57 protein-coding genes and 1 tRNA gene (1 of these 58 running past the window's edge) are annotated in these 57,671 nt (G+C 33.9%); 31 read left to right on the top strand and 27 right to left on the bottom strand.

The features are described 5' to 3' along the window. Positions 1 to 4: 4 nt before the first annotated feature. Positions 5 to 703, top strand: a complete 699-nt coding sequence (locus ACT3CE_RS02660; RefSeq protein ID WP_444708209.1) for a Crp/Fnr family transcriptional regulator — start codon at positions 5 to 7, stop codon at positions 701 to 703. A gap of 27 nt (positions 704 to 730) precedes the next feature. Here ACT3CE_RS02660 and ACT3CE_RS02665 read toward each other — a convergent pair whose 3' ends face one another. After that, a complete protein-coding gene (locus tag ACT3CE_RS02665) occupies positions 731 to 1,327 on the bottom strand; it encodes an NUDIX domain-containing protein (RefSeq protein WP_444708210.1) in 597 nt (198 codons plus the stop codon). A 92-nt stretch (positions 1,328 to 1,419) separates the two neighbouring features. Here ACT3CE_RS02665 and pyrE point away from each other — a divergent pair, with 92 nt between their 5' ends. From pyrE to ACT3CE_RS02685, 4 genes are all read left to right on the top strand, one after another. Next, entirely contained in the window at positions 1,420 to 2,052 is a 633-nt protein-coding gene (pyrE, locus tag ACT3CE_RS02670) for an orotate phosphoribosyltransferase (protein WP_444708211.1), read from the top strand. A 186-nt stretch (positions 2,053 to 2,238) separates the two neighbouring features. After that, positions 2,239 to 2,736 carry a hypothetical protein gene (locus ACT3CE_RS02675; protein WP_444708212.1) on the top strand — a complete coding sequence of 166 codons (498 nt, stop codon included), beginning with the start codon at positions 2,239 to 2,241 and terminating at the stop codon, positions 2,734 to 2,736. 74 nt (positions 2,737 to 2,810) lie between these two features. After that, positions 2,811 to 3,128 (top strand): hypothetical protein, encoded by a 318-nt coding sequence (locus ACT3CE_RS02680; RefSeq protein ID WP_444708213.1) that lies wholly within the window; start codon positions 2,811 to 2,813, stop codon positions 3,126 to 3,128. Between the two features lie 116 nt (positions 3,129 to 3,244). Beyond that, a complete protein-coding gene (locus ACT3CE_RS02685) occupies positions 3,245 to 5,542 on the top strand; it encodes a TonB-dependent receptor (protein WP_444708214.1) in 2,298 nt (765 codons plus the stop codon). Between the two features lie 15 nt (positions 5,543 to 5,557). On the opposite strand, the gene ACT3CE_RS02690 is transcribed toward ACT3CE_RS02685, so the two are convergent. Then, positions 5,558 to 6,307, bottom strand: coding sequence for a biotin--[acetyl-CoA-carboxylase] ligase (locus tag ACT3CE_RS02690; protein WP_444708215.1), 750 nt, complete (start codon positions 6,305 to 6,307; stop codon positions 5,558 to 5,560). Positions 6,308 to 6,548: 241 nt separating this feature from the next. Here ACT3CE_RS02690 and rsfS point away from each other — a divergent pair, with 241 nt between their 5' ends. The 7 genes from rsfS to ACT3CE_RS02725 all read left to right on the top strand — a co-directional run bounded on the left by rsfS (position 6,549) and on the right by ACT3CE_RS02725 (position 12,042). Next, positions 6,549 to 6,932: a ribosome silencing factor gene (gene rsfS, locus ACT3CE_RS02695; RefSeq protein WP_444708216.1), complete on the top strand. Its 384-nt coding sequence runs from the start codon at positions 6,549 to 6,551 to the stop codon at positions 6,930 to 6,932. A 16-nt stretch (positions 6,933 to 6,948) separates the two neighbouring features. Further along, positions 6,949 to 8,982, top strand: coding sequence for an ATP-dependent zinc metalloprotease FtsH (gene ftsH, locus ACT3CE_RS02700; protein WP_444708217.1), 2,034 nt, complete (start codon positions 6,949 to 6,951; stop codon positions 8,980 to 8,982). Between the two features lie 144 nt (positions 8,983 to 9,126). Next, positions 9,127 to 10,041: a phosphatidate cytidylyltransferase gene (locus tag ACT3CE_RS02705; protein ID WP_444708218.1), complete on the top strand. Its 915-nt coding sequence runs from the start codon at positions 9,127 to 9,129 to the stop codon at positions 10,039 to 10,041. Positions 10,042 to 10,125: 84 nt separating this feature from the next. Beyond that, the gene (locus ACT3CE_RS02710) at positions 10,126 to 10,782 is read left to right on the top strand and encodes a phosphatidylserine decarboxylase family protein (protein WP_444708219.1); all 657 of its coding nucleotides are present in this window, start codon (positions 10,126 to 10,128) and stop codon (positions 10,780 to 10,782) included. A 108-nt stretch (positions 10,783 to 10,890) separates the two neighbouring features. Beyond that, complete coding sequence (locus ACT3CE_RS02715) at positions 10,891 to 11,145, top strand: SDR family NAD(P)-dependent oxidoreductase (protein ID WP_444708220.1); 255 nt, start codon at positions 10,891 to 10,893, stop codon at positions 11,143 to 11,145. Positions 11,146 to 11,165: 20 nt separating this feature from the next. Next, complete coding sequence (locus tag ACT3CE_RS02720; RefSeq protein WP_444708221.1) at positions 11,166 to 11,666, top strand: SDR family oxidoreductase; 501 nt, start codon at positions 11,166 to 11,168, stop codon at positions 11,664 to 11,666. A gap of 112 nt (positions 11,667 to 11,778) precedes the next feature. Next, entirely contained in the window at positions 11,779 to 12,042 is a 264-nt protein-coding gene (locus ACT3CE_RS02725; RefSeq protein ID WP_444708222.1) for an SEC-C metal-binding domain-containing protein, read from the top strand. A gap of 82 nt (positions 12,043 to 12,124) precedes the next feature. On the opposite strand, the gene ACT3CE_RS02730 is transcribed toward ACT3CE_RS02725, so the two are convergent. From ACT3CE_RS02730 to ACT3CE_RS02780, 11 genes are all read right to left on the bottom strand, one after another. After that, positions 12,125 to 12,556, bottom strand: coding sequence for a c-type cytochrome (locus ACT3CE_RS02730; protein ID WP_444708223.1), 432 nt, complete (start codon positions 12,554 to 12,556; stop codon positions 12,125 to 12,127). Positions 12,557 to 12,768: 212 nt separating this feature from the next. Then, on the bottom strand, positions 12,769 to 13,362 hold the full coding sequence (locus ACT3CE_RS02735) for a Yip1 family protein (RefSeq protein ID WP_444708224.1): 594 nt from the start codon (positions 13,360 to 13,362) through the stop codon (positions 12,769 to 12,771). Between the two features lie 21 nt (positions 13,363 to 13,383). Continuing rightward, positions 13,384 to 14,154 carry a TIGR00266 family protein gene (locus ACT3CE_RS02740; protein WP_444708225.1) on the bottom strand — a complete coding sequence of 257 codons (771 nt, stop codon included), beginning with the start codon at positions 14,152 to 14,154 and terminating at the stop codon, positions 13,384 to 13,386. A gap of 58 nt (positions 14,155 to 14,212) precedes the next feature. Then, on the bottom strand, positions 14,213 to 14,731 hold the full coding sequence (locus tag ACT3CE_RS02745) for a DUF3592 domain-containing protein (RefSeq protein ID WP_444708226.1): 519 nt from the start codon (positions 14,729 to 14,731) through the stop codon (positions 14,213 to 14,215). A gap of 25 nt (positions 14,732 to 14,756) precedes the next feature. After that, on the bottom strand, positions 14,757 to 15,812 hold the full coding sequence (locus ACT3CE_RS02750) for a hypothetical protein (protein WP_444708227.1): 1,056 nt from the start codon (positions 15,810 to 15,812) through the stop codon (positions 14,757 to 14,759). A 194-nt stretch (positions 15,813 to 16,006) separates the two neighbouring features. After that, complete coding sequence (locus tag ACT3CE_RS02755) at positions 16,007 to 16,564, bottom strand: outer membrane beta-barrel protein (RefSeq protein ID WP_444708228.1); 558 nt, start codon at positions 16,562 to 16,564, stop codon at positions 16,007 to 16,009. Positions 16,565 to 16,596: 32 nt separating this feature from the next. Next, a complete protein-coding gene (locus ACT3CE_RS02760) occupies positions 16,597 to 17,127 on the bottom strand; it encodes a hypothetical protein (protein ID WP_444708229.1) in 531 nt (176 codons plus the stop codon). 124 nt (positions 17,128 to 17,251) lie between these two features. After that, positions 17,252 to 18,166, bottom strand: a complete 915-nt coding sequence (locus tag ACT3CE_RS02765; protein ID WP_444708230.1) for a hypothetical protein — start codon at positions 18,164 to 18,166, stop codon at positions 17,252 to 17,254. An 87-nt stretch (positions 18,167 to 18,253) separates the two neighbouring features. Further along, positions 18,254 to 18,718: a hypothetical protein gene (locus tag ACT3CE_RS02770; RefSeq protein WP_444708231.1), complete on the bottom strand. Its 465-nt coding sequence runs from the start codon at positions 18,716 to 18,718 to the stop codon at positions 18,254 to 18,256. 90 nt (positions 18,719 to 18,808) lie between these two features. Continuing rightward, on the bottom strand, positions 18,809 to 20,377 hold the full coding sequence (locus tag ACT3CE_RS02775) for an OmpA family protein (RefSeq protein ID WP_444708232.1): 1,569 nt from the start codon (positions 20,375 to 20,377) through the stop codon (positions 18,809 to 18,811). A gap of 600 nt (positions 20,378 to 20,977) precedes the next feature. Beyond that, positions 20,978 to 23,851, bottom strand: a complete 2,874-nt coding sequence (locus ACT3CE_RS02780) for a hybrid sensor histidine kinase/response regulator transcription factor (RefSeq protein WP_444708233.1) — start codon at positions 23,849 to 23,851, stop codon at positions 20,978 to 20,980. Between the two features lie 437 nt (positions 23,852 to 24,288). Between ACT3CE_RS02780 and ACT3CE_RS02785 the strand changes: the two genes are divergently transcribed. Then, a complete protein-coding gene (locus ACT3CE_RS02785) occupies positions 24,289 to 24,951 on the top strand; it encodes a phosphoadenylyl-sulfate reductase (RefSeq protein WP_444708234.1) in 663 nt (220 codons plus the stop codon). An 80-nt stretch (positions 24,952 to 25,031) separates the two neighbouring features. Next, a complete protein-coding gene (locus ACT3CE_RS02790; RefSeq protein ID WP_444708235.1) occupies positions 25,032 to 25,949 on the top strand; it encodes an NAD-dependent epimerase/dehydratase family protein in 918 nt (305 codons plus the stop codon). A gap of 63 nt (positions 25,950 to 26,012) precedes the next feature. On the opposite strand, the gene ACT3CE_RS02795 is transcribed toward ACT3CE_RS02790, so the two are convergent. The 7 genes from ACT3CE_RS02795 to ACT3CE_RS02825 form a co-directional block, all read right to left on the bottom strand. Continuing rightward, complete coding sequence (locus tag ACT3CE_RS02795; protein WP_444708236.1) at positions 26,013 to 27,113, bottom strand: AI-2E family transporter; 1,101 nt, start codon at positions 27,111 to 27,113, stop codon at positions 26,013 to 26,015. 99 nt (positions 27,114 to 27,212) lie between these two features. Next, on the bottom strand, positions 27,213 to 29,666 hold the full coding sequence (gene lon / locus ACT3CE_RS02800; RefSeq protein WP_444708237.1) for an endopeptidase La: 2,454 nt from the start codon (positions 29,664 to 29,666) through the stop codon (positions 27,213 to 27,215). A 187-nt stretch (positions 29,667 to 29,853) separates the two neighbouring features. Beyond that, positions 29,854 to 31,044, bottom strand: coding sequence for a GlmU family protein (locus tag ACT3CE_RS02805; protein ID WP_444708238.1), 1,191 nt, complete (start codon positions 31,042 to 31,044; stop codon positions 29,854 to 29,856). Positions 31,045 to 31,234: 190 nt separating this feature from the next. Continuing rightward, positions 31,235 to 31,486 (bottom strand): type B 50S ribosomal protein L31, encoded by a 252-nt coding sequence (locus ACT3CE_RS02810; RefSeq protein ID WP_444708239.1) that lies wholly within the window; start codon positions 31,484 to 31,486, stop codon positions 31,235 to 31,237. Positions 31,487 to 31,589: 103 nt separating this feature from the next. Next, positions 31,590 to 32,789 (bottom strand): GNAT family N-acetyltransferase, encoded by a 1,200-nt coding sequence (locus ACT3CE_RS02815; protein ID WP_444708240.1) that lies wholly within the window; start codon positions 32,787 to 32,789, stop codon positions 31,590 to 31,592. Positions 32,790 to 32,825: 36 nt separating this feature from the next. Continuing rightward, positions 32,826 to 33,590, bottom strand: a complete 765-nt coding sequence (locus ACT3CE_RS02820; RefSeq protein ID WP_444708241.1) for a Bax inhibitor-1/YccA family protein — start codon at positions 33,588 to 33,590, stop codon at positions 32,826 to 32,828. A 111-nt stretch (positions 33,591 to 33,701) separates the two neighbouring features. After that, positions 33,702 to 34,376, bottom strand: coding sequence for a DNA alkylation repair protein (locus ACT3CE_RS02825; protein ID WP_444708242.1), 675 nt, complete (start codon positions 34,374 to 34,376; stop codon positions 33,702 to 33,704). Between the two features lie 135 nt (positions 34,377 to 34,511). Here ACT3CE_RS02825 and ACT3CE_RS02830 point away from each other — a divergent pair. Further along, a tRNA-His gene (locus tag ACT3CE_RS02830) sits at positions 34,512 to 34,587 on the top strand. 57 nt (positions 34,588 to 34,644) lie between these two features. Here ACT3CE_RS02830 and ACT3CE_RS02835 read toward each other — a convergent pair. Then, positions 34,645 to 35,709 carry a putative type IX sorting system protein PorV2 gene (locus ACT3CE_RS02835; RefSeq protein WP_444708243.1) on the bottom strand — a complete coding sequence of 355 codons (1,065 nt, stop codon included), beginning with the start codon at positions 35,707 to 35,709 and terminating at the stop codon, positions 34,645 to 34,647. A 126-nt stretch (positions 35,710 to 35,835) separates the two neighbouring features. Between ACT3CE_RS02835 and ACT3CE_RS02840 the strand changes: the two genes are divergently transcribed. Next, the gene (locus ACT3CE_RS02840) at positions 35,836 to 36,591 is read left to right on the top strand and encodes a CDP-alcohol phosphatidyltransferase family protein (RefSeq protein ID WP_444708244.1); all 756 of its coding nucleotides are present in this window, start codon (positions 35,836 to 35,838) and stop codon (positions 36,589 to 36,591) included. An 82-nt stretch (positions 36,592 to 36,673) separates the two neighbouring features. On the opposite strand, the gene ACT3CE_RS02845 is transcribed toward ACT3CE_RS02840, so the two are convergent. From ACT3CE_RS02845 to ACT3CE_RS02860, 4 genes are all read right to left on the bottom strand, one after another. Continuing rightward, on the bottom strand, positions 36,674 to 37,765 hold the full coding sequence (locus ACT3CE_RS02845; protein WP_444708245.1) for a chorismate mutase: 1,092 nt from the start codon (positions 37,763 to 37,765) through the stop codon (positions 36,674 to 36,676). Between the two features lie 259 nt (positions 37,766 to 38,024). After that, the gene (cydB, locus tag ACT3CE_RS02850; protein ID WP_444708246.1) at positions 38,025 to 39,158 is read right to left on the bottom strand and encodes a cytochrome d ubiquinol oxidase subunit II; all 1,134 of its coding nucleotides are present in this window, start codon (positions 39,156 to 39,158) and stop codon (positions 38,025 to 38,027) included. A 2-nt stretch (positions 39,159 to 39,160) separates the two neighbouring features. After that, positions 39,161 to 40,714 (bottom strand): cytochrome ubiquinol oxidase subunit I, encoded by a 1,554-nt coding sequence (locus ACT3CE_RS02855; protein ID WP_444708247.1) that lies wholly within the window; start codon positions 40,712 to 40,714, stop codon positions 39,161 to 39,163. 1 nt (position 40,715) lies between these two features. After that, on the bottom strand, positions 40,716 to 40,964 hold the full coding sequence (locus ACT3CE_RS02860) for a DUF4492 domain-containing protein (RefSeq protein ID WP_444708248.1): 249 nt from the start codon (positions 40,962 to 40,964) through the stop codon (positions 40,716 to 40,718). A gap of 602 nt (positions 40,965 to 41,566) precedes the next feature. Between ACT3CE_RS02860 and ACT3CE_RS02865 the strand changes: the two genes are divergently transcribed. The 11 genes from ACT3CE_RS02865 (at position 41,567) to ACT3CE_RS02915 (ending at position 53,425) form a co-directional block, all read left to right on the top strand. After that, positions 41,567 to 42,502, top strand: a complete 936-nt coding sequence (locus ACT3CE_RS02865; protein WP_444708249.1) for a 4Fe-4S dicluster domain-containing protein — start codon at positions 41,567 to 41,569, stop codon at positions 42,500 to 42,502. A 55-nt stretch (positions 42,503 to 42,557) separates the two neighbouring features. After that, entirely contained in the window at positions 42,558 to 43,898 is a 1,341-nt protein-coding gene (nrfD, locus tag ACT3CE_RS02870) for an NrfD/PsrC family molybdoenzyme membrane anchor subunit (RefSeq protein ID WP_444708250.1), read from the top strand. 11 nt (positions 43,899 to 43,909) lie between these two features. Further along, the gene (locus ACT3CE_RS02875) at positions 43,910 to 44,830 is read left to right on the top strand and encodes a c-type cytochrome (RefSeq protein ID WP_444708251.1); all 921 of its coding nucleotides are present in this window, start codon (positions 43,910 to 43,912) and stop codon (positions 44,828 to 44,830) included. A 162-nt stretch (positions 44,831 to 44,992) separates the two neighbouring features. Next, on the top strand, positions 44,993 to 47,473 hold the full coding sequence (locus ACT3CE_RS02880) for a heavy metal translocating P-type ATPase (RefSeq protein WP_444708252.1): 2,481 nt from the start codon (positions 44,993 to 44,995) through the stop codon (positions 47,471 to 47,473). A gap of 44 nt (positions 47,474 to 47,517) precedes the next feature. Next, the gene (ccoS, locus tag ACT3CE_RS02885) at positions 47,518 to 47,730 is read left to right on the top strand and encodes a cbb3-type cytochrome oxidase assembly protein CcoS (protein WP_444708253.1); all 213 of its coding nucleotides are present in this window, start codon (positions 47,518 to 47,520) and stop codon (positions 47,728 to 47,730) included. 4 nt (positions 47,731 to 47,734) lie between these two features. After that, entirely contained in the window at positions 47,735 to 49,879 is a 2,145-nt protein-coding gene (ccoN, locus tag ACT3CE_RS02890) for a cytochrome-c oxidase, cbb3-type subunit I (RefSeq protein WP_444708254.1), read from the top strand. Between the two features lie 79 nt (positions 49,880 to 49,958). Then, positions 49,959 to 50,156 (top strand): cbb3-type cytochrome oxidase subunit 3, encoded by a 198-nt coding sequence (locus ACT3CE_RS02895; protein WP_444708255.1) that lies wholly within the window; start codon positions 49,959 to 49,961, stop codon positions 50,154 to 50,156. Positions 50,157 to 50,179: 23 nt separating this feature from the next. Beyond that, complete coding sequence (locus ACT3CE_RS02900) at positions 50,180 to 50,743, top strand: cbb3-type cytochrome c oxidase N-terminal domain-containing protein (protein ID WP_444708256.1); 564 nt, start codon at positions 50,180 to 50,182, stop codon at positions 50,741 to 50,743. An 80-nt stretch (positions 50,744 to 50,823) separates the two neighbouring features. Then, positions 50,824 to 52,224: a cytochrome c oxidase accessory protein CcoG gene (ccoG, locus tag ACT3CE_RS02905; RefSeq protein WP_444708257.1), complete on the top strand. Its 1,401-nt coding sequence runs from the start codon at positions 50,824 to 50,826 to the stop codon at positions 52,222 to 52,224. A gap of 6 nt (positions 52,225 to 52,230) precedes the next feature. Next, positions 52,231 to 52,677 carry a FixH family protein gene (locus tag ACT3CE_RS02910; protein ID WP_444708258.1) on the top strand — a complete coding sequence of 149 codons (447 nt, stop codon included), beginning with the start codon at positions 52,231 to 52,233 and terminating at the stop codon, positions 52,675 to 52,677. Between the two features lie 19 nt (positions 52,678 to 52,696). Then, a complete protein-coding gene (locus ACT3CE_RS02915) occupies positions 52,697 to 53,425 on the top strand; it encodes a sulfite exporter TauE/SafE family protein (RefSeq protein ID WP_444708259.1) in 729 nt (242 codons plus the stop codon). 80 nt (positions 53,426 to 53,505) lie between these two features. Here the strand turns inward: ACT3CE_RS02915 and ACT3CE_RS02920 are convergent, their stop codons facing one another. Continuing rightward, entirely contained in the window at positions 53,506 to 53,709 is a 204-nt protein-coding gene (locus ACT3CE_RS02920; RefSeq protein ID WP_444708260.1) for a helix-turn-helix domain-containing protein, read from the bottom strand. A 10-nt stretch (positions 53,710 to 53,719) separates the two neighbouring features. Next, a complete protein-coding gene (locus tag ACT3CE_RS02925; RefSeq protein ID WP_444708261.1) occupies positions 53,720 to 54,364 on the bottom strand; it encodes a DUF2975 domain-containing protein in 645 nt (214 codons plus the stop codon). A gap of 216 nt (positions 54,365 to 54,580) precedes the next feature. Here ACT3CE_RS02925 and ACT3CE_RS02930 point away from each other — a divergent pair, with 216 nt between their 5' ends. From ACT3CE_RS02930 to cmk, 4 genes are all read left to right on the top strand, one after another. Beyond that, positions 54,581 to 55,486, top strand: a complete 906-nt coding sequence (locus ACT3CE_RS02930) for a DMT family transporter (RefSeq protein ID WP_444708262.1) — start codon at positions 54,581 to 54,583, stop codon at positions 55,484 to 55,486. After that, complete coding sequence (locus ACT3CE_RS02935; protein WP_444708263.1) at positions 55,483 to 55,989, top strand: YkgJ family cysteine cluster protein; 507 nt, start codon at positions 55,483 to 55,485, stop codon at positions 55,987 to 55,989. Before ACT3CE_RS02930 ends, ACT3CE_RS02935 begins: the two co-directional genes overlap by 4 nt. 51 nt (positions 55,990 to 56,040) lie before the next feature. After that, the gene (gene porQ / locus ACT3CE_RS02940) at positions 56,041 to 57,072 is read left to right on the top strand and encodes a type IX secretion system protein PorQ (protein ID WP_444708264.1); all 1,032 of its coding nucleotides are present in this window, start codon (positions 56,041 to 56,043) and stop codon (positions 57,070 to 57,072) included. Positions 57,073 to 57,219: 147 nt separating this feature from the next. Then, positions 57,220 to 57,671, top strand: partial view of a (d)CMP kinase gene (gene cmk / locus ACT3CE_RS02945; RefSeq protein ID WP_444708265.1) — the 5' portion only. It continues 244 nt past the right edge of the window; 452 of the gene's 696 nt are visible here — the first part of the coding sequence; its start codon is at positions 57,220 to 57,222; the stop codon falls past the right edge of the window.

Genomic DNA, 57,671 nt, shown 5'->3' on the forward strand with positions numbered 1-57,671 from the left:
TAAAATGAATTTTGAATATCAAATAGAAAAACATCAAAAAGAAAATGAGAGAATTAGCGCAAACGACTGTCTAAATGCCTTAACTCCCGATCAAAAAAAATTGGTGGAAAATTCCACTACACTTCTTCAATTTGCAAAGGGAGAAACCATAATAAAACAAGGCTTTGTGGCCTCGCATGTTCTTTACATAGAAAAAGGCATTGCCAAACTCGATGTAACTAACGATTCTAAAGTATCAACAATAAAATTATTAGGTGGCGGCAATTTTGTAGGAATCGTGTGCAGTTTTGCCTGTAAGAATCTGGATTTTTCGGCAGTAGCTTTAGAAGACACAACTATACAAATGATTAATATGGATGTATTTCTAAGACTGATCAAGGAAAATGGCGAATTCGCATTTAAGCTCATTCGTCATATGTCATCAAATACAAACAATATCGTACATAGAACCAGTCGATTATCTACAAAAAATGTAGAAGGCTCTCTGGCCTTAATATTACAAGAACTTAGCGAAATATATAATAGTTTGAACTTTGAACTTCCTGTTAGCCGAATAGGACTTGCATCCATAGCTGGCTGTTCGAAAGAAAGTGCTATTAATGCCTTGCTTAAATTTAATAAGGATAAGATTATTAAGGTAAAAGATAAAAATATAGAAATACTTAAACCAGAACTTCTTCAACTTATTATTAAAAATGGATAGTCAATTGCTTAATCAGGTTCTGTGCAATTATTCGTTTATTACCTGCAGAATGGAAGCATAAGTATTCGCCTTAAACTCATCTAAATTATCCAGCAAAAGCCACTTAGCCAGCTGTATATCCTCTTCGGTTTGAGGAACCAATTCCTCGGAACCGGAGTAGTTCATTTTGTACCAATAAGTTCTTTTTAATACAAACTTCCCTTTCATCCAATAGGTATGATAAGTCGATTGTAATTCCTTTTCAATAGTAAGATTTGAAACACCACACTCTTCTTCCACTTCACGAACAGCAGCTTCGCGAAGCGATTCACCTTTCTCCACTTTTCCTTTTGGTAAATCCCATTTATCCAGTCGATAAATAGCCAACACCTGATTATTAGAATTATAAACCTTTCCTCCTGCTGCTTCAATATATTTAAAGCAGGATTTAAAATGCTCAAAAAGATCCTCTAAATTATCGGCCACAATAAAAATTGCATCCCTGTGCTCCTCTTCGTCGAACTGTAAAATAAGACCTTCTAAAGATTGCCCTTCAGTCCAGGCATATACCATTCCTTTAAAATTAGAACTTTCATTTTTATCACCTAAAAAAATCAATCGATCTTTAAAAAATACTTTATACATTTGCGGTATATTTTTAAAATGAGTTGGAAAAACATAATTCATTGAATTTCCGCTTTTTGAATTTACTTAACATCCATAAATCCATTGAAAGAATGCAAAATACTGCTAAACAAGTCGCTGAATATTTATTGCAAATAAAAGCAATTAAGCTTGAACCAACAAACCCATTTACCTGGGCATCTGGATGGAAATCGCCTATTTATTGCGACAACCGAAAAACACTTTCTTTTCCTGAGGTAAGAACCTACATAAAAAAAGCTTTTGCCCAAGCAGTTAAAGAAAAATATCCTGAGGTGGAAGTTATTGCAGGAGTGGCAACCGGAGCAATTGCACTGGGTGCATTGGTAGCTGAAGAAATGAATTTGCCTATGGTATATATTCGATCATCAGCAAAAGCTCATGGAATGACCAACTTAATTGAAGGTGAAGTTAAGTCCGGACAAAAAGTTGTGGTTATCGAAGATTTAATCTCGACAGGTGGTAGTAGCTTAAAAGCTGTAGAAGCATTGCGCGAAGCAAATTGCGATGTAATGGGAATGCTAGCAATTTTCACTTATGGTTTTCAAAAAGCCGAAGACAATTTCACAAATGCAAATTGTAACGTAGATACTTTAAGTAACTACAACGTAATGATTGATCGTGCTCAGGAAATTGGATACGTTAAACCTGAAGATGTTAATCAATTAAAACAATGGAGAAAAGATCCCGGAAATTGGGGAGTATAATTCCTTATTTTCTGGTAAAAATAAATTGAAAGAGAGTATTCTCCTATGAATACCCTCTTTTATATGTTAATTCCGATAAGTATTTAAATAATTCTATATCCAACTAAATTTGATAATAGCAATTAAAAATTTATCGGCATTAAGCTGAAAATAATTAGAATAAAAACGGATTAAACGGACGGATAAATGTCAACAACAAAAATTGTTAGCGAAGTAAAAAAGATTCCACACACTGTAGGTGATATTTATGGTTTCTTTTCGGATTTTAGAAAAATTGCCAAAGTATTTGAATTGGCAGCAAATAATCCGCAAGTTCAGGAACAAATAGAGGCACAAACTAAAAAGAAAGTTAATTTTAGCGAACATATTGAACATTGGGAGGCTACCGAAGACAATTGCACTTTCGTGATTAAAGGTTTTGGCGAAGCCGGCTTACAATTTGTCGAAAAAGACGAAAATAAAATGTTAAAACTCACTGGTTATGGCCGAAGTCCGTTCGAATTCTATATCTGGATTCAACTAATTGAAAAAGATGCTTACGATACCAGAATTAGACTTACCGTTCATGCAGAATTAAATGCTATGATGAAAATGATGATCAAAAAGAAATTAGAAAAGGGTATCAACCAACTTGCTGATGGCTTAACGCAAATTCCTTACAACATGCTTCAAAATATCGAATAAAAAAAATTAAAAGCTGTCGAATTTTTCTACAGCTTTTTTTGTGCCTTACTATTTTTTCAATAGTTTTGTTTTGAATGAATCTAAATAAGAAACATAGAATTCTTGCTTGGCTTTTATCATTGGCTTTATTACTGCCAATAATTATTAAAAGCGAACACATGATGTTCCCAAATCACGAACATCATTGTCATTCGTGCGCCTCACACAATTCGAGCTTATTTAATATTTGTCAAATTCAAGACTTCGACTATTTCTTTTTTACTGCAGTCGATATTATTCATATTCCTATTGCATTAGAAATATTGATTAAAAAGGATGGAATTGATTCTACTATCTGTTCAACAGTAAAAATCAATCTTAATTATTCACTGCGCGCTCCTCCACTCGTATAAAATCTAAAAATATTTACAAATACCAAGGATACAGATTCATAAACCATACGGTTTTTATCAAGTAAAATCTTGTATCCATAATTTTATACGATAATTCAATATAATTCTATTATAATATGAATAGATATTTATTGGCAATGCTACTGCTATTGCCTCAAATCACCTTTGCTATTGGCGAAATAAAAAATAATAAGCTAAGCGGAGTTATTAGTGATCAGAAAAATAATACACCTCTGCCAGGTGTAAGTATTTTCATTCCTGAAATTCAAAAAGGTACAATAAGCGAAACAGATGGAAGCTACAAACTGGATAATTTACCTTCTGGAAAATTGACTATTCAATTTTCATTTATTGGATACGAATCTGTTATTAAAACAATACTCATAAAAACAGAAAATACACATCTTGATATAAACTTACCATTTACCACTGTTACAACTCAGGAGGTAGTGGTTTCTGGTGGATTTCCTTCCGCACAGCACGAAAATTCAATTAAAATATCAGTTATTAAAGAAAATGAACTGCAACAACTTTCAACACCTTCCTTAGGAGAAAAGTTGGCAAGTATTCCAGGTGTAGATGTTATTTCTCGTAGTCCAGGAGTATCTACTCCTGTAATTCGAGGATTATCTTTAAATAATATTATATTCCTTAACAATGGAGTTCGTTTAGAAAACTTCCAGTTCTCAACAGATCATCCTTTTTTAACTAATGAACAAGGTGCCGATCACATTGAAGTAATCAAAGGTCCTGCATCATTGCTTTATGGTTCGGATGCCATGGGAGGTGTAATTAATGTGCTAAAAGAGAAACCGGCTCCAGCCAACTCATTTAAAGCAAATATAAATTCCGAATTCCATAGTGTTACCCAGGGAAACTCAAATAGTATAGGAGTTAAATCTTCAGGCAAAGATTGGTTTTGGATGATTCGAGCCAATCAGCAATCTCATAAAGACTATAAAGATGCATCGGGCAATTATGTACCAAATTCCCGATTTAATACCGAAGGCTTACAAGTCGGTCTTGGCTTAATTAAAGAGTATGGCAGTTTTAAAATTTATTACGACTACCTGCAACCTAAATTAGGAATGACCAATGGAGAATCTTTAAAAGTTGTATCAGAAGGGAAAAGAAAAAACCATTACTGGTATCAAGATCTAACACAGCATTTAATTTCATCACGAAATCGCTTATTTATTGGCAGATACAAACTCGAAGTTAATGCAGCTTACCAATTTAACAACCGACGATTAAACGGAAATCCAAACTCAGAAATTTTCCGAATGGTTGATATGGACTTAAACACATTTACCTACGACAGTAAATTGTATTTCCCAAGCTCAGACAATTCTGAATTTTTAGTTGGATTTCAAGGCATGCATCAATCGAACCAAAACCACGAAGCCCCAAACCGAGTAATTCCTGATGCTCAAATTGATGATTTTTCGGTCTTTTCTCTAATGAAAAAACAAATTGGTGCTGCAAACATTCAGTTTGGCGTTCGGTACGATCATCGCTCCATTTATGTTCCCGAACAAGAAGCTGGCGGACACTCTCATGGCGAAGCAGAAGAGCATGAAGAAGAAGAAGAACATCACGATGAAGGAGAACACGAAGAGGAACTGGTTCATATCAACAGGAAATTTGATCATTTGAATGCATCTTTAGGAGCTACATTCCATATTTCGGAATTGCTTTTACTACGAAGCAACTTTGCAAGCGGATATCGTGTACCTAATTTGGCAGAGCTTTCTCAACATGGTTTACATGGAAATCGATTCGAAGAAGGAAACATGGATTTAGATCCACAAAAAAGTTTAGAGTCTGATTTAGGAATTCATTATCATACACACAATCATAATATCGATTTTTCGATGTTCTACAATAAAGTGTACGACTACATTTATTTAGCACCAACTGACGAGCCAGCTCCGGAAGGAGAAGGTAATGTATATGCATACAGCCAACAGGATGCAAAACTTTATGGTGGTGAAGTGGCCATAAATGTTGTTCCCTTATCGTTCTTACAATTCCATACCGATTATGCCATGGTGATTGCCAAGCAAGATGATGGCGGACGCTTGCCATTTATTCCTCAGCATAAATGGAATATGAATGTAAAACTCTTTGCTAAGGGAAATAAACTATTTAAGGATCCTTTCTTCAGCATCAACTGGAAATACGCATTTAAACAGGATAATCCTGCTCAGTTCGAAACCGAAACTTCTTCCTACGATCTGTTTGGATTACAAGCAGGAAGTGATTTTAAAATAGGAAAATACAATGTAAATTTACTTGTAAGTGCGAGTAATCTTTTCGACAAAAAGTATATCGATCATTTATCAAGCCTTAAATCATTAGGATTTTATAATCCGGGCAGAAACCTGAGTATTAAACTTGGAATTAATTTATAAACACAGAGAGGTGAGCTAATGCATAAAGCTCACCTCTTTAAAATTATAAATCCGTTCTTCTAAATCCACTTTAATTCGTAATTGTCCAATTTCTGTAACACCATCAATAACACCATCAAATACGCCATGCTCATCAGAAAACTGATGTTTCTCATTCATCCAATACATCGAATCGAGATAATCTTTCTCCAGTTTATTTAAACAAGCATCTTCCAAGTCGAAATATCTTTTCTCAATACACTCTAGCAATTTCATTAATTCTGTTTCCAGTTCATATTGCTCACCAGTTATATTTGCAAGCGAAACCGGGTTTGGTGCATCAGACAAAAATTCTGTTTGATTAATATTTAAGCCCAGTCCGCAAATAGAATAACTTAAAGCCGATCCCATTATCGAATGTTCAATTAAAATTCCTGCTATTTTCTTATCATTAATATAGATATCATTTGGCCATTTTATAGAAACACCAGATACATATTGCTGTAAATAATCTCGTACTCCAAGCGAAATAACAATGGAAATATTAAATTGAAAATGAATTGGGAGAAATTCTGGCCTCAAAATTATACTAATGGTAAGGTTTTTGCCACTTTCACTTTCCCAGGAATTTGTATGTTGTCCGCGGCCTTTTGTCTGATTTAATGTCAAAACGACAGTGCCGGCAGCAGTATTTTCCGATTTTATTAATTCCGAAGCAAAATTATTTGTGGAATTTATCTTGTTTTTGCGTACAAGTAGTTGGGGAGTAAAGAGTTTTCGTTGCATTTTTAACAAATATTTTTGTGATGAATTCCTCTTAAAAAGGCAGAAATTAATTTAACTTATCTATTTACAAGAAATCGATAACAAAAGTAAAATTAATGATTAAAGGAATAAAAAAGATCAGAAGGATATATTAAAAAACTATAGCTAGAATGAAAATTGACTATTTTACTTTTAATTATTCTCGCTTTAACTAACTTTAAAAGGAATAAAAAAAATTATCTTTGTAATATAAAATATTAATATGACAAAAAAGCAGGAGTATAAGTCAGAAGAACTTGTAGAAGCTATTATTGAAGGATTGCAAGAAAATAAGGCTGAAGATATTGTAAAAATTGATTTAAGAAATATCGATAGTTCGGTTTGTAAATACTTTGTTATCTGTAACGGAACATCGAGTACGCATGTCGCAGGATTGACTGATTCGGTAGAAGATTACGTGAGAGAGCAAATCAATGAAAAAGTGTGGAAAAAAGAAGGATTACAGAATGCACAATGGATTCTCCTGGATTATGCAGATGTAGTGGTTCATATTTTTCAAAAAGAATACCGGGATTTTTACCGCCTGGAAAGTTTATGGGCAGATGCTCCAATTATCCGAATTGAGGATGCGCAGCCAAATCAATAACATTTAACTAAAAAGAATGACAGAGAATAATAAAAAAAATAAATCTCCTTTCTCGTCAGGGAAAAATGGAAATAACATGCTAAAACCTCCAAAATTCAATGCTTATTGGATTTATGGATTAATAGCTGTTGCAATAATTGCCCTTAACTTGATGGATTTAGGCCAAAGCCCGAAGGAAACAAGTTGGAGAAAAGTTAAGAATGAATTAATTCGAAATCAGGATATTGACCGCATTGTAGTAGTTAGAAATACACTGGATGTAAATGTTTATTTAAGAGAAGCAAGCCTTGATAAATATCCAGATTTATTCGAAAGTAGTTTTGATTCTCCTTCAAAAGCAGGACCTCATTACACTTTCCGCATTGGGTCGATCGAGCAATTTGCCGAACAACTTACCAACGCACAAAAAAATATTACCGAAGCCGATAGAATAGAACCAGAATATGTGACTCAGGAAAATTATTTTGGCGATTTTATTGGATGGATTCTTCCTTTTGCCTTGATTTTAGGTATTTGGTTCTATGTTTTCCGCAGAATGAGCAAAGGTTCTGGCGGCAGTGGCGGCGGTGGTAATATCTTTAATGTTGGTAAATCAAAAGCCAAAGTCTTTGACAAGGAATCGAATATCAATATAAATTTTAAAGATGTTGCTGGTTTAGCTGAAGCAAAACAAGAGGTAGAAGAAATTGTAGAATTTTTAAAGCATCCACAAAGATATACCAAGTTAGGTGGTAAAATTCCAAAAGGTGCGCTGCTTGTTGGCCCTCCGGGAACAGGTAAAACCTTATTGGCAAAAGCCGTTGCTGGAGAAGCTAATGTGCCATTTTTTAGCATGTCGGGTTCCGATTTTGTAGAAATGTTTGTTGGTGTTGGAGCAAGTCGTGTGCGCGATTTGTTTAAGCAAGCAAAAGAAAAAGCGCCTTGTATTGTATTTATCGATGAGATTGATGCAATTGGTAGAGCTCGTGGTAAAAACCCTAATATGGGTTCCAACGACGAACGTGAAAATACACTAAATCAGCTATTAACAGAAATGGATGGTTTCGACACCAATTCGGGTGTTATTATTTTAGCAGCTACCAACCGCGCTGATATTCTCGACCGTGCTTTAATGCGTGCCGGACGATTCGATCGTCAAATTCATGTTGAATTGCCTGATTTAAATGAAAGACAGGAGATATTTAATGTTCACCTAAAACCACTTAAACTAGATCCAAAGATAGACCAATCGTTTCTTGCCAAGCAAACTCCAGGTTTCTCTGGTGCCGATATTGCAAATGTATGTAACGAATCGGCTTTAATTGCTGCTCGTAAGAAAAAGGATATTATCGAGAAACAAGATTTTCTGGATGCCATTGATAGAATTATTGGTGGTTTAGAAAAGAAAAATAAAATCATTTCGCTTCAGGAAAAGAAAACAATAGCTTTTCATGAAGCAGGACATGCAACTATTTCGTGGTTATTAGAACATGCTCATCCTTTGGTTAAAGTAACAATTGTACCACGAGGAAAAGCATTAGGTGCTGCCTGGTATCTTCCCGAAGAAAGAAGCATTACTACCAAAGAACAACTGCTTGACGAAATGTGCTCTACACTTGGTGGTAGAGCTGCCGAAGAAATTACTTTTAACAAAATTTCTACCGGTGCACAAAACGATCTCGAAAAAGTTACCAAGCAAGCAATCGCCATGGTTTCGATTTTTGGAATGAGCGATAAAGTTGGCAATGTGAGTTATTACGATTCGAGCGGACAATCAGATTACTCTTTCTCGAAACCATACAGCGAGAAAACTGCCGAATTAATCGATAAAGAAGTAAAAATAATAATTGAAAATAGTTACGAAAGAGCAAAACAAGTTCTTCTCGATAATCAAGCTGGTCACAAAAAACTGGCAGAATTACTTTTAGAGCGTGAAGTAATCTTCAGCGAAGATTTAGAAGATATTTTTGGCAAAAGAGAATTTGGAACTTCAGAAATTGAAGATGCTAAAATTATTCCAAATAAAGACGAAGAAAACTTAAAAGAAGACAACGAAAGTAAGGCAATATAATATTGCTGCCATTCAAAATAATTTTAAACTGAATTGCCAATTAAGTTTGGCGATTCAGTTTTTTTTTGATGTTAATTACTTTTCCTCTGACAAATAGCTTATTTTAGAATGTCAAGTATACGGCCAAAAAAATGTAATTAAAAAATGTCGCGAAAAAACATTACTTTTGAGAGCTTATTAAAGAACAAAGCAAGCCCGTGTATTTTAACTGGCAAAACTATTAATACATTACAAGTGGGGAATTTCATAAAAAGAACATTTTTTGGAGCAATATTCGCAATCATCCTGGTAACAGGAATAGTCATTCACCCTATCGCATTTTTTGCAATATTTTTGGGCATCACACTACTTAGTGTTTACGAATTTCTCACCTTAATTAAGAAAAACACCTGCTCACCACAAATTCTATCCGGATTACTAAGTACTGGCCTTCTTTTTACGTCTTGCTTTGTTTCAGTATATTTCGGCAGCACACTACTTTTTGCATTATTTGTGCTTGTAACTGTTCTTATTCCTATTATTGAGATGTATCGGAAAAAGTCAAACCCTTTTGGGAATATTTCCTATACCCTTATGGGAATTTTATATGTAGCAGTACCTTTCTCCTTACTAAACTTTTTAGTTTTTCCTTTCGGTGATCATGAGTTTCACTGGAAAATATTAATGGCTTTATTTATTCTTATTTGGGCAAATGATAGCGGGGCTTATATAGTTGGTGTAAATTTTGGTAAGCATCGATTATTTGAAAGAATATCTCCAAAAAAATCCTGGGAAGGAAGCATTGGAGGAGCTGTGGTCACACTTGCAATATCATGGGTAATATCTCTATATTCTAATGACTTAAATCTAATTCAATGGTTAATCATTGGTACGATTGTAGTTATATTTGGATCTTTTGGAGATTTGGTTGAATCGCTTCTTAAAAGAAGTTTAAAAATTAAAGATTCAGGAAATATTATACCAGGACATGGTGGCTTACTGGACCGTTTCGATGCAATTCTTCTTGTCTCGCCAATGGTTTTCGTATTCTTACAAGTTATCAAAGAATTTTTTCATTAAATTTGTAGCAGATTTAAACTTGTAATAGTAATTACTCAGGATGTAATAAAATATTGGGTTTAAATCATCATTTAAAAAATATATATGACAATTCACAAAGAAGGATACGGAGTAATAGGAGTCTTTTTCATGATTTTAGCTGCAATAGATGTAATAGTATATCTTATTGCAGGTTCTAGTATTCTTTTAAATATATTTCTTTTTGCTACCATAGCATTTTTCTTACTAGTGGTATCATTTTTTAGAGTTCCTAAACGAGTACCTGTTACCGGAGATAATTTAATTATTTCTCCTGCCGATGGTAAAGTTGTTGTAATCGAAGAAACCGAAGAGATCGAATATTTTAAAGATAAAAGATTACAGGTCTCAATTTTTATGTCTCCTCTTAACGTTCATATTAATTGGTATCCTGTACAAGGATTAGTAAAATACTTCAGACACCATAGTGGTTTATTTTTGAAAGCATGGTTGCCAAAATCATCGACCGAAAACGAAAGAACCACCATTGTTATCGAGAAAGATAAGAACACTTCAATTTTAATGCGCCAAATTGCCGGTGCTGTTGCCCGTAGAATTGTTGCTTATGCAAAAGAAGGAGAAAAAATTAAACAGTCTGAGCAGGAAGGATTTATAAAATTCGGATCGAGAGTAGATCTTTATCTGCCTTTAGGCACTAAAATTGATGTTGAATTGAACCAAAAAGTAACTGGCTCACAAACAATAATTGGTCGATTAAAATAAAATCTACTTTGTTAATTTTAAGTTTATCCTCTAAGAATTAACTTTCAGAACTACTTTTTCAACTAATAAAGAATTATTTTAGTTTAAATAAAAACTAAACTATTTTTTATGGATTTAAATATTAAGAACCAACTTTTTGTTGTGTGTGGAGCAACATCGGGTTTTGGTGCTGCTGTGCTATCTCAGCTTATTGGAGATGGTGCAAAAGTAATTGCCATTGCTCGAGGAAAAGAAAAGCTTACTGATTTACAAAAAAAATATCCATCGGCAATAGAAGCTCATTGTGCCGATATCACCCAATCGGAAACTATACATAGTCTGGTAAAAAAATTGGTAGCCGTAAACTGTCAGGTGTATTTGTAAATGCCGGAGGACCTCCTGCCATGAAAACCATGGAAACCACTCTTATCGACTGGGATAATGCTTATCATCAGCTATTACGATGGAAAGTAGAGCTTACTCAAGCTTTAATTCCCATAATGCTAAAAGAAAACTATGGAAGATTTGTTTTTCTGGAAAGCTCATCGGTAAAACAACCTATTGATAATTTAGTCCTAAGTACATTGCTTCGTCTTTCAGTAGTTGGATTTGTAAAAACATTATCGCAGGAAATTGCCAAATCGGGAGTAAATTTGAATATTATTGGTCCGGGATATCATGAAACACCTGCTATAAACCGCCTTTTAGATAAAAAAGCTGAACAAGAAAATATTAGTTCTAAGGAAGCAAAAAGTAAAATTACTTCAAGTATTCGCATGAAAAAAATGGGGAATCCCGAAGACTTAGGACAACTGGCAGCTTGGCTACTTTCTCGAGCATCGGCCTATATAAGCGGACAAACCATAAGCGTAGATGGAGGACAAATTTTAGGAATACACGGATAAAACAAATCATAATAAACATGATTCTCTAAAAATACTTTACATTTAATTGCTTTGATACAAGATATTTATTAACTTAATAGGACCCAAAATTTAATCCTAAAACTCTTGTAAAATGAAGAAATTACTCGACAGTTTTTTAACCTTCTTCAAGTCATCCGATGAAGAATCTTTCTACTACGTTAAAATGGAACGTAACGAAAAATGTTACTGTGGCAGTGGTAAAAAATACAAATCCTGTCATTATCCTGATCATCAGAAAAAAAGTAAATTGGCAGTAAGAAAAATCGATGAAATTACGGGTGAAGAAGAAATTAAAATTATGAGTATTAAAAAATTACGTAAAGAACATTCTTTGGTTAAATCCAGTGTTCATTAATAAATAAGTTTTGTTCACAAAAAAAAGAGGTCTCTTTCTAGTATAAATTGATCTCTTTTTTTTGTAATATTTTATACTATTCTTATCGCTGAACAGATTGTACCTGCTCTAAAGAGATACTTCCATATTGATTTCCCCAGGAATTTAGCACATAATTAAAAACAAAAACAAGTTCAGTATCGGTTAAACCCGATGATGGCATCAGACTATTGTATTTTATACCATTCACTTTTATGGGTTTATTGCTGCCATATTTAACCATGTAAATAGCATCTGTCAAATGTTTTTCCAGATAATCAGATGAAGCCAAAGGAGGATAAAATTTTTCCACTCCCTTTCCGTTTTTCATGTGACAATTCATGCATTTTGCACGATACAACTGAGCTCCCTTTTCTAAATTTTCGCTAGTTAATTCAATTTTCGTGACACTTTTAACTTCTTTTTTATTCGTAGATCCACCACAGGAAATTAAGAAAAAACAGGCCAGTATAAATATTAGATTTGTTATTTTCATAAACAGATTTCATAAATAGTTTTATTAAAAATAGTAAAGATCGAGCAAATATTCAACAGTCTGATAATATGATTAAATAAAGAGCACCCCGCCCCTAACGAAATGCCCTCTTTTCTATTACTAACTAAACACTAATCTACTATTCCCATTCCTACGGTAACTAAAACAAAATCATTTTCATCCTTTGCCTATTTTATTACATCATCTTTAATTTAATAGGTACTTAATCCGATTCCTAATAAAAGTGCACCAATAAGAAAGGACAACAAGGCAGAAACTAAGATAACAACAACAAGGCTTAGAATAAAATAATTTATCTTTTTATCTTCAGCAACATTGGTTATTGGAACAAATCCTAAATAAAGAATATATAAACTGTAGATTCCTGCAACCAGACCTAAAATTGAAAGACTGGGAACCATATAAAAAACCCCGGCCAACCATGTTGGAGTATAAGCATAACCAACAAGTTTAACAGCATTTGGTAAGCTAACACAGGTATGAAAACTAGCTGCTAATTTATGGATGCAAAAAGCACTTATTATTACTCCCAAAAATGCGCCTAAAAATGCCAATATGGCCTGATGCAAACCCCAGGTGAGCGAAGCCACTTTAAAATAACTTCCCATTCCAATTAATCCATAGCCAATAAAAGAGGCAATGGTCGGAATTAGCGCAAGAGGAAGAATATAGCTCGTTAAAAAATCTTTAAGCTGAACTTCTTCATTACTTATTTTTAGCCAAGCCGATTTTGGATTAAGAATAACAAGCTTAACTCTGTCGATTAAATATTCAATGTTTATCATTTTTACAGATTTAGCATATTCCTATGATTCTAATAAACTATTTAACAAGCCACCACTACTTTCCTTTCTAGTATTTGAAGATCCAGTACTCAACTGACTAATTAATTTATTAATTGGCATAGATTGTAACCACACTTTCCCTGTTCCTCGCAGTGTTGCTAAAAATAGTCCTTCACCTCCAAAAACCATCGATTTTAAGTTACCTGCCTGCTCCACACTAAAGTCTATTCCTTCCTGAAAACCAACTACACAGCCAGTATCTACCCTTAGGGTTTCGCCATTCAAGTCATGTTCTATTAATGTTCCTCCGGCATGAATAAAAGCCTTTCCATCGCCTTGTAATTTCTGAAGAATAAAACCCTCACCGCCAAAAAAGCCGGCTCCCAGTTTACGATTAAAGTGCATACTTATTTTCGTTCCCAATGCGGCGCATAAAAATGCATCGCGCTGCACGATTACCGTACCGCCCATTTGCTCTAAATCTAATGGCACAATCGTACCTGGATAAGGAGCAGCAAAAGCAACCTGACTTTTACCAGCACCTGTATGAGTAAAATGAGTTATAAAAATCGATTCGCCGGTTATCTTGCGAGAAGCAGCCGAAAGAAGCTTTCCAAATAAACCTTTATCTGGCTCCGAGCCATCGCCCATTTTTGCTTTAAATTCTATTCCCTCTTTCATGTAAAGCATTGCACCAGCCTCAGCAATTACCGTTTCGTTTGTATCCAACTCTATTTCTACTAGTTGAATATCGTGACCTTTAATTTTATAATCTATTTCGTGAGATTTCATGAATATTTTTTTTTAAAGATTTTGTATTTATTTGAGTTATTAACAAATTGTTAATATCCTAATTTTTCATTCCTACAAAAAGAGCAATTATGAATAATCCGATTTTCTTTATTACCTGCAAAAGCATTAATAAACCAACAAAACAAAATAAAAGCGGTCCATAGGTTATTACATAAGTTAAAAAGCCTGCTCCCGGTTCAAGCATCGATATACTCTGTATTTTAGGATTATAATAAACACTTACCACCTCTCCTACACGGTATTTATTTAAATCTTTTTCAACTTCAGAATAACTACTTGTACTGCTTTCAACAGAAGAAATTCTACTGCCAGTATAATTTACTCCCTCCACCTCATAAGAGTATTCTATATCTGCGCTATACATTGTTTTTCCATCACTTTTCTTACTATTTACTTTAGAGTGAGTAACTTCTCCCTGAACTGCTGGCCATTTTTCAGAAGCTTTTGCCTCATCTATAATGGTTTGACTTATATGTTTATAAAAAAGCCAGCCTCCTACAATAAATACCAATGCAAAAATAAAAGTGGCAAATATTGAACTTTGTCTTGTTTCCATAATCAAATATTTTACTTAGATTTTTCTAAAAATTAAACTGGTCCAAAATTGAAAGCATTTCACTCTTACTTTGAGCTGCACTTGATACAAGAATTATGTAAGTATCGTAATTTGGAATATCAACAATTAATGAAGTATCATCCTCATCATCCATTTTACCATACATACATTTCTTTCCTTTGTGAGTAAAACTTTCTAAGTTTCCTATCTGACCAGGATTTCCATTCTTACGAGATGTGGCTGCCACAGCTAAAGTTTCGCTCATTCCTTTCATAAACATAGCGCTGTATGTACCCTTATTGTTCATTACCATCATTTTTCGATAGCCATTGTACTCGAACTCACTGGCCTCTTTCTCGAATTTACCATAAGGATACTTCACAGGAATCAAATCAATGTCCTCATCATCGCTATCCTCATCATCGAAGCTATCCATACCACCCATCATTTGTTGCTGATACTGATTCTGATCTTCGTAAGTGATACTTCCTGGAGGAGTAAATTTACTTTTTGATATACTGATATTCTTTTCGAACTTAACAGCTGTTTCTGTAGTTTTTATGCCTAACATTTCGGCATCCGATTTTAATGCGATGCCTTTATAAATCCAGCATTTTGCACCCATTAATTTTACGATTTCGCACTTATTTCCCAGAACATTCTCTGTTCCAACAATCTCACCACCAAAAGCTTCTAAAATATCTTTTCCTATCTTTTGCTTTTCGGCTTCGGTCATATTCTCATTTATTTGTGCCATTTCCTGATAATAAGGAAGGTTTCCTTTTTGTCCGGTATTCTCAATTAAATTAGCCGACCAAAACTGTTTTCCATCCATTATAGTAATATCGTGAGTTTTGGTTTCAGTGCTAATTCCAAACATTTTGCTTCTACTTACCGATTTTGTTTCCGTTCTAGATAAACTTCCATAATTATCCCACCAAATTGATTTGGTGCCCGTAGTATTTCCACTTAATTGATATTCAACATGACCAGATTTAACAGCATATTGTTGAATTTTTTGTTGTGCACCACTAGCGAAGCTCAACATTAAACAGGTTAAAATCAGAATTATTTGTTTCATGTTTTTTTGATTTATTAATTAAACGGTTTTTCTATCTGTAAAACAGAAATATAACAGTAGTATAAATTACAAAAAGTTTAAATAACTTCCCGTCTGAATCTCACATTTTAAGGTTGTTAGGTTGTAAAGTGAATTGATTTTAAAAAGATCAGACAGGAAGTATTGATAATTGTATTTAGTTACTAAACAATTATTTAAAAATGATAAAGAATTCCTACACCAACCGATAAGTAATTTGCATTACCAATAGTGTATTTCATATCTGCATTAAAGTACATTTTATCAGAAATTGCAAAGCGACTTCCAATACCAATATTAACACCAAAATCACTACCTGAATCGTCTATTTCGGAAGTCAACTCTCCCATAAAATCATCGATGTAATCGTCATACTCACCATAGTCTTCACCATACGAATCTGCACCATCAAAATCCCATTTCCAGAAAGTAAGATTCAAACCACCAATAGCATAAAATGTACTTTTGTCGTTATTGGAAAACACATAATGAGCATCAAAATCTAAAGTTGACCAATTCACATTATTCTTCTTAAAATAATAAGTAAAAGCAGGAGCAATTTCCCATGTATCACTTGCTAAATAGACACCTTTAGCTTCAATACCCATTGTACTGATATCTGTTGCATACTTAAGACCAGCTCCGGCCATAATTTTTGAGTCTTGTGCTTGAGTTGTTAAACTAAAACATACTGTAAGCACTGTTGCGCATAGTAAAATAAATTTGTTTTTCATTTTTTTAATTTTTAAACGGTTATTAATTAAGGTTATAAAATTTCTACTTCAACATCTACCAAGGCCGTTGTTTCTATATTAAAACTTACCGGCTGCTCGCTAACTGTTCCTGTAAATGATATTTTGAGATTTTTATTTAGTAATAATGTATTAGCAACTGCATCTAATTGCTCTGTGGTGAAATTCACAAAGAGTGGCTGATTTAACGATACTGTAGGAATGTCATAATCGAAATTCAAATCAGGAACACTAACATTTAATGATTTTACTTCGCCACCTGTTAAATTGCTTATCTTACAATTTACTGATGTTACATCAACCCCTTCAAGCTTGTTTAAATAGTCTTTAAGCTCTTTTATATCAGCAAAATCAAGACTAATGGTTTCGGAGAACGAATAAACTTCTGCCACTTTCACACTTCCAGTTTCATTCGCATTTACATTTATTGTTGTGTTTTTTGATACTTCTATATCGTAAAAATCTTTTGTTTTCAGATCATTTACTTTATCACAGGATGTAAATCCAATAACAATTGTCAGTAAAATAAATAATGTATTTTTCATTTTTACTTTTTTTGATTTATAAATTATGATTATTAAATTGTTTAATCTCACATTAATCAACGAGATTATTTAACACTAAATACTCATTAGCTCAATATTATAAATAGAGTTTATTTTTACTATTTTATTTATTTACCTCGTATACAAACAGCGTATGCTTTGCCTTGGCTATAACATAATCAGACGTTGCACTAGTTAGTTCGGAGATATCGTATTTGTTCGAAAATTGATTGAACTTTTTTGCCAAACCAGGGCGTGTTGCCATTGCAAAACCAGAAAGAGGCAAACCACTTTGGTTAAAAGCATCCAATAACCAACTGTATTTAGCATTAGTAATCGTTAATCCTGGTAATCGATTTTCATCTTTGCTGGTGGATAATATCATTCTTGAATCATAAGTACCCACAACTTTGCTCATTGTGCCATCTCTTTTCATGGAATAAACAGGAACAGTATCGTCAGCACGAACTTCAAGAGTTTTAAAAACCACATAAGTATCACCTTCATCTGTAGAAAATAACATACGCAAATCTTCGTCTTCTGAAAAAGGTTCAAACGCTAACGTTTTTGTATTATAGATTAAAGGTTGTTTCGAAAATGTACCACAGTAAAACACCAGCTTGGTATGGACAGCATTTGCTGAATGTGGTATATAAACCTCTTCTTTTTCCTTGTAATACAATTTTATTCGGTCTTTTTTATGATCGAATCCGTAAATGGCATCGAAAAACGGGAGTCCTTGCCCATCGTTTTGTTTCATTGTAACCAGATATATTATTCCATCGTCGCAAGGCAGCATATATGCAATTGGATTCTTGGGCAAAACGCATTTAAAACGCTGCATTAGTTCCTTTTTTTCTATATTATACAATGCCAGGTTGGGTTTATCACCAATATTTTCAACCACTGCCATTATTGGCTCTTCGTTGATTAATACTGCTGCTCCACATTCTTCAAGCGATAAAATAGGTTCTATTTTTTGTGCATTTGCTGTTACAATACAGCTGATAGCTATTAAAAGTGTTTTTAGTTTTTTCATGATATAATTTAAATAGACGTAATTGCTTGTTTTGGTTTTCGGGTAAGAGATATTTTACCTGCATATCTGCTCAAAAATAAAATGAAATTATTCCTGTTCTATTTCTCCATATTTAGCCTGGATTTGTTCCATACGTTTTTCGAAGCGTGTCCAAACAATTTCTAGAGCCACCAATTCTTCATCAGAAAGTTGCTCGCCTAACTGCGAACGCTTGTCCATATACTCGCCCCACTTTCCCATTATTGTTGTTGATTTTACAGCTATCTGAGCAGTAGCTTTCACTAATTTTAATTGATCTATCATGCCCAGTTCCGACTCGTCAACACCAACATATTCACCAACATCTTCCATGGTTTCGTCAATCATAAGCGCATACTCGTCTGCGACTTCGCTCATACCTACAATAAACTCAACAACTTCTTTGTTATCTTTTAACTCAGCAGGAATTTCAACCTCCATTTTACCCAACTTATCATCGACTTTGTTACCACCACCACAACTTATTAATAATGCAAGTGCAAGTCCACTGAATAAGAATTTTAGATTTTTCATTTTATTTATTTTTAAAGGAACAATTTGATACATATTTTTTCGTCACAATATTTATCATCTTTCAATAATATTTTCGCACTATCGTCTTGCTTAAAATATCACAAACTCTACTCTACGGTTATTTGCTTTTCCTTCAGGTGTATTGTTGTTATCAATTGGGGTGCTTTCGCCAAAACCTTTGCTGCTTAAACGATCGCTTGAAATTCCCATACCAATAAGTTTATTCATTACTGTTTCTGCTCGTTGCTCCGAAAGTATTTGGTTTTTAGTTGCATCACCATCTGCATCGGTATGACCTTCAACACTAAATTTAAGATCAAGCTTTTTACTCATTAGCTCGTAAATTTTATTTATTGAACCCATACTTTCACGCTTAAGCGTTGCTTTATTTACATCGAAACGGATACCATTACAAACGATCTTACCTTCGGTCATTACACGTTCATAATACTTTACACCACCTTTGGCTATACGGAAATTCTTTGCATAAAAAGCCTGATTATCCGATGCTTTAGCAAAATAAGGATAGAACGTGAAGCCTGTTGGATTATAAGGGTAGCGAGGAATATTAACCAGACGGGTATCATCAAGGTACACCTTTAATTTTCCTTTTGTAAAAGCAAGCGACACGTGTGTCCAAACTCCATTTTTATTATAGGAATAATCTCTTTCTGGGTGCTCGACATAGCCATTTGTTGGAGTATCTACCCTAATAGGTGTGATTTGAAATTCCTGAGTCTTATTTTTAGGATTATTTTTACGATCAGTTAAGTAAATTGAAAGCCTATTTCCTTTTTTTGGTGTGTAATAATCAAATTCTATTGTGAATACATCAGGTAAATAATCTTCATTTGAGTTTTTAAGATATGGAATTATCTTACCACCATCTAAAAACATAAGTACATTTTCACCATTAACACTGGCAATTTCAACTTGACCACTTATTAAATCCCAACGACTAGGGAACTCACCATTTTCTTCCATAATATCGGGACCATCTTCAAAAATCACCTCATCACCTGGAACAAAATCAAACTTACTCCATTGTACATCCATTTTAGGAGTTGCAACAGCACCTGTTGTAAAAGTTCCACCACCACCTGGCATATATTGTCCGTTTGAAGTTCTTCCTTTAAAACTCCAAGAGTAAGTTGTATTAGGTTTTAAGTCTTTACATTCTTTTGTATTATTGCTCGAAGCTCCCAACATTTTCATAGGGTTAGTTTCGCCTTCTTCTAAATAAAGTTCGTAGCTGGCAGCTTTAAAACTGTTGTCATCCATTGGAGTCCATTTTAAGCTAAACGTAGTAGGTACATCGGTAGCTCCATCAGGAGGGTACATGCCGAATTGGTTAAATAAGATTTCGGGATCTTGTCCGGCAACCGAATTATTACCTCCCGACGAGTTATGGGAATTATTGGCTATAATGGTATTATGATTTGAACCATTGCCTTTCTTTTTCTTCTTTTTCTTTTTACCAAAAAGACTTCCCAAGCCTTCTTCTAATTTATCGAAGCCTTTATCTACTCCTTTTTCTATTTTATTGTTCGCTCGTCGAGTACCTTGCTTTTTAACAACCTTTTCTGGATCTACTACCTGTGCATTTACTATTGTAATACTTAGTGTAAGTAATAATGTAAAAAAGACTAGTTTTTTCATGAGTTCATTTTTTGGTTTTGATTACAATGTAAATGTATGGCGGGTTTAAATTTTTAAATAGAAGCTATGTTTCAAATATAATCACAAATGTTCCAACCCTTGATTAATAGATATTTACACCTCTTTAAATAAACAATAATCACTAGATATGGAACAATTGTTATAATTTATCAGATCCTCTGAATTTGCAATCGAAAAGCTGCCATCAAGCCCACAAAACCAGCACAACTCTCTACATATATGCAAGTTAGTACACTTTTTAGTAGGATTATTATGAAAATAATCAGTTAAAAAAACAACATATAAAAAAGAGGTATTACAAATGTTCCATCGATTTGTACAAATGTTCCATCTACTATATTTCAGATAGTTACAACAACACTGACACACTTATTACATATATAGAAGAAAACTATAATTCAAAATTATCTACAAAAATCACTAGGTATTGAACTTGAATTCCTATAAAAATCAATTCTAATGGGAGAATCAAAATCAATTAATTAGTCTCTTTATTGAATAGCTATCTATTCAAATAATAATAGAGCAAAAAAAATGGCTCACTACAAGTGAACCATTTCGAACTATTATAATTTTATTCTAGTAATTTACTGTATGTTCTTTCATGTATTCGGAAGGAGTACATCCCTGAATCTCTTTAAAGCACTTAGAAAAATAGGAGGTATCGTTAAAACCAGTAGAGTAACAAACTTCACTAATACTTGTTTCTGATTTTAAAAGCAGTTTGGAAGCCATTTTAACTCGCTGAGTTCGAATAAATGCTGTTGCCGATAAACCTGTTAAAGCTTTTAGTTTCCGATGCAATTGAGTTCTACTCATTAAAGTTAGTTCACAAAACTGATCCACAGAAAAATTGGGATCAGGCAAATGCTTTTCTAATACTTCCTGTAAGCAAGTGGCAAACTTTTCTTCTTCCGATTCGAAAACCAAATTTAATGGGCTAATCACCAATTCATTTTGGTATTTTTTTTGTAGTTCTTTCCGGGTATTTATTAACCTTTCAACTTTAACGAGTAAAGACTGTGCATTAAATGGTTTTACAATATAATCGTCGGCTCCGGAATTTAAACCATCCAATTCATTATCATCTCCTACTTTAGCAGTTAATAAAATAATTGGAATATGATTCGTTTTATGATCTTCTTTAAGCGTTGAACATAGCTCAACACCGCTAATATTTGGCATCATAATATCCGAAATAATTAAATCAGGAATATTATCAAGAGCCATTTTTATTCCAATCTCGCCATCTTCGGCTTCTAAAATCTTGTACTTATTAACAAAGTACGTTCTAATGTACTTTCTCATATCAGAATTATCCTCCACAATTAGAAGAACAGGAAGATCGCCCAATTTCTTTTCTGTATCTGCCTCATTAATATTTGGCAATTGTACAATTTCCTGAATTGGCTGCTGAACAATTGGGGCTAAAGAAATCTCATTTGATTTAAAATGTTCTTTTGTGCTTGGCAACACCAGATTAAATTCTATTATTTGATTGTTGGAACAACTCACTTTTATTGGAGCCCGGTATAGCGTACAAAGTTCTTTTACCAAAGACAAACCAATACCTGTACCCTGCGTTTCATTTTCTCCGGCACGATAAAAACGATCGAAAATATGTAACAATTCTTCATCGCTTAAACTGCACCCCGAATTACGAACAGCTATTTTCAGATGATCGTTAAAAGCAAGTACATTAACCTGCACCTCTCCATTACCAGGTACAAATTTAAAAGCATTCGATAACAGATTTGTGAATATGATTTCAACAATATTACGATCGAACCACACCTTTCCCGTTTCGTTAATATCTAACTGATATGTAATATTTTTTTCTAAAGCCTGATAAGTAAATGAGTTCGAAATTCCTTTTAAGATAGTCGATAAATCGCCTTCCTGAGCCTTAATTTTAAACTGTCCTGCATCAATTTTTGATAGGCTCAATAATTGATCTACCAATGATAATAAACGATCTGAGTTTCGTAAAATTAAACTAAAATCAGTACGATCCTCTTCTTTACAGGCCTTACGTAATTGTTTTTCAACTGGTCCTTTTATAAGTGTTAAAGGAGTTCTAAATTCATGAGAAATACTACTGAAAAATTTAGATTTCATTTTACTGATACTCTGTAATTCTCGAGTAACTCTCTGTTTATTCTGATATCTATAATAAAAAAATGCCGCAAGCCCACCAAATAGTAATAACAATACACCAAACTGGTTTCTTTGCATTTTTTTAGACTCGCCAATCAACTGATTTCGAGTATTCAAAAGCTCAATTTGTTGCGATTTCTTTTCCGATTGATACTTAAATTCCAAATCGTTGAGTACCTGCGAAGTAGCAGAATTATAAAGAGAATCGGTGTAAATTTTAGTTTGCAATAAAGAATTACACGCTTCTTTATATCGTTCTGTTTTCAAATAAACCTCATAAAGAGTCTGATTACATAAAATCAAATTATCAAGAGAATGAATCTCTTCTGAGAGAGCTCGCCCTTCCAATAAGTTGTTTTCGGCCTCTTTATAGCGTTTTAATTTAGCAGATGCCGTACCATGATGAATTAATATCGAACTAAGATATCTTTTGTCTTTTATTTCGCGCTGTATTTCTAAGGATTTTTCAAAATGATCATAAGCTTCATAATAGTTTTTTAAGGACATATCAACCTGGCCTAAAAGCTGATAGCATATACCCTGGCTCATTGGATAATTTCGCTTTTTCGCCAGCTCTAAACATTTATTAATATAGTAATTTGCTGAATCGCTTTCATTAAGAAACATATAAGCTTCTCCTACATTCCCATAACTTAACTCTAAATGAAAGTTATTTTCGCTACTAATTCCATATTTTAATGATTCCTTAAAATAAGAAAGTGCTTTTTTGTACTCCTTTTGCACCAAATAAATATTGCCAATTCCATTTTCGGCAATTGCTTTTCCATAATAATTTTTACTCTTCTCAGTACTATTTATGGAAGATACAAAGTAACTCAGTGCTTCTTCATTTTGATCGGTTTTGCGACAAACAACGCCCAGCTCATTATAAATACGCCCAATTTGGTAGTAATCTGCTTTTTTACGAGCGTATGGCAAAGCCTTTTTATAATAATATTTAGCCGAATCGTAAACATGTTGATATCTATGATTTACTCCCAAGCGGTAATAAATTTCTGGTAAGTTAAGACTATCAATATCTGACTCTACTTTTTTACGAAGAATATGCAGATAATCTCCATATTCTCCCTTAAAAAGTCTTCTATTTCGAACAACCAACTTTATGGCTCTCTCCTTATCTTTTGTATGTCCCTTTTCATAAATCAGATTCTGAAGTTCATTTTTCAAACTATCTAGATTCTTATATTTAGGAACTTCCAATTTTCTCTGTGAAAAAATATCAGCAGAAATAATTGTTAGTACTAGAAGTAATGAAAGTTTAGCTAGTAAGTTCATTATATTATTATGTATTAAATAGTGATCTCTTAAAAAATAACATTCAATAAAAGACAATTACAAATTCTCTGACAGCACAACTTTTCAACCAACACAATGTATTATCTATTAGCGAATTTAAGACATTCAACATCCAGAAGCAAATAAACATTTCACTTAACAAAAAAAAATCCTTCTATAAACATAAATTAAATTTTTAAAATCAACTTTAACCTATGTTAAGTCTCCTTACATCCGCAATAAATATTCATTAATAAAACAATTCATAATATTTAGATATTTTAAAAAAACAAAAGATACGGTCAACACATATCCTTATCTGCTAGCAATTCTACATCAACTTGCAATATTTATTAGTACCTTTACCTATCGTAAAATTTTGTATAATTATACAATTACACAAGAAGTAAATCAATTGAATATTAGAGCAATTAACAATGAAATTCGACGAAATAAAAGAAAAATTATTGCAATATAAAGCCGGCGGAAAAAAAATATTTACGACATCCTCTTTTCAGTCGCACAGTTTGGTTCTATTACATATTATTAGCAGAATTGATCCGGAAATACCAGTATATTTTATTAATACCGGATTTTTATTCCCCGAAACAATACAGTTTAAAGACCAAATAGCCAAAGAGTTTGGCTTAAATATTATAGATGCTAAATCGACAATTCCAAAGGCTCAACAAAAAGATGCCAATGGAAATTTTCTTTTCACATCAGATCCTGATTATTGCTGTTTTCTTAATAAAGTACAACCTTTAGATAGCGTTTTAGCCGATAATGATGTTTGGATAAATGGTGTTCGTGCCGATCAATCGGCAGTAAGAAAAGCTATGGATATTGAACAGGCTGCTCCTCATAATGTAATTCGTTTTCACCCAATGCTAGATTGGAGTAAACAGGAAATTTACAAATACATAAAAGATTATAAACTACCTCGTCATCCGCTTGAAGCGAAAGGCTATGATAGTATTGGCTGTGAACCCTGTACGCGCAAAATGGTTTTAGGCGACGAAAGAAGTGCCCGATGGTTTGGCATGAAAAAAACCGAATGTGGATTAAACACCGATTTGGTAGTAAAGAAAGATAAATAGTAACTTTAGATTAGAAATTTAGCAGAATACAAATATTCTCTATTTCATAAAATCTTAATTGCCATATAAACACAAATAATATGAGAGTTTTAATAACTGGAGGTGCCGGATACATTGGTACTGAACTATGCATAAAGCTAAATAAAAATCCTGAAGTTAAAGAAATTACTGTTCTTGATAATTTAAGTCAGGATAATTATAATTTATTTCTTCACTCACAAATTGAACCTGGAAAAGTAAAATTTGTAAAAGGAGAACTTTTAGATTCGAGAACTCTGGATAAGGTTTTAAAAAATATAGATGTGGTGTATCATTTGGCTTCCGAAAATTCGGATAACGATAAACTTCATCATCTTCACGAACAGGTTAATAACTGGGGAACTGCAGAATTAATTTATGCCATAGAAGAAAGCAATGTAAAACAATTGGTTTATGTTAGCTGTACTTCTGTTTACGGATATTCAGATCACGAATTTGATGTTTTTACTATACCCGAACCAAGTACCTCTTTAGGAAGCTCAAAGCTAAGAGGTGAACAACATGCCGAACGGATTATGCCTAAGGTAAACACTCAAATAATTCGTTTGGGGAATGTTTTTGGACATGGGGTAAGTATGAAAATGAAAAATACTATTAACCGTTTACTTTTCGATTCTCATTTTGTGGGAAGAATATCAATACATGGCAGCGGAAATCAAAAACGTCCGTTTATTTCTCTAGATAAAACAAGTACAATTCTTGCCAACTTATTAGGTAGAAAACTAGATTCTGGTGTTTACAATTTGGTTGAACACAATAAATCGATAATGGATTTGGTTGAAATAATGCAATCTCAAAATCCTGATATGGAAATGATTTTTACCAATCAGCATTTGGAGCTACCTCAACAAATGGTAAAAACAGATGATAGAATAATGAAATTATACGATGGTAAAAAAATGAGTTTCGAAGACGAATTAAATGCATTGAAAAATCATTTTGAAACTTCGAGCATTTAAAAATAATTATAGGCTTTTGCTGATAGCAAAAAAAAGATGATTCGCTTGAATCATCTTTTTTTGTTATATGTTTTCTGTTAACTTCTTTACAAAACGATACTTATTAAAAAACTCTTTAGCAATTACACGCAAAATGGTATATGATGGAATGGCAAGCATCATACCTACTATTCCTGCCATACTTCCTGCCATAATAATTACAATAAAAATTTCAAGCGGATGAGCATTTACAGAATTCGAGTAAATTAAAGGTTGAAATAAAATATTATCGATAATTTGAACACAAGCAAAAACCATAGCCATATATCCAAGTAATGGTAAAATTTCGGTGTAAAAATCGGCATTTAAATTGGTTGCTATACCTATTATCATTCCAAAGCAAGCACCAATAATTGGCCCAATGTAAGGAATCACATTCATCATTCCTGCAAATAAACCAATTACAACAGCCGTTCCAAATGGCAAACCAACTATACTCAGGCCAATTGTAACAAGAAAGCCGACCAATATTACTTCGAAAAATAATCCCACAAAATAACGCATTAGTAAATTTTTTATCGAATCTAACACATGTCGAACACCTTCCTCATGCCTTGCAGGCACCAACAATACCACTCCGCTATTAAATAAGCTGCTATCTTTTAAAAAGAAAAATGTAATAAACGAAATGGAAAAAAGAGCAATAAAAATATTTCCCAAAGTACCTGCTAATGAGCTAAAAATAGATGAAACATCTGATATTTTAACAATCGATGTGAAATTATCAATAACAACAGCTTTTAAATTAAACTCATCGCCTTCTGCCGAATATTTAGCTATTACAGATTCTATTTTTTGTATCGGTTCCTCTAAACTCTGAGCTGCCGAATTTACATCAATTGTCGATAATTCCTGAGCTTGTGCAGCAACCATAGGTATAAAAGTCCTAAAGAACATCACCATCACAAACCAGAGTAATATTAAAGTAAGTCCAGCCGATAATGCCGAAGGACAAGTCCTGTTTTTAATTTTTATTTTATTTAAAAATACCACTACGGGCCGGCCAATGAAGGATAAAACTACCGATATTAATATGTATGCTACAATATTACTAAAATACCAAAACATTAAGCTTAGGAGCAATACCCCAAGTACAACCAATATATATTTTCCTTTTCCATTCATTGGGAAGTAATCATTTATGTGTATAAATATAAAAGTAAGAATTTTTAGCATAAAAAAAAGCTCCCGTAAACGAGAGCTTTTCACAATAGTAGCAGTTCATTATATTTTTAAAGGAGAATCAACCTTTTGTTTCATTAAGGCAATCTCTAAAACCTCCATTATTTCATCAACAAAATGGAATTTTAAACCTTTTAAATAAACATCCTTAATCTCGTCGATATCTTTTCTATTTTGATTACAAAGAATTATTTCTTTGATTCCGGCACGTTTAGCAGCAAGAATTTTCTCTTTAATACCACCAACCGGCAAAACTTTTCCTCTTAAAGTAATTTCACCAGTCATTGCAAGATTTTTCTTCACTTTTCGCTGAGTAAATATCGAAGCCATTGCCGTTACCATGGTAACTCCTGCCGATGGTCCATCTTTTGGAATTGCACCTTCGGGAACGTGAACATGAAGATTCCATTCGTCGAAAGCTTCTTTCTTAATATTTAATTTATCGCAATGAGCTCTCAGGTATTCTTGTGCTAGTAATGCTGATTCCTTCATTACATCACCCAAATTACCGGTTAAGGTCAGTTTTCCTTTTCCTGCCGATAAGCTCGATTCAATAAATAAAATTTCACCACCAACCGAAGTCCAGGCTAAACCAGTAACAACTCCAGCATATTCGTTTCCCTGATATTTATCGCGATTAAACATTTCAGCTCCTAAATACTCCTTTAAGTCCTCAACTTTAAGTTTAGTATCGTATTCTTCCTCCATAGCAACTTTACGCGCAACTCTACGCATAATTTTAGCAATACGCTGATCTAATGCTCTAACGCCCGATTCCCGGGTATATTTATCAATTACCTCTGCAATTACCTCTTTCGATATCTTTACATTTTTAGCAGTAATACCATGATTTTCCATTTGTTTTGGTAACAAATGACGCTTGGCAATCTCTATTTTTTCTTCCTGTATGTATCCACTCACATCAATCATCTCCATACGATCGCGAAGAGGAGCCGAAATTGATCCCACATTATTAGCAGTTGCTACAAACATTACTTTCGACAAGTCATAATCTACCTCTAAAAAATTATCATGGAAAGAACTATTTTGCTCAGGATCCAATACCTCAAGCAATGCTGATGATGGATCACCTCTAAAATCGTTTCCAACTTTATCAATCTCGTCGAGAATAAACACAGGATTTGAAGAGCCCGCTTTTTTCATTCCCTGAACAATTCGACCTGGCATTGCTCCAATATAAGTTTTTCTGTGTCCGCGAATTTCAGACTCATCGTGTAAGCCACCTAAGGACATTCTGACATACTTACGATTTAATGCGCCAGCAATAGATTTTCCCAATGAGGTTTTTCCCACTCCCGGAGGTCCATACAAACATAAAATTGGAGATTTTAAATCACCTTTAAGCTTTAATACTGCCAAATGTTCAATAATACGATCTTTTACTTTCTCTAATCCAAAGTGATCTTTATCCAGAACTTCCTGAGCATTTTTAAGATCAAAATTATCTTCGGTAAACTCGTTCCATGGCAAATCCAGTAATTCCTGCAGATAATTTAACTGAACAGAATATTCTGCTGCCGCTGGATTAAGGCGCTGAAGTTTTTTAAGTTCCTTCTTAAATATCTCACTTACCTCATCATTCCATTTTTTTTCTTTAGCCTTCTCTTCCAGATCAACTACATCCTGATCGTTAGGGCTTCCGCCCAACTCATCCTGAATTGTTTTCATTTGCTGGTGCAACAAATATTCTCTTTGCTGTTGATCCATATCGGTTTTTACTTTCGACTGAATATCGTCTTTTAATTCTAAAACCTGAATCTCGCGCACCAATAATTCCAGCAATTTTAAAGCACGATCTCGAATATCACTAAATTTTAACAGCTTTTGTTTATGGCTATATTTAATTTCTGAATTACTGGATATAAAGTTTATAAGAAATGAAGATCCTTCGATATTTTTAATCGCAAAAGATGCTTCATTAGGAATATGAGGAGAAAGTTTTATTACCTTAATAGCCATATCTTTAACTGAAGATACCAATGCTTTAAACTCATTATCTTCTACTTGAGGTCTATTATCTTTTAGTGTCTTAATTCGTCCAACATGAAATGGATCTTCACTAACAATCTCTTCAAGTTCAAAACGTTTTTTACCCTGTAGAATAACGGTTGTAGATCCATCGGGCATTTCCAATATTTTTATAATCTGTGCTACCGTACCAATCTTATTAATATCGTCAAAATGTGGTTCCTCAACACTCAAATCTATTTGCGAAGCAGCGCCCAACATTCCTTTGTTTTTGTATACTTCGCGAACCAGTTTTAACGATTTCTCTCGTCCTACCGAAATTGGAATAACTACACCTGGAAATAATACTGTATTTCGAAGTGGCAAAATTGGCAAAGTATCCGGAACTTGTAATTCGTCCAAAGCACTCTCATCCTCATCTGTTATTATTGGAATAAAATCTGAATCTTCATCCATCATATTTGACAAAGCTAAATCACTAATATTGAATTCTATTTTATCACTCATTCTATCGATGTCTTATTCTTACTTTATATATATAAAAGGAAAACACTTTTTGTAAGCATATTGTGACAAAATGTCGTATCCTTTTTTAAAATTTTAGTCTAACTATAGTTGGCAATAGCTATGCCAAAATAAAAATAGAGCTCTAACAATTTTTTGCAAGAGCTCTATTACTGTCAAAATTTATTTTTTAGAATGATTTCCGATAAACTTTTGTCATTTCAAAAACCTCTGCTAAAATATCTTTTTCTACTTGGTCAAATTCCAAAGCTCTTCTTTTCATCACCAAATCGGCCACCTCATAAGCTGCTTTTAATCGGTACTCTTTAAATCCATGATTACCACCCATCGAAAACGAAGGAATAAAGTTTCGTGGAAACCCAGCCCCATAAACATTGGCACTAACGCCTATCACTGTTCCTGTGTTAAGCATTGTATTAATACCACATTTTGAGTGATCGCCCATTATTGTACCACAAAACTGAAGACCTGTACGTGCAAAACTCTCGCTGGTATAACTCCACAATTTTACCTGAGAGTAATTATTTTTTAAATTGGAATTATTTGTGTCGGCACCAATATTACACCATTCGCCGATTAATGCATTTCCTAAAAAACCGTCGTGAGCTTTATTCGAATAACCTATCATTACAACATTATTAAGCTCTCCTCCGCATTTACAGTAAGGACCTAAAGTAGTTGCTCCATAAATTTTCGCACCCATATTAATTGCCGAATTTTGACACATTGCCAATGGGCCTCTTACTAGTACACCTTCCATTATTTCGGCATCTTTACCAATATAAATTGGTCCGTTCTGTGCATTTAAAGTAGCAAACTCAACCTTTGCTCCTTCTTCCAAAAATATATTCTCTTTTCCAAGCACATTTACACTTTCACTTATGGGTTGAGATTCTCTTCCAGCTGTTAGCAACTTAAAATCGTCGCGAAGAGCCTGATCATTTAATCCAAAAACCTGATATGGCTTATCTATTCGAATAATTTCGGAAGTATATTCTACAGCTTTTTTATCTGTAATTTCTTCCTCCAACACTAAATTTACTTCTTGCGAACTAAAACGTGCAGCAATTACAATCTTATCGCGTATTAAGTATTCGTTAAGCTTAAGATTTTGAATTGCCTGGCTTAATTCTTTACTTGGCAAAACCGATCCATTTACCAGAACATTTTCCTCTTGCAATTGAATTGGAAATTTTTTGGATAAATATTGCTGTGTTAAAAAACTAAGCTGAGAATTTAAATATCGTTCCCATTTTTCATGAATCGTTAAAATTCCCACTCTAATTTCTGCCACAGGACGAGTAAAACTTATCGGAAGCATATCGTTCCATGCTCCATCATCAAAAAGAATATAATTCATTGTAGTAGTAATGTAAACCCGAAAGTTTATTTGTTTTATTTTACGATCAAATTTAAGCAAAATGATTTAAAAACAATTGTTTTTATATGGTTCCTGAACTTTAAATGATTTTTAAATCGGGTATAAATAATTTTTGCACAAAAAAAAAGCTCCGAATAATCGAAGCTCTTTAATATTATATGACCAAGAATTACTTTTTGAATTTCTTGTATCTGTTTCTGAACTTGTCCACACGTCCAGCAGTATCTACTAATGTCATCTTACCTGTATAGAAAGGGTGAGAAGTATTAGAGATCTCTAACTTAACTAATGGGTACTCAACACCTTCGAATTCAATAGTTTCTTTAGTGTTTGCTGTCGATTTTGCAATAAAAACATTATCGTTTGACATGTCTTTGAATGCAACAAGACGATAGTTTTCCGGATGTATTCCCTTTTTCATTTTAAATATCCTTTAAATTTCTTATAATCTTCTTCCAATGGAGTGCAAAGGTAGATATTGTAATTCATTTTGCAAAAAAATAAATAAATTATTCTCCTCTTTCTTATACATTTTTCCTGTTTGCCTTATCTCCTCTGTTTTCCAGTGGAATAATAGGCGTTCTTTTAAAAGGTATTTTCGAATCAAAAAGACATCTGTAGGTATAATGAGTCTTCATTCTAACTCCACCAACCGACTCATAAATGGAAATCATTTTAGGATTAAAATCACCAACCCAAGACAACTCCATTTCTTTATAGTGCGGCTTATTTTTCATGATTTTATCCATGTGCCAAAAAATTGCTGATTCGATACCCGATCGTTGATATTTCGGAACAACTCCCATTATTGATATTCGACCTCGGGTAATTGTTTTTGTTTTTAAATAGTAAAGAAATTTTAACTTGTTCCACAAATTAAATTTCCCATTCATTTTATTTAATATCTGATTGATATCGGGCATTGCAACAAAAAAAGCAATCGGTTTTCCTTCAAAATAAGCAAACCAAATAAATTCTTCTTCAATAACACCTTTACCTTCTCTGGCAATTTTCCTTATATCCTCAGGATCAATAGGAGAAAAATTATCGTGAAATTTCCAGGCATCATTATAAATCGATATTAAATCTTGAATATATTTTTCTTGATTTTTATAAGTAAAGTGCTCAAAAGAAAATCCTGGTTTTTTAGCCACCCATTTTGCGATTTTCCAAAATCTTTCAGGGAATTTTTTTCTTAAATCGAGATGATAACTATACTGCTCAAAAAACACTTTAAAACCATAAGATTCAAAAAATTCTCTGTAATATTTTCTATGATATGGCATTCCATATCCCTGCGGAATAAAACCATCAACTAATAATCCCCAGTGGTTATCATTCTCTCCAAAATTAACCGGGCCATCCATTGCCTGCATTCCTCTTTCTAACAACCAGCTTTTTGCTGTATCAAACAATAGGAAGGCCGCATTTTTATCATTTACACATTCAAAAAAGCCACAACCACCGGTAGGCTGATCAAAAGAATGAGCTTTTTTCTCATTTATAAAGGCAGCAATGCGTCCAATTGTTTTTCCATTTTCATCTTGTAAAATCCATCGGCAAGCTTCACCGTGACTAAAAAATGAATTATTTTTAGAATCAAAAATCCCTTCAATTTCAACATCAAGCGGACGGGCATAATTCGAATCACCTTTATAAATGATTTCAACTATGTCTAAAAATTCTTTTCGTTGCCTATTATTTAAGACTTCAACTATATTCACTCGAAATGTATATTTATTTTATAAAAGGTAAGCTGACTAATTACGGTTGGCAATTTTCGAAAGTAGTCTTAGCAACTCAATATATAACCAAATTAAAGTTACCATTAAACCAAACGCACCATACCACTCCATGTATTTTGGAGCTCCTGCTTGCGATCCTTTCTCTATAAAATCAAAATCTAATACTAAATTTAATGCAGCAATGGCTACAACAAAAAGGCTTATCCCAATACTTAACAAACTTGATCCGTAATAGAAACCATTTCCAATACCAAACATATTCATAATCCAGGTAATGAAATAAAATATCATGATACCACCAGTTGCTGCAACAATACCAGCTCTAAATTTTTGAGTTACTTTTATTAAACCTGTTTTATATGCAAAAAGCATAGCAAAAAGGGTTCCGAATGTTAAACCTACTGCCTGCATTACAATGCCCGGATAAGAGGCGTTCATGAGGGCAGAAATTCCTCCAAGGAAAAGACCTTCGAACAACGCATAAAAAGGAGCAGTATAAGGAGACCATGCGGGTTTAAACACTGTAACGAATGCTAAAATAAGTCCGCCCACAGCGCCACCAATCATCCAGGGATAAACCGAACTTGTAATTTGACCACTGCCAGCCGAATCTAAAACCATTCCCCAGGTATAGCTTGCTGCTGCAACTACAAAAAATAATAAAAGTGCGATTTTATTAACCGTTCCATTAATGGTCATTGTTTCGCTGTGCGATTGTAACCGAGAATTGTAAAATATTTTATCACTCAATACTGGGTTCGAACTCTTTGTTAATGCCATATAATTAATGCTTAATTTTATTTATTTAATGAGCATCAAATTTACTTCGTTTAATTCTCTTTTCCTAGATTTTTAACCATACAGAATCATAAATTATCTTAAAATAAAATCTTACAATTCTAACTCATACTGTAAATCATCCCATACCTCCTGCCAGTTTTCGTCTTTATTTTTTAACTGATTCACACGAGTACTAATTTTATCGGCAAGTTCTTTATTTAAACGAACTATCTTACCTAAACTTCTTTTAACCTGATTTTTAAGATAATTTTCATCGATATTTTCTGGGATAAATTCTACAAAATTTACCAAGCCAATAATATCTTCTTTTCTTTTTAACAAAGCCATTCTTCCCAAAACCAACACCGCACAAACTACTTTTTTATAGTTCCCCGATTGTAACCAGTCTTGCAAAAGTTGATGTATGTTTGGTAGGTGAATTAACAAATTCATACTTATTTGCTCGTACAATTCATTAGATTCCATATCCTGAAACCATCTTTCTAATTGTGCAGTTTCAACTTTCTCGGGTTCTTCGAGTAACGATGCCACAATTCTGGTTTCGCGAAATTCTTTCACCCATAATTTATGTGCCAACAAATGGTTTTGCTCATATTTAGCTGCCAGTTCTCGTAAATTCACCACCGTAACACCCAAAGATTTTTGGTAGTTTAATCCAAATTTTTTCATCTCATGATGAGTTTCACCATTCCTTAAAATTGATATTTTTTTAAATATTTCCTTAAATTTTGCTTCTGTATCTTTATTGTCAATAAAAAATTCCATTTTTTTAAAATTAGTTAACTACCTGCAAAGGTAGAGTTTATAATCTTTTCGGAATCTTTTTTTAATTTTTTTTCAAATTTTATTTGGAGAATAAATAAGGATTTCTCTATATTTGCACCGCAATAGAGCAGAAATGGTGATTGTAGCTCAGTTGGTTAGAGCGCTGGATTGTGGTTCCAGAGGTCGCCGGTTCGAAACCGGTCTTTCACCCCTAAGAAAAAAGCAAGTTCAAATGAACTTGCTTTTTTTTGTTTTATAAGCTTTCGTTTTAATTAAACGAATAAGATAAAGAAAACACATTGGAATATCGGGCAATCGACTGATCCCCAATATCGGTTAAAGCATAATCCAAACGAAAGCCTTTATAATTAATTCCCAAACCCAAATTAGGTTGAAATGTCCATTCTTTACCATTATCAAAATCGGTTTCTTCCTGAAAGTTATTTAGCCCGGCTCGCAAAAATATAAATCTTTTAAACGAAGCCTCTACAGCAATATGTGGATCAATACTAAGAAGATCACCCTGAATTACAACATTACGCTTTCCATCGAAGGTAAGATCTGTATCGAACTCTGCTAAGAGCCCAAAATTATCTGAAATATTAAAACTTCTACTCACCCCCAATATCAAACGAGGCAATGTCAACTCAGTTGAATTTTCGGGTATTTCGTTACCTGTAAGTGCAAATATCTCTTCTAAATCATCGGTGTTAAACACCCACGAATTAAATGTACTAGAAGCATCGCGCAATACGACGGCAAACTTCCAATTCGATTTTTTATAACTTGCCGATAAATCGATACCAAAACCATAAGCTTTAGCAAAATCACCTGTGTGACGATATATTAACTTTACATTTCCTCCAATATTTAATCCTTTTATTCCTGTTTTACGAGCATAGGAAAATAAAAATGCATAATCGGCTGCTGTAAAAGTTGTAATTCTATCGTACCTTAAATTTCCATCACTATCGATTAATTCCAGGGTATTGGGAATATCATCCACACCATATCGAATCAAACTTAATCCCAAAGCACTCTCTTTAGTCAACTTAATTGCAAACCCCAGGTAATCGTAGGCCGATAAACCGCCAAAATATTCGGCATGCATAAGCGAAGCATCATACTTACTATTTAGTTCGACCAGGGATGATGGGTTCCAGTAAGCGGCCTCTACACCACTTTGTGAAGCAATAACAGAATTTCCCATAGCAAAAGAACGAGCTCCCACACCAATAGAGAGAAATTCGTTACTGTAAGTAGGAGCAGAGCTTTGTCCGTAAGAAAAATCATACAAACAAAATACAATTAACAGGCTTAATAAAAGTCGCATATCTAATATTTTCAAAGTCTGGTAAAAATAACATGCTTTTTTTAATCTCTCACATACTATGGCGATAAATCAATACTTTCAGAAAATTCAGTTATTTTTGTGCCATATTTAACAAAAATCAAATTCATGTCTGAAGCAAAAGGAATAATAAAGCACATTCCAAATACAATTACCTGTATGAATTTATTTTCAGGTTGCACAGCTAGTTTAATGGCTATCGAGGGTCATTTAGTTGAAGCATCTGTATTAATAATTATAGCGGCAATATTCGATTTTTTCGATGGCCTTGCTGCCAGAGCTCTTAAAGCTTATTCGCCAATGGGTAAAGAATTAGACTCTCTTGCTGATATGGTAAGTTTTGGCTTAACTCCGGGCTTAATCGCTTTTGGATATCTTAAAATTGCTGTTTTGGGTGATGTTGCCGTAAATTTTAACCCTTCGGAATTAAGTTTTTCGGAAATAATTTTACTTTTATCTGCATTTATAATTCCAATATTTTCGGCTTTACGATTGGCTAAATTTAATGTTGATACAAGACAAACCACATCTTTTATAGGGGTGCCTACACCTGCCAATGCAATGTTCTGGGCTTCGATTCCTTTGGTTCTGCATTTGGGCAAATATCCAGTAATCGAAAGTCTGGTATCTAAGCCAATAATATTAATTATTGCAGTGGCAATTACATCACTTTTATTGGTTATTGAAGTACCAATGTTCGCCTTAAAAGTAAAGAGCCTAAAATGGAGCGAAAATAAGCTTAGGTATTCATTCTTAATTACTCTAATTATTCTTGCTGTACTACTTAAGTGGCTAGTTATTCCAATGATATTATTCGTTTATATTATATTTTCGTTGATAGATAATTATCAAATTAAAAAATAAACACAAACACTTCTACAAACAAAGGCTAAAGAATTAATTCTTTAGCCTTTGTTTGTATTTCTCAAAATTGTAAAACGCAAAATCATTTGCTATTCATAATCTCATTTTGTTTTAATATGGCTTCCTTATGAATCATTCTTAAAAGTTGAGTTATAAATTTCTCGCTCATACCCAAACTATTTCCAAGATCAACACCTCTTTCTCGAACTTTCTCCCATTGCTTGAGCTGCAAAATTGTCATGTTATTTTTAAACTTATACTCTCCTATTTCCTCGATAATATTCATTCGCTGCGACAATAGCTGTATCAATTGTGTATCGATAGAATCAATTTGGTCTCTATATTTTTCCAGCTGATCAATTTCGTCATGCTCGATGTTATAAACACGACAAACCAAGCCCCTTAGTAGTTCATCTAAATTGGCTGGTGTTAGTTGCTGTTCCGAATCACTTAATGCCTCACACGGATTAAAATGACTTTCAATCATTAATCCATCTATATTTAAATCCATAGCTTTTTGGGCCATTTCTTTTACATACTTTCGCGTACCTGCAATATGACTTGGATCGCAAATAATCGGCAAATTATGAAATCTTGATTTTAATTCGATAGGAATTTCCCACTTGGGGATATTACGTAATATGGTTTTCTCAAAAGGATAAAATCCTCGATGTATCGCCGCCAGTTTCGTAATTCCAGCTTTATGAATTCTTTCCAAAGCACCTATCCAAAGATTGATATCCGGATTAATAGGATTTTTCACCATTACAGGAATATTCATCCCCTGAAGAGCACTTGCCAGCTCCTGCACCGAAAAAGGATTAGAAGTTGTTCTGGCACCAATCCACAAAATATCAACATTATGACGCAGACACATTTCAACATGTTTGGGAGAAGCTACTTCAACAGTTGTTAAAAGCCCAGTTTCTAATTTCACCCTATTTAGCCACTGTAATGCATCCTCTCCTCTTCCTTCGAATGAATTTGGACGAGTACGTGGTTTCCACACTCCAGCCCTAAATATTTTAACCTGTTCAATCTTTTTTAGCTCGTGGGCAGTTGCCAGTAGCTGTTCTTCCGATTCAGCACTACAAGGACCACTTATCACAATAGGGTGAGAATCCAACTTCTTAAACCAGTTATGTATAGGTTTAATATTATCCAATCCGCTCATATTCTATAATTTTAGGCATGCCCAGATATCTTAAAATTTCGGGCAGCACAAAAGTACACTTTTAAATGAAATCGAAAAACCCTTAAAAAAAGAATCGGTATCCTTACGAATACCGATTACTTTATATTTATTCGTTCTCTATCTGAGAACTTAATTTCTTTAGTGTATATCTAACCAATTTGTAACTAACAAAAATTAGTAAAGGCCAGGTTAATAACCATATTATCGATGATAAATACATATCTTTTTTAGTTTTTAATTAATACAAATGATCTTCAGCCTGAATCTCCTCAATATCGATCTTTTTATTATTAATAGCTCTCCAGGCCCACACGATATAAGCAATAACAAACGGAACCATTAAAGAAACATAAGACATTGCAGTTAGTGTATAATGCGAAGATGAAGCATTCTGTATTGTTAATGATGATTGCAGATCGGCCACAGAAGGATAAAATGCGGTATTATTAAAACCTGCTAGTAAAAACAAACTAAAAACAACTAAAATTGTTCCACCACCAGCACACCAAATTCCTGTGGTATGTTTCTGTGCTAAATACGATTTTATCAATCCATACAAAACTCCGGCAACTCCTACTACAAAAAGTATGGCCACAACTGGCATTGCCATTAGATTATGCAAATACTTAAAAGACTCCATCGAAACAACACCCGTTTTAGTATCGACAGCAAAACCATCCATTACTAATAAACGAATTGCAAAAAATAAGAAAAACACTAAAAATGGAATTCCCGATACTAGCAATTGCTTTTTTGAGCGATTAAAAATATTATCATCTTCGATACTATTCATAAAATACATACTCCCCAGTACTCTTGCTAAAAAGAAAACAGCTAATCCTAAAGCTACATTATGAATATTTAAAACAGCTTCCAGACCCCCATAAGGATTTGCCCATCTTGACTGGTTCATTTCATTCACGGTAAATTCGGCTCCATTAAAAAATGTACCTACGGCGGTTCCAATTAAAATTGTTCCTAATAATCCGTTAATAAATAAAAAAGCTTCGAATGTTTTAGCACCCCAAACATTATTGGGTTTACTTCTAAACTCATAAGCTACAGCCTGAATTATAAAGCAAAAAAGTATTGCCATCCAAACCCAATATGCTCCTCCAAACGAAGTAGAATAAAACAAAGGAAATGAGGCAAACATTGCTCCTCCAAAAGTTACAAGAGTTGTAAAGGTAAATTCCCATTTTCTTCCTAGAGCATTTACAACCATTGTTCGCTCAGTTTTCGATTTTCCTATTGTGTAAATTAGTGTTTGTCCTCCCTGAACAAACATCAAAAACACCAAAATACTTCCCAATAGTGAGTCAATTACCCACCAATATTGTTGTAATGCTAAATGCGATAAATTTTCAAACATAATTAGTGTCCTCCGTGATTTGGTCCGATTTTAATTTGTTTCAGCATAATTTTTATTTCTGCAATTAAAAGTCCTGTAAAAACAAGTAAAAACAGAAAGAACGTAATCATAACTGCTGAAGTATCAATATTAGAAACTGCAGCCAAAGTTGGCATAAGATCCTGAATTACCCATGGCTGACGCCCCATTTCGGCAACAACCCATCCACTTTGAGAAGCAACGTAAGCTAAAGGTATACTCCAAATAGCCACTCGTAAAAACCACTTTTTATTTACTATACTTTCCTTGTAAATAAAGAATAAACAAAGCAAGAACAGAAGGATAAACCACATGCCCAATGCTACCATTATATGGAAACTATAAAAAGAAATTGAAATTGGGGGAACAGTTTCATAAGGATCATTAAAATATCCGTAACCAAAATATTTAAAGTTTGCCTCTAACTGCTTAAGAGCTTGCTCAGCCATTACATCATCACCATTCTTTTTAGCTTTCTTATAGTTCTTAAGAGCAGCAATTGCCTTGCGCCCCATCTCCATCTTAACACTCACCGGAGGATGAACTTCTCCATGGTGATCGGTATATCCATTTATGATATCGTTTACTCCAGGAACAAAAGCATCCCCTTTCATAAAAGCCATATAACTTAGTAAGTTCGGAATTTCTATTTTAAAGCTAAATTCTTTCATGTTCTTAGAAGTACCTTGATAGTCATCCGAGAACATCCCTAAGGCAACCAAACCAGCTCCATTCGATCCGTCATATAAACCTTCCATTGCAGCGAACTTCATTGGCTGATCCCGAACTATTTCTCTTGCAGAGTTATCGCCTGTCATCACTGTAAATAGCGAAGTTGTTAATCCAAAAACAGCTGCCACAACAATACTTTTTTTACCAAAAACAACATCTCGTTTTTTTAGCAAATACCAAGAACTAACTCCAATTACAAAAACCGCTGCCAATACATAAGACGAAGATATAGTATGAAGAAATTTATTTATGGCAGTTGGAGAAAACAAAATATCCCAAAAATTTATCATCTCGTTACGTGCTGTATCCGGATTAAATCTCATTCCAATAGGATTTTGCATCCATCCATTAGCCACCAAAATCCATAAAGCAGAGAGATTAGATCCAATGGCTACCAGCCAGGTGGAAATTAAATGAAACCTTTTACTCACCTTATTCCATCCAAAAAACATGACGGCAATAAAAGTAGATTCCATAAAAAATGCCATAATACCTTCTACCGCAAGTGGTGCACCGAAAATATCACCAACAAACCACGAATAATTCGACCAGTTTGTTCCAAACTCAAATTCAAGAATAATACCTGTTGCTACACCAATTGCAAAGTTAATTCCAAACAGGCTCATCCAATATTTGGTAATTTTTTTCCATTCAGGATTCCCTGTTCTAACATAAATGGTCTCCATTATGGCAATAATGAAAGCCAGTCCTAAGGTAAGAGGCACAAATATCCAATGATACATTGCTGTTAATGCAAATTGCGCTCTGGACCAATCCACTAAAGAAAGATCAAAGTTTTCAATCATATTATTGATTTTTAGGTTTAGTTAATTGTTCGATCACATAATCACCGCGATCTTTATCGTTATTATATTTTGATTTCAAAAAATTAGGAAAAAAAAACAACTTTAATATAAAAAACATAATAAAAAGTTTCAAAATAATAATTATCCAAATCTGTCTACTCCATTTACTTTGCCCCTTAAAGCCATTATAATAAAATCGATATACAGTAACGGGCCACTCTAACAGTTTCGAGAAACTTTCTCTTTTCATTCTCTTTACTTTTCGGTTAATATAAAATCGAAAATTATAAAATAATAAAAGATAATAAACTCTTTTATTGCTTATCAATAATCGAGATAAAAGTATACTTTATTCTTGACCCAAGAATAAATTCATCATAGATTCTTTTGATATTCGCATCTAAAAAATCGATAAATAATTCACTGATAAACGCTTAGGTAAAAATAAAGGCTTTATTTCGCTATAAATCTGATGTTTAAATATAATTTTAATAATACTTGATACACAGGAGAATCCAACAGTAAATTTCCAAGAACAAAAGAATTCTAATTTTAACAAGATCAAACACTTTTTTTTACAATTAAAAATCAACAACTTAGAAACTACCAAACCAATATTTATTATTTTATTTTATTCGATACATAGCTTAACAAAGCATCTATCACAATTCAATATATTTCTTTATATTTGATACATTACGCAAACGTTTAAGCAATTTTAAGATCAGAATGAAAACATTTTCCGAATGCTAGAATAGTAAGTCTAACTTAATTGACAATTAATATTTTAGCATGCGATTTTCTCTTAACATTACACATAGAACGCATTTGAAATACTAACCCATTAAAAGAATGAAAGAAGAAACCTCAAACCACAGTCGAAGAAAATTTCTAAAAAGTCTTGGTATTTCGGTTGGCGCTGCCGGTGTTGTTAGTAGCTTTTCTCTTTTGGGAGCTGCAAAAGCTGCAGCCAACAAACCTGCAGAAATGGTTAATTTACTAACCCAGGACGGACAACTTGTAGAAGTAGATAAAAACCAATTGAGACCTAAGGTAACCGAACCACTTACCGAACTTCAAAAAAGAGGAAGAGAAGGTATGCCCGGGAAATCATACGTTATGGTAATTGACCTTAGTAAATGTCGTAATGCACGTAAATGCATGGAAGCTTGTCAAAGTCACCACCAATTGCGCCCCGACCAGCATCATATTAATGTTCTTCAAATGCAGGACGATGAACATACGGCTCCTTATTTTATGCCGAAGCCCTGTCAACATTGCGACAATCCTCCCTGCACAAAAGTTTGTCCTGTTGATGCAACTTTTAAACGTCAGGATGGAATTGTATTAATAGATAATGAAAGATGTATTGGCTGTCGTTTCTGTATTGCTGCTTGTCCTTATTCTGCACGTATTTTTCAATGGACAGAACCTAAAGATGCCGAGAAATACAATAAACTAACCTATAATATAGAAGCTAATGTTCCTCAGAAAAAAGGAACAATTTCAAAATGTCTGTTTAGTGCCGACCGTTTGCGCGAAGGAAAATTACCTTCTTGTGTATCATCTTGTCCGAATGGAGTATATTATTTTGGTGATAGAAACGAAGATGCGGTTACAAATGGAACAACAGGTGAAACTGTTCGCTTCTCTAAATTAATTGAAGATAACGCAGGTTATACTTTATTACCAGAACTGGGAACCAAACCTCGCGTTTATTATTTACCTGCTAAAAACAGAGCTTTCAAGTTTAATGGTGATTTATTAGACGAAAATAATCTTCACTAAGTCCTATTAAATAAAACACATTAAATAAATATTTGCTATCACTAACCCAAATCTTATGAATGACTTACCAAAACAAAAGGAAACCCATCTTTCGTTTGAAAAAATAAAAAAAGACATTCTGCACCCAATGCAAAACCATAAAGGACTCGAGCTTTGGATTGTATTTTTAATAACAGTAATAGGTGTTTGCGGATGGGCATACTATATTCAGTTGCGTGATGGACTAGGCGTTACCGGCATGCGCGATTATGTATCATGGGGTATGTATATCGCGAACTTTGTATTTTTTGTTGCCGTTAGTTTAGTAGGCATGCTTATTTCCTCTATTCTTGGTTTACTAAGAGTAGATTGGATTGTCCCTATTTCGAGAATAGCCGAAATTATTGCCGTTGCATTTGTTGCGGTTGCTGGTTTAGTTATTATTTTAGACATGGGACGCCCTGATAGAGTTGTAAATGTTCTTATTCATGGTCGATTTCAATCTCCAATTCTTTGGGATGTTACAGTAATTACCACCTACCTAACCGTAAGTGCATTACTCTTAATTTTGCCAATGATTCCCGATCTGGCAATCTGTAAAAATGAATTAAAAAGAACATCACCCATCCTAAAAAAATTATACAACATACTTTCTTTCGGATACATAAACACACCCAGCCAACACAAGCATTTACACAAAATGATAAGAACGCTAATGGTGCTAATTGTACCCATTGGACTGGCTATTCACACTGTAACTTCGTGGCTGTTTGCTGCAACCCTTCGAAATGGTTGGGATACTACTATTTTTGGACCTTATTTTGTAGCTGGAGCATTCGTGGCTGGTACTGCCGCCCTTATTATTGCAATGTATTTTTTTAGGGTTAACTACAAACTAAAAGATTATATCACCGATTTACATTTCGATAAAATAGGTAAGCTGCTTGTTGTTGTTTGTCTAGTATATCTATATTTTAATTTAAATGAATTTCTCGTTCCAGGATATAAAATGAAAACTGGCGACGACATACACCTAAAAGAATTATTTACAGGAAGTTGGGCAACACTATTTTGGGTGTCTCAATTTTTGGGAAATATTATTCCTATCGTCCTTTTACTATTTAAAAGGTTTAGAAAACCACTGCCAATTATGATTATTTCGGTATTTGTATTGATAGCGGCATGGGTAAAACGATACGTTATTGTGGTTCCAACTTTATTACACCCTCATTTACCCATACAAAATGTACCCGAAAATTTTGTTCATTATCATCCAACTTCAATCGAAATATCGGTTACAGTACTAAGTTTTGCTTTGGTATTACTTATCATTACTGTTCTTTCAAAAATATTCCCGGTAATTCCTATTGTTGAGGTAGCAGAGAAAGAAGGAATTGAAGTTAAAATTGAATCTTAATACAGAAACAGATGAAAAAATCAATACATACAATTAGCATTTTGATCCTGATTTTTGCTCTAACAGGTTTATTTGCAGGTGCACAAAACTGGAACGTCCCTAACAGTGCAAAAAAAGTTCAAAACCCATTAGAATCATCATCTAAAAATATTAATGCAGGTAAAAAGTTATACAATATTCACTGTAAATCATGCCATGGCGATGCCACAATGAACAACATGTTACCACTGACTCCTATTGCTCCGAGCGATTTGGGATCTCAAGCATTTTTAGTGCAGCCCGATGGTGAAATATTCTACAAACTAAACAAAGGACAAGGCGCAATGCCAACTTTTGAAAAAACAATTAGCGACAAAGACAAATGGATGATTATAACTTATTTACGATCGTTCGATAAAAATAAAAAAATAAGTTTAAAAATTGAGGAAATAAATAATCCTGAAGTAACAGACGTTAATCTGACTGTTGATATCTCCGAAGCTGATAAAAAAATAGCTGTTCTCTTAACCGGTCTTACTAAAAAAGGAAATCGAGTTGGCCTAGAAGGCATAGAACTAAGCTTTATGGTAAAAAGAGAATTTGGCTATCTCGATATTTCCGGAGAAGATCCATACACAAATAAAAATGGAGAACTTGAAATTACTTTTCCTGCCGATTTACCTGGTAACACCGAAGGTGTCGTTAATATGCTTGTAAAACTTACTGATGAAAATTCTTATGGAAAACTGGAAAAAAATCAAATGATTGCTTTAGGAGTCCCTACTATTCCGGAAAATTTATTGAACAAACGAGTTATGTGGGGCACACGGGCAAATGCTCCTATCTGGATTACAGCAACATTTTTAGGTGGTATTATTTTCTTCTGGAGCGTGATTTTCTGGGTAATATTTCAGATGTTATCACTACCTAAACTGGCAAAAAATAAAGATTAGTCAGATTCATTGTTTTCTTTCTTTTTGGATTTTGAGGAACCTCCTAATTTGTAAAGAAGATATCCGATACCAACAAGAAAATGAAAAGCTGTTATTATTAACAGAAGATAAACAAAGTTTGAATCTGATCTCATAAATTAACTAAATTACACACTCTGCAAGATGGCAAAAATGCAGGAAGATACAAAAAACAAAATCTGTGTTCACTGTGGCGACAACTGTGGAAAGCACCCTGTAATGTGGGATGGCAAAGCTTTTTGTTGCAATGGTTGTTCAACAGTGTATCAACTGCTACACGAAAACGAATTGTGCAATTATTACGATTTTGAATCCAATCCGGGGATTAAACTTGATGGTGGAAAATTTAAAGAAAAATTCGCTTTTCTGGATGAAGATGAAATAGCAGATCCCTTATACGATTTTAAGGAAGGAAATATCCGAAAAATTACTTTATATATTCCTGCTATTCATTGCAGTTCTTGTATCTGGCTTCTCGAAAATTTAAATATCCTAAATAAAGGCATTCTTAAATCGGTAGTTAATTTTGTAAAAAAAGAAGCAGCTATCACTTTCGATTCCGAGCAAATAAGTATTCGCCAACTGGCAGAACTATTGTCTTCTATACACTATATTCCTGAAATTACTCTTGATAAATTACAGGAAAGAAAAAATTCTGATGCCAACAAAAAACTTTTGTATAAAATTGGGATCGCCGGATTTTGTTTTGGAAATATCATGCTGTTAAGTCTGCCAGAATACGTTCCTGGCCATGAGTATCTGGAAACTCATTTTAAAAATTTCTTTGGAATGATGAATTTCCTTCTTGTTCTGCCGGTATTTTTATACAGCGGTAATGATTATTTAAAATCGGCATTTAAAGCCATAAAACATCGATTTATAAATATTGATGTGCCTATTTCCCTGGGCATTACAACCTTATTTATACAAAGTGCTTTCGAAATTTTTACTACAAGCGGTTCGGGATATATGGATTCTCTTACCGGATTAATCTTTTTCCTTCTCATTGGAAAATGGTATCAAAACAGAACATATCAGGCATTGTCCTTCGAGAGGGATTATCGATCCTATTTTCCTGTTGCTGTTAGTAAAATGGAAGCTGGTGAAGAAATCAGTACCCCTATCGAGAAGCTAAAAAAAGGAGATATTATATTAATCCGAAATCAGGAATTGATTCCTGCCGATAGTATTCTGACCAAGGGAGATGCTCAAATTGATTATAGTTTTGTAACCGGTGAATCGAGTCCGGTTTTTAAAGATGCCGGCGATCAAATTTTTGCTGGTGGCAAACAAATGGGAAGTGCCATTGAACTTACTATCGAGAAAGATGTGGTTCAAAGTAGATTAACACAACTCTGGAACCAGTTTGAAGATGAAAATAATGAAGCATCGCGCCTAAACTCAATGATTGATAAAATCAGTAAATATTTTACTGTTATTATTATTGCCATTGCCATGTTCTCTGCTATTTACTGGCTAATAAATGATAATAGCAAAGCTGCATTTGCTTTTACTTCGGTTTTAATTGTTGCTTGTCCTTGCGCATTAGCTCTTTCGGCTCCTTTTGCATTAGGAAATACAATGCGACTAATGGGACGATTGGGGATCTACCTTAAAAGTTCGAATGTGGCAGAAAAACTTAATTCAATAACAAGTATTGTGTTCGATAAAACCGGCACAATAACACAGGCCGACGAAGTACTAATTAAGTTTAAAGGAGAAAAACTATTAAATGATGATCTGATAGCAGTTAAATCTTTAACCCGACACTCTACCCATATATTAAGTTCCTCATTATACGATCATTTTAAAAATATACCCCCCGAAAAAGTAGAAAATTATGAAGAACTTCCCTCAATGGGAATTTCGGGTAAAGTTAATGGGCGCGAAATTAAATTAGGCTCTGCAAAATTTATCTCCGAAGGCATAACGGAAAGTAAATCCTTAAGCACCGAGGTCTACCTTTCGGTTGATGGAAAAATAAAAGGCCATTTCACATTAAGTAATCAGTATAGAAAGGGATTATCTGAATTGATAGAGAGTTTATCTGCTAAATACGACTTACATGTTTTAACGGGAGACAATGATTCTGAGAAAAAAAATCTGTTACAGTTATTTCCCGAAGCAACAAATATCAAATTTAACCAATCGCCTAACGACAAGCTAGAATATATTAATAAGCTAAAACAAAAAAGTAAAATAGTACTAATGATTGGCGATGGATTAAACGATGCCGGAGCCTTAAAATCCAGCGATGTAGGAATATCTATTGCCGATGATGTTTACCATTTTTCACCGGCCTGCGATGCAATTTTAGAATCATCTAAATTTTCACACTTGGCAGAATTTTTATCGATTACAAAAAAGAGTATTTGGGTAGTAAAAATAAGTTTTATCCTCTCTTTTTTATACAATTTTGTTGGTTTATACTTTGCAGTTCAAGGGGTTTTATCTCCTATTATTGCAGCTGTATTAATGCCCGTTAGTTCGGTTTCTATTGTTGCATTTACAACCCTAGCAACCAATATGATTGCAAAAAATAATGAGAATAAAAATAAACTGGTAATTAAAAATAATAAAAACAAAAAAGCTTTTGAAAAAGCAGAATCGGTTCAACTAAACTAATAAATCAGCCAATAGCAAAAGCTAATGGTTAAAAACTTAACAAAATGAGTGTATTGTTTGTTTTAATCGCAATTAGCATGTTCGTAGCAGGAGGATTCCTTATCGGATTTCTTTGGGCTGTAAAAAAAGGACAATACGATGATTCCTACTCTCCTTCGGTGCGAATTTTATTCGACGACAAGGAAGAAAAAACAGAGGAGGAAGTAGAAGAAGAACCTAAAGAAGAGAAAGAAACAGGAAAAAACCATAAATCTTAATTTAATGGAAACACAACATTTTTCGTACGACAACAAAATTGTTAAATATTTCGTCTATGCAACCATAATTTGGGGAGTAGTTGGAATGCTATTCGGATTGTTGGCAGCATCACAGCTTGCCTTCCCCGTTTTTAATTTTAAGATCGCTTACACCACTTTCGGACGAATTCGTCCTATTCACACCAATGCAGTTATTTTTGCATTTGTAGGGAATGGTATTTTTGCGGCGGTATATTATTCGCTTCAGCGATTGTTAAAAACCCGGATGTTTAGCGATAAACTCAGCTGGATTCACTTCTGGGGATGGCAGGCAATTATTGTATCGGCCGCCATAACTTTTATGTTGGGAATTACAACCAGCAAGGAATATGCCGAGTTAGAATGGCCTATCGACATTGCCATTACAATTATTTGGGTAATTTTTGGTTGGAATATGTTTGGAACCATATTAAGAAGACGAGCCGATCACCTTTATGTTTCCATTTGGTTTTACATCGCCACCTTTGTTACGGTTGCCGTTTTACACATAGGCAACTCTATAGAGCTACCTTACAGCTGGATACAATCCTATCCGGTTTATGCCGGCGTACAGGATGCTTTGGTACAATGGTGGTACGGACATAATGCGGTTGCATTCTTCTTAACTACACCTTATTTGGGATTGATGTACTATTTTCTTCCTAAGGCGGCAAATCGTCCAGTCTATTCGTACAGACTATCAATTATTCACTTTTGGGCATTGGTATTCCTTTACATCTGGGCTGGTCCACATCATTTGCTTTATACAGCATTACCAGACTGGGCTCAATCCTTAGGTGTTGTATTCTCAATAATGCTTATTGCTCCATCTTGGGGTGGTATGTTTAATGGCTTACTTACACTTCGTGGCGCCTGGGATAAAGTTCGAGACAGTGCAACCCTTAAATTTATGGTGGTAGCTGTAACCTGTTATGGTATGTCTACTTTCGAAGGTCCAATGATGTCGTTAAAATGGGTGAATTCTCTAACTCACTACACCGACTGGACCATTGCTCACGTTCACATTGGCGCAATGGGATGGAATGGATTCCTAACTTTTGGTATGCTATATTATTTATTTCCAAAAATGTGGAAAACAAAACTGTACTCCGAAAAATTAGCAAATGCCCATTTCTGGATTGGGACTTTAGGTATGATGTTTTATGCACTTCCTCTTTACTGGGGAGCCGTAGTTCAAACCTTAATGTGGAAAGAATTTACTGCCGATGGTTTACTAGCTTATCCTAATTTTCTTGAGACAGTAACTCAAATTTTACCAATGTATCATGTACGTGTATTTGGTGGACTTTTATATTTCTCAGGTTTATTTCTAATGGTTTATAATTTGCTAAAAACAGCAGCTAAAGGAACATTTATCGACAATGAAAAAGCATCAGCCCCAGCTTTACAAAGTCATCCAAAAAGAGAAACAGGTGAAGGTTTACATCGCTGGTTAGAAAGAAAACCTGTTCAATTTATGATATTGGCAACAATTGCAATTCTTATTGGTGGAGCTTTCGAAATTATTCCTACATATCTTATAAAATCAAACGTTCCAACTATTGAGAGTGTGAAACCATACACACCTTTAGAATTACAGGGACGAGATATTTATATACGCGAAGGCTGTAATACTTGCCACTCGCAAATGGTTCGTCCGTTCCGTTCAGAAACCGAACGCTACGGTGAATATTCTAAAGCAGGCGAATTTGTATACGACCATCCTCATTTATGGGGATCGAAACGAACTGGTCCCGATTTGGCACGCGAAGGTGTTCCGGGAGGAAAAATGTATAAAACAAATATCTGGCACTACAACCACATGCTGGATCCTCAAAAAATGAATGCCCAATCTATTATGCCAGCATATCCATGGTTAATTAAAGATCAGTTGGATACTACATACACAGCAGCTAAAATTCGTACCATGACCAAACTTGGTGTTCCGTATGATAAGGAACCTTATCCAGCGAACTACGATAAGGTGGCAAATGAAGATTTAAGAAAACAGGCAGAAGAAATAGCTGCCGACTTAAATAAAAATGGTATTAAAGTAGCTAGCGACAGAGAAATTATAGCTCTTATTGCCTACTTGCAACGTTTGGGTAGAGACATATCGGTAAAAGAATAGAAACAGTAATAAAGATAAAGGATAGAGTAATTCGAGACATATTATTTTAGCCTTCCCTCTTTATTTTAAGATTATAAATATGAAATTAGTTAGTCATTATTTACAAAATATTTCGGATGTTGGATTCTTTCCAAGTATCTCACTTCTGATTTTCTTCCTGTTTTTCACAGGAGTAATATGGTGGGCCTTTAAGAAAAACAATAAGGCCTTTTTTACACAAATGGGAAATTACCCTCTTGAGGAGGAAAGCAATAAATCCTTCGAATCTGAAAAATAATCACTGACTTTAAAAAGAAAGCTATGGATGACGATAAATACATGAAAGAAAATGAACACATGATTAGCGACCATGATTACGATGGAATCAGGGAGTTAAACAATCCTATGCCAGTTTGGTGGCGTTACCTTTTTTATGCTACCATTGTATTTGCGGCTGTTTACTGGTTTAGATATCATGTTTTTGGTGATGATTTACAAATTGATGAATACAACAAAGAAATGGCTTTGGCCCAGGCAAATAAACCAAAACCACAATTCGATGAAAAAGCATTGGTCTTAATGACCGATACTGAAAATCTGGCAAAAGGAAAGGCTATTTACGACAAAAACTGCATTGCATGTCATGGTGCTGTTGGAGAAGGGAATGCCATTGGTCCAAACTTAACCGATAAGTACTGGTTAAACGGAGGAAGTCTTGAAGAAGTTTACCAAATTATTAAAGTTGGTAAACCATTAAAGGGAATGCTAGCATGGCAGAACCAGCTTTCGCCAGAACAGATGCTTCAGGTATCGAGTTATACAATGAGCCTGCAGGGAACAAATCCACCTAATGCAAAAGAGGCTCAAGGTGAATTGGTTGAATAATGTGTAAGCTTTAGATAAGTAGTTTCAGACTTCTGGAAAGTACATTGAAGCTTGAAACTAATTTCATAAATACAATAGCAATGGCCCCCGAAAACCCTTTCAATTCCTATCGCGATCAGCTGGCAACATTAAACGATTCTGGCAAACGCAGATGGGTTTATGCTCAAAAGCCAAAAGGAAAACTTTACAAATACCGAAATTTAGTAAGTTATACATTGTTAACTTTACTATTTGGATTACCATTTGTAAAAATAGGTGGAGAACCCTTATTTTTACTTAATGTTCTTGAGCGAAAATTTATTCTTTTTGGAGTAAGATTCTGGCCTCAGGATTTTCATATTTTTCTGTTCTCGATGATAACTCTTTTTGTATTCGTAGTATTTTTTACGGTAAGCTATGGAAGAATATGGTGCGGCTGGGCATGTCCGCAAACCATTTTTATGGAGTTTATATTTAGAAAAATAGAATATCTAATTGAGGGCACTCCACAACAGCAGCGAAAACTGAATACCCAATCGTTTAACTTTGAGAAATTTTGGAAGAAAAGCCTAAAAACAATTCTCTTTTTTGCAATTTGTTTTATTATTACAAACACTTTTCTATCCTACATTATAGGTATTGATGAATTATGGAAAATTATAAATGAACCGATTGCCAAACATAAACTAGGTTTTACAATTGCTTTGCTTTTTTCGGGTGCTATGTTTTTTGTGTTTGCAAAATTACGAGAACAGGTATGTACCATGATATGTCCATACGGAAGATTGCAAGGTGTATTGTTGGATTCAAATACCATTGTAGTGGCCTACGATTATAAGCGTGGAGAAGAACGTGCACCACTCGAAGCGGGAGAAGATAGAAAAGAAAATGGCAAAGGGGATTGCATAGACTGTTACCAATGTGTGAATGTTTGTCCTACCGGAATAGATGTTCGCGATGGAACACAACTGGAATGTATCAATTGTACTGCCTGTATTGATGAATGTAACTCAGTAATGAAATGGCTTGGCCGACCGCAGGGTTTAATACGTTTCGATTCAGAAAAAAATATCGCCGAAGGCAAAAAGAAAAACTGGCCGGTACGAAAAATTGCTTACACTTTTGTTCTCTCTTTACTGATAGTAATTGTAATTACTTTATTTGCCTCACGATCCGATTTGGAAGCTGTGATTCTTCGAACTCCAGGTTTACTTTATCAGGAACAAAGTGCAAATAGAATCAGTAATATGTATAACTTTAAGGTAATTAATAAAAGTACCAAGCACATTCCTATTCACTTTAAACTATTAAACCTTAAAGGAGAAATAAAAGTAATTCGCGAAGATATTGATACCAAGGCCAGCTCAATTAAAGAAGGAGTCTTTTTTGCAATTCTTCCCAAATCGGAAGTAACAAGCGATAACACACTCATAAAAATAGGTGTTTATGCCGGAAATCAGCTTATCGAAGAAGTTGATCTAACTTTTGTGGGACCAAATTAAAGAAATATGAAAAAATTAAGTTGGGGAACAAAACTAGGAATTATTGCATCGATTTATGTTATTGGTGTACTTATATTTGTTGGGTTTAGCACAACACAGAAAATTAATCTGGTATCGAAAGATTATTACCCCAAAGAAGTTAAATATCAGAATAGAATTAACAAAATAAAGAATGCTCAACAAATGTCGACTCCTCTATCAATAGAACAGCTTGGCAATAATATTGAAATTCAGTTCCCTGAAGATATGCATTCTAATGTAAGTGGTGATATCATTCTTTATCGACCTGCCGATTACGAATCTGATCTTAAATATCAAATATCATTAAATAAAAACGGTACTCATATAATAAACACTAACAAGCTACTAAAAGGCAGATACACAATTAAAATAGACTGGAATCATAAGAAAACTGATTACTATAAAGAGGAGGCAATTTATTTAAATAAGTAAAAATTTAAACAAACAATAAATGATTTATTTATCAGCATTAACATTAGGACTTTTAGGCAGTTTTCACTGCGTAGGAATGTGCGGCCCAATTGCACTGGCAATACCTTTAAAAACCGATTCGTGGATGGCTCGAATTTTTGGCGGCATACTATACAATTTAGGAAGAGCAGTAACCTATGCAGTAATGGGAGCCATATTCGGATTATTGGGTCGCGGTTTAGTACTAAGTGGATTCCAGCAATGGATATCAATAATAATGGGAGCAATCATGATTCTCTCTGTAATTACACCATCTATTTATAAAAATCGTTTTAATGCCGATAAAGGTATTTTCTCTTTTGTGGGCAAAGTAAAAATGTCGCTCGGCAAGCTGTTTACACAGCGCAGCTATGGCTCATTACTCTTAATTGGCTTATTAAATGGTCTGCTTCCTTGCGGATTGGTGTATTTTGCTATTGCGGGAGCCATTGCAACAGGATCGGCAGCTAGCGGTAGCCTTTTCATGTTTATATTTGGTTTGGGAACTTTACCAATGATGCTTGCTATTTCCTTAATCGGAAACTTAATAACCCTAGAACTTCGCAAAAAAGTTACCAAATTAATTCCATACGCAATTGTGTTTATTGGTGTACTATTCATTCTTCGAGGCTTAAGCCTTGGTATTCCTTATCTTAGTCCGCCAGAAAAAGCAATGACCGTACCAGTAGAGCAAACCGACGAAGAATCGGAACCTTCTTGTTGCCATTAATTACTACATATTTATAAAAACAGAAAGGTCAGTTTCAAAAAATCTGACCTTTTTATTTGTATGAATAATTAACATTTTACCTACTCCGAATAATCGAGAATATCTCCAGGGGTACAATTCAATTCGCGACAAATAGCCTCTAAAGTAGAAAATCGAATAGCTTTGGCTTTCCCACTTTTCAGAATCGATAAATTAGCCACCGTAATTCCAATTCGCTCAGCAAGTTCTTTCGAACTCATCTTTCGCTTAGCAAGCATCACATCTAAATTTGTTATAATTGGCATAACTATTCTCTTAAATGGTTAATTCACTCTCTTCTTTTAACTGTATTCCTGCTTTGTAAACTTCTGCAATTACAAAAATGATTAGAATATTAAATACACTATCCAAATGACCAAAATCTGCATAGTATGAAACACTTTTACTCATTATTGAAAACTCCTCCAGTAAAAACCAAGATACCCCAATAGATTTCAACATAGAATAAACATGAAAAGCAATAGACAATAATGCTATATTTCTGATTCTATCATAATTTTCAATTGCAAAAAACTGGGCAGTTTTAACACTTTCCGATAATGATGTAAATATATCAACCAATTTTTTTAGCATCAACAATAAAAGCCCGTACATGATAATGTTATCAAAATATCCAAAAATACGATATTTAATATCACTTGATAAAAACTTATCCAAACTTACACTTAAACTTGCTACATCAGCAAATTGGCCTCCCGAAGTAAAAGAATAAGTAGTAGCAACATCAACATAAGCTATAAGGTCAAAGTTAATTCCTGCAGGATCTCCATTAGGCCAACCTCCTGTTATAAGATTTATTATTCCAAATAAGATACTACCAATATAAAAAAAGATGCCTAGTAGAAAAATTACTCTCAAAATATTGCTTAATGATACAATTAATTCTTTTGCTTTAATCATTACATTCAATTTTAGGTTAACAACATAACAAACTTAAATAATTTTTTTTGTTTTTCAACTCTTTTTTATTGTTTTTCAATAATTTTATCTTGAAAATCAATAATTAGGTTGACTAAAACACCTATAAAACAAAACGCTAATCACATCATAGTAAAAAAAAACATTTACTCAATAATTATCCGTAATTTCGCCACAAAATATTGAAGCTAATCTGCTATGAACAAACAATCTATTTTAGTGTATGGAAGCATTATATTGGCAATGCTTTTCTGGAGTTTCTCTTTTGTATGGGTAAAAATTGTGTATCTGGTTTACAACCCAATTACCACCGTATTTTTACGACTTATTATTTCCACTGCACTTTTGTTTATAATAGGTAAAAGTATTGGTCGAATTCAAAAAATAAACAAATGCGATCGCGTACAATTGGTTTTACTAGCCTTTTTCGAGCCTTTTCTTTATTTTATGGGAGAAAGTTTTGGATTAAAGCTGGTATCTTCAACTTTAGGAGCAGTAATTATTTCGACCATTCCACTGTTCTCCCCAATAGCAGCCTATTTTTTTCACAAAGAAAAAATCAGCCCAAAAATTGTATTAGGAATCCTGGTTTCAATTATCGGAGTAGGTGTAATTATTTTCAACAAACAGTTAAACTTAATTGCATCGCCGGTAGGTATTGCTTTACTATTTTTAGCCGTAGGTTCCGCCGTTGCTTACTCTACTGTATTAAAAAATTTGGCCTCAAAATACAATCCGCTTACGCTGATATCCTACCAAAACCTTGTTGGTATAATATTTTTCCTGCCTCCCTTTCTAATATTTGATTTACAATATTTTATATCCGCACAACCCACCACCGAAGTGTGGCTAGCCATTATTCAACTAGCCGTATTCGCATCATCTTTGGCATTTATTTTCTTTACTTACGGATTAAAATATCTAGGCATTAACAAATCGAATATTTTTATTAATGCCATTCCGGTTTTTACAGCTATTTTTGCATTCTTTGTACTAAATGAAACTCTCAGCTTTCAGAAAATGATGGGAATTTCGATAGTAATTGGTGGTTTGTTTTTGTCTCAAGCCAAATTAAAGTTTTTAAAAATTCGAACTAAAAAATGAGCAAAATAAAAATCGATTTAGAGTTGTTAAAAGAAAAAGCAAAAAACACTGAGGCCGATACCAAAGAATTTTTTGCCAAACTAAAAAAGAAGAAACCTAAACAATTGGATAAAATAGTTCATGATTTACACGACGAGGTTTTCGAAGAAATCGACTGTCTGGAATGTGCCAATTGTTGTAAAAGCATTAGTCCTATTATTATCGATAAAGATATTGATCGCCTGTCAAAATATCTTAAAATAAAACCCAAAGATGTAATCGATCAATACTTAGAAATGGATCATGAAAATGATTATGTGTTTAGGGAAACTCCCTGCCCATTTTTAATGCCCGATAATTATTGCATGGTTTATGAAAGTCGTCCGCGCGCATGCCGCGAATATCCACATACTGACCGAAAACGATTTTATCAGATTTTAAATCTTACTTTAAAAAATACACATTACTGCCCTGCAGTTTACGAGCTAAGCGAACGATTAAAAAAGAAAAAAGACCAATTATAAATCACTTCTCAATTCGGATTTTTATCTTTAAAGCCTGAAAAAATCATATTTATGAACAAAGCCGCCTTACTATTGATTATATTTTTATGTGCAAGCAAAATTAGTATTGCTCAAAATGGCGGTGAAAACATCTACGAATTTTTAAATTTAGGAAGCTCGGCAAGAGTAGCTGCAATGGGTGGCGATCAAATCGCCTTAAGCAATGTCGATGCCGACTATGCCTTTTATAATCCGGCAGCTCTTACTCCCGATTTAGATCAACAAGTAGCTCTAAACTATGTAAGTTATCTGGCCGATATAAATTATGGCTATGCTTCCTATGCAAAAAATTTAAAAAATATTGGCACCTTCGCATTGGCCATGCACTATGTAAACTATGGGAAATTTACTGCTGCCGACCAACTGGGCGAAATAACAGGCGATTTTAAGGCCGCTGATTATGCTCTTTTTATTAGCTACGGACGACAAATAAACAGTAATTTTAGTATTGGTATCACACTAAAGCCTATTTACTCATCGCTCGAAAAATATAGCTCTTTTGGTTTAGCCAGCGACTTATCTGTTATTTACGATAGCTCCGACAAATTATTTCGGGCATCACTTTTAGCCCGTAACTTCGGATATCAAATTAAACCCTATTACGGATCGCATCGCGAAGACCTGCCCAACGAACTACTTATTGGTTTTAGCACTAAATTGCAACATGCTCCTTTCCGATTCTCTCTAACCTACCGGCATCTCGAAGAATTCGACATGACTTACCAATCGGATTTAGATAAGAAAAGTGATGATTTTTCCTCTTCATCAAAGAAAAATAATTTTGCCGATAAAGCCTTAAAACATCTCATATTAGGTGCCGAATTTCTTCCAACAAAAAACTTTGCTGTGCGCTTTGGATATAATTTTCAGCGCAGAAAAGAACTCAGTATCGATGAAAAAAAATCGACAGTGGGATTCTCCTGGGGATTTGGATTTAAACTTTCAAGATTTCGAATTAGTTATGCTTCTGCAAAGTATCATTTAGCGAGTGCAAGCAATCATTTTTCTGTGAGTACACGCCTTAGCGATTTTAATTTTAGATAATTTTTTAATTAAAAAGCCACATTGCAATCGTTTACTAAAAGGCACCTGTTAGAATGTCCCTCATTTTTAAACTATTTTCTCTCATTTTGATCGATTTTCTTTTTACTTTTGTACCCAATTGCACTAAAATTTCGAGCAATACAAAGAATGGATATATCTGAACAAAAACTAATTATAGCAATCGACGGTCATTCGTCATGCGGAAAAAGTACAGTTGCCAAAGATTTGGCAAAAAAAATTAATTACACCTATATCGATAGTGGCGCAATGTATCGGGTTATTACTCTGTTTGCAATGCGTAACAAATTAATCGAGAACGATAAGGTTGATGAAAACAAACTGGCTCATCTAATTGATCAGGTTTCTATTTCATTTAAATTCAATAAAGAATTGCAACGACACGAAACTTTCATGAATGGCGATTTAGTTGAAGATGAAATAAGAACTCTTAAAGTATCGAACAATGTAAGCTTAATTGCTACCATAAAATTTGTTCGCGACAAAATGGTTGCTCTCCAGCGTGAACTAAGCAAAGCAGGTGGCGTTATTATGGATGGCAGAGATATTGGTACAGTAGTTTTCCCTAATGCAGAATTAAA

Source organism: Marinifilum sp. RC60d5, assembly GCF_052400665.1.
Lineage (GTDB): Bacteria > Bacteroidota > Bacteroidia > Bacteroidales > Marinifilaceae > JBQTGK01.

Bases quoted from the DNA above. Each gene is read 5' to 3' on its own strand.
- ACT3CE_RS02735 (WP_444708224.1), bottom strand. From the start codon at position 13,362: ATGATAAACATTGAATATTTAATCGACAGAGTTAAGCTTGTTATTCTT.
- pyrE (WP_444708211.1), top strand. From the start codon at position 1,420: ATGCAAAATACTGCTAAACAAGTCGCTGAATATTTATTGCAAATAAAA.
- ACT3CE_RS02835 (WP_444708243.1), bottom strand. From the start codon at position 35,709: ATGCGACTTTTATTAAGCCTGTTAATTGTATTTTGTTTGTATGATTTT.
- ACT3CE_RS02915 (WP_444708259.1), top strand. From the start codon at position 52,697: ATGATTTATTTATCAGCATTAACATTAGGACTTTTAGGCAGTTTTCAC.
- ACT3CE_RS02790 (WP_444708235.1), top strand. From the start codon at position 25,032: ATGAGAGTTTTAATAACTGGAGGTGCCGGATACATTGGTACTGAACTA.
- ACT3CE_RS02680 (WP_444708213.1), top strand. From the start codon at position 2,811: ATGAATCTAAATAAGAAACATAGAATTCTTGCTTGGCTTTTATCATTG.
- ftsH (WP_444708217.1), top strand. From the start codon at position 6,949: ATGACAGAGAATAATAAAAAAAATAAATCTCCTTTCTCGTCAGGGAAA.
- ACT3CE_RS02855 (WP_444708247.1), bottom strand. From the start codon at position 40,714: ATGATTGAAAACTTTGATCTTTCTTTAGTGGATTGGTCCAGAGCGCAA.
- ACT3CE_RS02875 (WP_444708251.1), top strand. From the start codon at position 43,910: ATGAAAAAATCAATACATACAATTAGCATTTTGATCCTGATTTTTGCT.
- ACT3CE_RS02795 (WP_444708236.1), bottom strand. From the start codon at position 27,113: ATGAATGGAAAAGGAAAATATATATTGGTTGTACTTGGGGTATTGCTC.
- ccoG (WP_444708257.1), top strand. From the start codon at position 50,824: ATGGCCCCCGAAAACCCTTTCAATTCCTATCGCGATCAGCTGGCAACA.
- ACT3CE_RS02760 (WP_444708229.1), bottom strand. From the start codon at position 17,127: ATGAAAAATACATTATTTATTTTACTGACAATTGTTATTGGATTTACA.
- ACT3CE_RS02925 (WP_444708261.1), bottom strand. From the start codon at position 54,364: ATGATTAAAGCAAAAGAATTAATTGTATCATTAAGCAATATTTTGAGA.
- ACT3CE_RS02825 (WP_444708242.1), bottom strand. From the start codon at position 34,376: ATGGAATTTTTTATTGACAATAAAGATACAGAAGCAAAATTTAAGGAA.
- ACT3CE_RS02880 (WP_444708252.1), top strand. From the start codon at position 44,993: ATGGCAAAAATGCAGGAAGATACAAAAAACAAAATCTGTGTTCACTGT.
- ACT3CE_RS02770 (WP_444708231.1), bottom strand. From the start codon at position 18,718: ATGAAAAATCTAAAATTCTTATTCAGTGGACTTGCACTTGCATTATTA.
- ACT3CE_RS02750 (WP_444708227.1), bottom strand. From the start codon at position 15,812: ATGAAACAAATAATTCTGATTTTAACCTGTTTAATGTTGAGCTTCGCT.
- ACT3CE_RS02865 (WP_444708249.1), top strand. From the start codon at position 41,567: ATGAAAGAAGAAACCTCAAACCACAGTCGAAGAAAATTTCTAAAAAGT.
- ACT3CE_RS02725 (WP_444708222.1), top strand. From the start codon at position 11,779: ATGAAGAAATTACTCGACAGTTTTTTAACCTTCTTCAAGTCATCCGAT.
- ACT3CE_RS02715 (WP_444708220.1), top strand. From the start codon at position 10,891: ATGGATTTAAATATTAAGAACCAACTTTTTGTTGTGTGTGGAGCAACA.
- ACT3CE_RS02685 (WP_444708214.1), top strand. From the start codon at position 3,245: ATGAATAGATATTTATTGGCAATGCTACTGCTATTGCCTCAAATCACC.
- ACT3CE_RS02930 (WP_444708262.1), top strand. From the start codon at position 54,581: ATGAACAAACAATCTATTTTAGTGTATGGAAGCATTATATTGGCAATG.
- ACT3CE_RS02720 (WP_444708221.1), top strand. From the start codon at position 11,166: ATGAAAACCATGGAAACCACTCTTATCGACTGGGATAATGCTTATCAT.
- ACT3CE_RS02910 (WP_444708258.1), top strand. From the start codon at position 52,231: ATGAAAAAATTAAGTTGGGGAACAAAACTAGGAATTATTGCATCGATT.
- ACT3CE_RS02785 (WP_444708234.1), top strand. From the start codon at position 24,289: ATGAAATTCGACGAAATAAAAGAAAAATTATTGCAATATAAAGCCGGC.
- ACT3CE_RS02775 (WP_444708232.1), bottom strand. From the start codon at position 20,377: ATGAAAAAACTAGTCTTTTTTACATTATTACTTACACTAAGTATTACA.
- ACT3CE_RS02780 (WP_444708233.1), bottom strand. From the start codon at position 23,851: ATGAACTTACTAGCTAAACTTTCATTACTTCTAGTACTAACAATTATT.
- rsfS (WP_444708216.1), top strand. From the start codon at position 6,549: ATGACAAAAAAGCAGGAGTATAAGTCAGAAGAACTTGTAGAAGCTATT.
- ACT3CE_RS02740 (WP_444708225.1), bottom strand. From the start codon at position 14,154: ATGAAATCTCACGAAATAGATTATAAAATTAAAGGTCACGATATTCAA.
- ACT3CE_RS02755 (WP_444708228.1), bottom strand. From the start codon at position 16,564: ATGAAAAACAAATTTATTTTACTATGCGCAACAGTGCTTACAGTATGT.
- ACT3CE_RS02810 (WP_444708239.1), bottom strand. From the start codon at position 31,486: ATGAAAAAGGGAATACATCCGGAAAACTATCGTCTTGTTGCATTCAAA.
- ccoN (WP_444708254.1), top strand. From the start codon at position 47,735: ATGGAAACACAACATTTTTCGTACGACAACAAAATTGTTAAATATTTC.
- ACT3CE_RS02690 (WP_444708215.1), bottom strand. From the start codon at position 6,307: ATGCAACGAAAACTCTTTACTCCCCAACTACTTGTACGCAAAAACAAG.
- ACT3CE_RS02705 (WP_444708218.1), top strand. From the start codon at position 9,127: ATGTCGCGAAAAAACATTACTTTTGAGAGCTTATTAAAGAACAAAGCA.
- ACT3CE_RS02900 (WP_444708256.1), top strand. From the start codon at position 50,180: ATGGATGACGATAAATACATGAAAGAAAATGAACACATGATTAGCGAC.
- ACT3CE_RS02710 (WP_444708219.1), top strand. From the start codon at position 10,126: ATGACAATTCACAAAGAAGGATACGGAGTAATAGGAGTCTTTTTCATG.
- ACT3CE_RS02895 (WP_444708255.1), top strand. From the start codon at position 49,959: ATGAAATTAGTTAGTCATTATTTACAAAATATTTCGGATGTTGGATTC.
- ACT3CE_RS02820 (WP_444708241.1), bottom strand. From the start codon at position 33,590: ATGGCATTAACAAAGAGTTCGAACCCAGTATTGAGTGATAAAATATTT.
- ACT3CE_RS02660 (WP_444708209.1), top strand. From the start codon at position 5: ATGAATTTTGAATATCAAATAGAAAAACATCAAAAAGAAAATGAGAGA.
- ccoS (WP_444708253.1), top strand. From the start codon at position 47,518: ATGAGTGTATTGTTTGTTTTAATCGCAATTAGCATGTTCGTAGCAGGA.
- cydB (WP_444708246.1), bottom strand. From the start codon at position 39,158: ATGTTTGAAAATTTATCGCATTTAGCATTACAACAATATTGGTGGGTA.
- ACT3CE_RS02805 (WP_444708238.1), bottom strand. From the start codon at position 31,044: ATGAATTATATTCTTTTTGATGATGGAGCATGGAACGATATGCTTCCG.
- ACT3CE_RS02745 (WP_444708226.1), bottom strand. From the start codon at position 14,731: ATGGAAACAAGACAAAGTTCAATATTTGCCACTTTTATTTTTGCATTG.
- nrfD (WP_444708250.1), top strand. From the start codon at position 42,558: ATGAATGACTTACCAAAACAAAAGGAAACCCATCTTTCGTTTGAAAAA.
- ACT3CE_RS02765 (WP_444708230.1), bottom strand. From the start codon at position 18,166: ATGAAAAAACTAAAAACACTTTTAATAGCTATCAGCTGTATTGTAACA.
- ACT3CE_RS02730 (WP_444708223.1), bottom strand. From the start codon at position 12,556: ATGAAAATAACAAATCTAATATTTATACTGGCCTGTTTTTTCTTAATT.
- ACT3CE_RS02840 (WP_444708244.1), top strand. From the start codon at position 35,836: ATGTCTGAAGCAAAAGGAATAATAAAGCACATTCCAAATACAATTACC.
- ACT3CE_RS02845 (WP_444708245.1), bottom strand. From the start codon at position 37,765: ATGAGCGGATTGGATAATATTAAACCTATACATAACTGGTTTAAGAAG.
- porQ (WP_444708264.1), top strand. From the start codon at position 56,041: ATGAACAAAGCCGCCTTACTATTGATTATATTTTTATGTGCAAGCAAA.
- ACT3CE_RS02935 (WP_444708263.1), top strand. From the start codon at position 55,483: ATGAGCAAAATAAAAATCGATTTAGAGTTGTTAAAAGAAAAAGCAAAA.
- ACT3CE_RS02665 (WP_444708210.1), bottom strand. From the start codon at position 1,327: ATGTATAAAGTATTTTTTAAAGATCGATTGATTTTTTTAGGTGATAAA.
- ACT3CE_RS02675 (WP_444708212.1), top strand. From the start codon at position 2,239: ATGTCAACAACAAAAATTGTTAGCGAAGTAAAAAAGATTCCACACACT.
- ACT3CE_RS02920 (WP_444708260.1), bottom strand. From the start codon at position 53,709: ATGCCAATTATAACAAATTTAGATGTGATGCTTGCTAAGCGAAAGATG.
- ACT3CE_RS02860 (WP_444708248.1), bottom strand. From the start codon at position 40,964: ATGAAAAGAGAAAGTTTCTCGAAACTGTTAGAGTGGCCCGTTACTGTA.
- lon (WP_444708237.1), bottom strand. From the start codon at position 29,666: ATGAGTGATAAAATAGAATTCAATATTAGTGATTTAGCTTTGTCAAAT.